Genomic DNA, 56,476 nt, shown 5'->3' with positions numbered 1-56,476 from the left:
GTGGTTCGGGGAGCGGGGCATCGCCGTGAAGGGACACCCGCTCGTCTGGCACACCGTCCAGCCCGACTGGCTGCTCGGGCTGCCGACGGACGAGGTCGAGCAGCTGCTGCGTTCGCGCATCCGCCGCGAGGTCTCGGACGCCGCCGGCGTCATCGACACCTGGGACGCCATCAACGAGGTCGTCATCATGCCGGTGTTCGACAACGGCGACAACGCGATCACGCCGCTCGCCCGGGCACGGGGGCGCATCCCGATGATCCGGATGGCCTTCGACGAGGCCCGTGCCGCGAACCCGAACGCCACCCTGCTGCTCAACGACTTCGACCTGTCGAGCGCGTACGAGTGCCTGATCGAGGGCGTGCTCGAGGCCGGGGTGCAGATCGACGCCATCGGCCTGCAGACCCACATGCACCAGGGCTACTGGGGCGAGGAGACGATGCTCGCCATGGTCGACCGCTTCGCTCGGTACGGGCTGCCGCTGCACCTGACCGAGACCTCGCTCGTCTCGGGTGACCTCATGCCCGCGCACATCGTCGACCTGAACGACCACCAGGTGGACTCGTGGCCGTCGACGCCCGAGGGCGAGGCGCGACAGGCCGACGACGTCGAGCGGCACTACCGCAGCCTCGTCGGGCACCCCGCCGTCGAGGCGATCACCTACTGGGGCATCACCGACGCCGACGCCTGGCTCGGTGCGCCGATCGGTCTCGTGCGCGCCGACGGCACGCCGAAGCCGTCGTACGACGCACTCCGCCGCCTGGTCAAGCAGGAGTGGTGGCTCGGCCCGACGGTGCTGCGCACCGACGAACGCGGAGCGGTGCAGGTCCGCGGGTTCCGCGGCGACTACCGCGTCGACGTGCGGGGCACGACCGCGCCGTTCACGATCGCCGACGCGCCCGCTCGGGTCCACATCGTCGCCTGACCACCCGCGGAGCGCCGGGCCCCGGTCGCAGTTCCGCGCGTGGTGCGACGTTCCGCGCATGGGGAGCCTTTCCTTCCGACCTCCTGCGCGCGATCCTGCTTCCTGCGCGCGACTCTGCTTCCGACGTGCGACTCTGCTTCCGACGCGCGACTCTGCTTCCGACGCGCGATCCTGCTTCCGACGCGCGATCCTGCGAACCACGCGCGGTTCCGCACCCCGTGGCGGACGGGAGGCGCGGTGCCAGCTGACACCGCGCCTCCCGTCCGGCCGCGGTCGCGACCACCCCACGGCGCGACCCGCCCGGGCGCTCGGGTCGGTACGGTGGTCGGCATGGCCCGATTCACGCCGCCCGCCGCCGACGCCGTCCGGGCGCGACTCCTGCTCGCCGCGCGCGACGAGTTCGCGGCACTCGGGTGCAACGGTGCGAAGGTCGAGCGGATCGCAGCGGCGGCGTCGAGCAACAAGGCCCAGGTCTTCCACTACTTCGGCAGCAAGGAGGGCCTGTTCGACGCCCTCGTCGAGCAGACCGTCGCCGAGACCTTCGCCGAGGTCCCGGTCGACACCGACGACCTGCCCGCCTTCGCCGGACGGCTGCACGACTCGCTGGCCCGCCGTCCGTGGGCACCGCGGCTCGCGGCCTGGCACCGGTTGGAGCGCGGCGACGCCGAACCCCTCGAAGCCGTCGTCGCCCGCAACGCCGAAGCGGTGGCAGCCGTCGAGCACGCACAGCGTGCGGGGGTGCTGCCGCGGTCCTACCGGCCGGCGGTGCTGCTCGGTCTGGTGCTGCACCTCGCCGCGCTCTGGAGCGTGACCGCGCCGACGACCGCGCCGGAGTACGACGCGCTCGTGCACGCGGTCACCCCGGCGCGGCGGCGGCAGGTCGTCGTGGACGCCGTCGCCGCCATCGTCGGCTGACCCGGCTCCGATGATGACGGGCGACGTGCGGCGCGTGCTGGTCCTCGGCGGGACGGGGTGGCTCGGTCGCGAGGTCACCCGGGCTGCCGTCGAGTCCGGGGCCGAGGTCGTGTGCCTCGCCCGCGGCGAGTCCGGCGCGGTCGCGGACGGTGCCGAACTCGAGCGGGCGGACCGGGTGCAGCCGGGAGCCTACGACGCGGTGACGGGGGACTGGGACGAGGTCGTCGAGCTCGCGCACGCGCCGGACCTCGTCGGCCCCGCGCTCGCCGCGCTCGCCGATCGTGCGGCGCACTGGACCCTCGTCTCGACCGTGTCGGTGTACGCCGACGACGCCGAGCCGGACGCCGACGAGTCGGCAGCGCTCGTCGAGTCCGACGACCTGTCGGAGTACGGCGCCGCGAAGGTCGCCGCCGAACGGGCCAGCCGAGCGCGGCTCGGCGACCGGCTCGCGATCGTCCGCCCGGGTCTGATCGTCGGTCCGGGCGACCCGAGCGACCGGTTCGGGTACTGGCCGGCCCGACTGAGCCGGCCCGGCCCGGTGCTGGTCCCCGTCCTCGCCGAGCGGTCCGTCCAGGTCGTCGACGTGACGGACCTGGCGGCGTGGATCGTGCACGCCGGGACGACCGGCTTCGTCGGCACCGTCAACGCGGTCGGCGCGCCGCAGCCGCTCGGTGACGTCCTGCGCCAGGTCGCGGCGCTCGCCGGGTACACCGGCGGATTCGTCGAGGCGGACGACGACGCGCTGCTCGACCGAGACGTGCAGTACTGGGCGGGTCCGCGCTCGCTGCCGCTGTGGTTGCCGACGTCCGCCGCGGGGTTCGCCCGGCGATCGGGTGCGGCCTTCCGGGCTGCGGGCGGCCGCACGCGACCGCTGCAGGAGACCCTGCGTCGTGTGCTCGAGGACGAGCGGGCGCGCGGCGTCGAGCGGCCCCGGCGGTCCGGACTGTCGCCGGCCGACGAGCGTGCGGTGCTCGTGGCGCTCGGGGCGACCGGCGCCTGACGATCGGCGCGGCGGCCACCGGCAGCGATGCGCCGCCCCGCGCCAGCACCGCCCGCGCGCCGCGCCAGCTTCAGCGCCAGCACCGCCCGCGCCCTGCGCCAGCACGCCGCGGCCCGCGCGAGCGCCGACCCTGCGCCAGCGCCGACCCCGTGTCAGCGCCGGCGCCCGCGATCAGTCGAGCGGACCGATCGTCAGCGTGCACGAGGTGGCGGCGCCGTCCTCGATGTACGACGCGAAGCTCCCCACGTCGTCGAACGGGAACCCGTACGCCTTGCCGTCCGTGTGGACGTCGTGCAGGCCCGCCGCGTAGTGGTTCGTCCGCGGCTGACGGTAGAAGCCCGACGGGTCGGTGGTCGGTTGCGTCCCGACGTCGCGAAGCGTCGAGCGGTTCAGCGCCGCCCCGAGCACCGCGGCGATCGGCCCGACGACCCCGTCGTTCGGCGCCGCGAGGTTGCCGTCGCAGTAGAACACGTCCCGCGTCGACGGCAGCCGGAACTGCGCGACCTGGCCGCCGCCGACCCGCGTCGCGGTCATCACGTCGCCGCTCGTCCGCAGCGTGTACCGCGCGGCGTTCGCGTCGACGAGCAGGTCGCGCTGCGTGTACGCGTCCCAGCTCTCGCGGACGTACCCGTCCAGGTAGGTCCCGCTGAACCGGCCGACGTCGATGCCGTGCCCCGGCGCGATGACGCGGACGTCGTCGACGACCAGGTCGGCGAACCCCTCGGTACCGCGCATGCGGTCGAAGAACGCCGAGCGGCCGCCGTCGCGCACCACGCCGATGGTCTGGTTCCGAGCGCCCTGCAGCTGGATGGCGATCGGGATGCTGAACATGTCGACCTGGGTCGAGTTGCAGTACATCGAGCCGTTCTGCCACGTGAACTCGAAGTAGTCGTGGAACACCGAGAAGGTCGGGTCGCCGCTCACCCAGCCCACGGGCTGCACGACGCCGGCGCCACCGGCGGTGCCGACGACCCGGAACGGGATCTCCTGCCCGAGCGAGACGTAGATGCGGCCGGACATGCCACCGGCCGGCATGGTCACGGTCCGCGCGTCGCTGAGCCGGACGCCCCAGTGCGCGATCCCGTCTGCACCGTTGTCGCTCGTGCTGGCGGCGTGGAAGGTGCCCTGCGGCGTCACGTGTCCGAGCTGGCCGGTGCCGAGGTCTGTCCCGACGACGTGGATCCACACGTTCTCGTCGGCGTAGTTCCCGGTGCGGTTGACGATGCCGACCGGGAGCAGCGCCGCCGCGTTCGCCGCAGCGGGGCGGAGCAGGCCGAGTGACTCGCCGGTGACGGGGAACGCCGCGGCGGCGAGCCCGACGGCACCCGCTCCGAGGAACGCGCGGCGGCTGAGGGCCGAGGGCCCGGCGGTTCTGTGCACGTGATCTCCTTCGATCAGCCGCTCACGGACGGCGGCGGTGAGGCGCAGCCGACCGAGGACAGCGACCCCGTTGCCGCGCGCAAGCGACGGTAGACCGGTCGGTCGACGGCGACAATCAGCACAACGAGGGACAAGCGCGTCCCCCGGTCGTCCCCTCCCAGTGGCCGGGACGACGCAGGTCGGCCGGCAGCCGGGTGTCGTGGTCGCCTCGCGCGGCGTCGACCTGCGGTTGCGAGACGAACAGGGCGGTCGACAGGTCCGCCCGGTCGAGCCGGGCGTCCCGGAGGTCCGCGCCGAGCAGGTCGACGGACGCCAGGTCGGTACCGCGCAGGTCCGCCGCGATGAGCGACGCTCCACGCAGGTCGGCACCGGTCAGCCGCAGCGACCGGAGGTCACGACCGGCGAGGTCCGCGCCCGGCCGGAGCCCGGCCAGATCGGCCCCGTCGTCGGCGAGGAAGCCGCCGCGGACCTCCGCGCTGACCTCGACGAGCGTGTCCCGCACGGCGGCGTGCGTCCGCTGCACGTCGTGGTCGAGCACCTCGCCGACGTCCCCGTCGAGCACGGCCCGGACCTGCTGCTCGAGCGCGGCGGCCTGCGCCGCCGTCTCCGGCCCGACCGCCCGGGTCCGGGCCTCGGCGAGGTACCAGAGCAGCTCGTGCAGCTGCCGCGCGACGGCGAACGCTCGGAACATCCCGGAGCGGACCTCGGGGTGGTCCCGCCAGTTCCGTCCGCCGAACAGCTCCTGCGACACGTACTGCCCCGCACCGAAGCAGTCGAAGACGGTGCAGCCCCGGAACCCCCGGGGACGGAGCGAGTCGTGGACCGAGCAGGAGAACCCGTCGGTCAGGTTCCGGCACGGGGTGCCGGCGGGCTTGTCGACGGGGAAGTCGGCGGAGCGCTGGAACCCGAAGGCGGTGCAGCACAGGGCAGCGCAGTTCGCGCAGTCGGCTCGCAGCGCGGAACGGTCAGCGGTGGGGTCGGTGGAACGGTCGATCGTCATGGTGACGGGCTCTCTCGGACGGTGTCGTGTGGGTGGCGGGGGAGCGGGGACTCCGATCGGAGTCCCGGTTCCGGGCACACGAGACCACCGCCCCTCGTCCGAGGAGCGAACGGGTGTCGCTGGGTGGGCCCTGGGTCACAGGGCGGTGAGAGCTGTCACTGCTGCGAGGGTACCGCCGCACGGCGGCGGACCGCAGCCCGCCCGTCGGGTCGCGCCGGTGTCGCGGTCGCGACCGGTGGCGGACGGGAGGCGCGGGTCGGCCCCGCCCCGCGCCTCCCGTCCGTCAGTCCTGCGGCAGTCTCGTGAGCCGCACGGCCGTGGCCTCGAACGGTCGGAGCGCGAGCCGCACGCCGTCGTCGAGGACCTCGACCGAGCCGGGTGCGTCGTCGCCGAGGTAGGTGCTGCGTGCCGCCGCACGGACGGCGGTGCCGACGCCGAGCGTGAGCGTGACCGGCTGGTCGGACACCGACTGCAGGCGGACGATCGACTGCCGGTCGTCGGGACCGGCGACCACGGACACCAGACGGACGCGGTCGTCGTCGAGGGTGAGGAGCTCGGCCGACGCGTCCGCGCCCGAGCCGGAACCGGCCGCGGGGACCGTCGCCATCGGACGGACCAGGTCTGCCGTCGTCTGCAGGGCGACGGCCTCGACGGACTGCCCGGCCTCGGCACGGACCCCGAGGGCGTACTCGAACGTCGCGGTGAAGCCCTGCTCGATCGGGAAGTTCGTGTCCCACACGTTGTTGTGCAGCCACGAGTAGACGGTCGCCGCTCGCGCCGGGGTCGTGCTCGCCGGGAACGGCGCGTAGGGCAACGAGATCGTGCCCGGGTGGACCAGCGGTGCGTCCTTCGTCACCCAGACCACGGCGTCGTCGCGGTCCTGCACGCTCACCCAGTTGCGGATCGCGCGCATGTGCTGCGGCGCACCCGGCACGTGCGCCAGGCCGTCACCGGTGACGCCGCCGGAGACCTCGTAGCGGACGACCGGCTCCGCCGCGGCGAAGGGGAACGCGAAGAACGCGCTCTCCTTCGTGCGGGTCACCGGCTTCTCGAGCCGGTTCGCGATCCGCAGCCGGGGCTCGCCGTGCCGCAGCCGCAGCGTCACCGTGACGGCGTCGACCCCGGCGGCGGCGAAGCGGTAGACCAGGCGCTCCTCGACGGCGTCGGAGACCCGCTCGACCAGGACCGCGGGGCCGCCGACCGTGCGCGAGGCGAGGAGTTCGAGCCGGTCGGAGCTCCACAGCTTGTTCGCCAGGTGGTTGACGCCCGCGCCGGACGACCCGTACTCGTCGTAGACGTAGCCGTTGAAGCCCGCCGGTGCGTCCTGCTCGACGATCTCGCGGCCGGTCGCGCGCTCGACGACGGACCGGATGGTCGACGTGCGCGGGTCGACGGCGACCCGCAGGTACGCGTTCTCGAGGGTGAAGAGCTCGGCGGCCGGCGTCGTGAGCGGGTCGTGGACGCGCGGCGGCTCGGGCTCCGCGGTGCCCGGCAACACGTCGACGCGGACGAAGCCGAACGCCGGCACGTCCGTCAGCTGCACCGAGACCCAGCGACCGGACTCGCGGTGCAGCGCGTTCGACTGCGGTTCGACGACGACGGGCAGCGCGTCGCCGGTCCGGCCGTCGCGGAGCGCGACCGGGGCGTCGAGCGGCACGGTGGACTCCTTGAGCAGGAACCGGACCGCGCCCGTGCGCGTCGCACCGGAGGCGTTCGCGACGACGATCGCGGCGAGGGCGTCGTCGGGTGCCGCCACCGTGTCGGCGAGGTAGACGAGGGCGTGCTCCTCGAGGTCGCGGCCCCGCTGGTGGGCGGTGATCGCCTGCCCCACCTTCCACTGCCACTGGCGCTCGCCGGAGTCGTAGCCCTCGTCACCGTGGGTCCACGAGTTGCTCGCGCCCCAGGTGTGCTCGTTGAACATCGAGATCGCGTCCCAGGCGGACCCCGCATCGGCGTGCTCGGTCGGGACGGCCTGACCGCCGAGCCAGGCGGCGGCCTGCGAGAAGGAGCGGGCGTCGCTCACCGTGGCCTGGGCCTCGCGGGCCAGGGCGAGCGGCACGGCGGCCGACCCGACGCCCTCGACCCACCAGTCGCCCCAGTCGCCCTCGACCGTGACGAGGTCGTCGCCGTGGCGAGCCTCGGCCTCGGCGAAGAAGTCCTCGTTCGTCGAGACCCGCAGCGTCGGTGACGTCCAGGTCTCGTTCCAGCGGCGGACCACCTCGGACAGGTGCAGCCGCGCGGGCCCGTTGTCGCCCATGAAGCCCTGCGTCCGCAGGTGCAGCACGTCCCACGGGTAGCCCGGCCGCCCCTCGGCCTGCTCGCCGTGCGCGCCGAACACCCCGGGCGGGAACGGGTAGCCGCGCGTCGCGAGCGCGGTGAGGTACGCGGGCAGGTACGCCTCGGCGACCTCGTACGACTCGGTCAGGCCGACCATGGGCCCCTCCATGTACGCCAGGCCGTGCGGGCTGTCGGTCATCCAGACCACGACGGAGTTGCCGGCCGGCGTGCGCCAGCGGAACATGCGCGGCAGGTCGAGTGCGCCGTTCTGGTGCGGCATCGAGCGTCCGGCCCAGTTGTGGGCGACGGCGAGGTACCGCACGCCGACGTCGTGCAGGGCGTCGGGCAGCCCGGCGACCTGCCCGGGGACGTCGGTCTGCATCGCGGTGGTGAAGTCGATGCCGTACCGGTCGCGGATCCGGCGGGCCTCGCGGAACAGCTCGTGCAGCTCCTCGGTCGAGCAGGTGTCCGTGTGCAGGTTGTACGGCATCGCGCTGAGGCCGATCGAGCCCTGGCGGACGAGCTCGACGAACTCGGCGACCTTCGCGGCGGGGCGGTGGCGTTCCCAGTCCGCGAACGCCCACAGCGCCTCGACGTTCCAGCGGAACCGGGCGGCGTCGGGCCAGTCCTCGGTCGCGTGGGCGAGCTCGACGGCGGAGTCCAGGTAGGACCGCTGCGACGAGATCACGGTCGTCTGCGGGTCGGTGTACCCGAAGTCGAAGTGCGAGTGGTGCACCACGTGCACGGACCACGCGCGCTGCGGGAGCAGCACGAACGAGACGGTCTCGTCGCCGAGTCCGGGCAGCGCCAGCGTGACCTCGGTCGGGGCGTCGACAGTGCGGACGAGCAGCCGGAACGACCCGGCGTCCGGGGACGGCGCGTGGGCGACGACCCGGTCGCCGCCCGGCCCGGTGAGGGTGGCGCCGATCGCCTTCGGCTCGGTGTCGGTGTCGGTGTCGGTGTCGGTGTGGGTCTCGGTCTCGCCGTCCTCGCCGAGCAGCACGCGCACGCTCTGCACGGGGACGCCGTCGCGCTCGGTGAGCAGCGGCTCCGGGATCACGCGCACGCGCGTCCCGCCGACGGTCGCGGCGGCCACGGTGGCACGGTCGAGGAGGCCGGCGCGGGCCTCCAGATGGGACCAGGGCTGGGCGGAGACGAGGGCGGTGTCGGTCATCGTCGGGGGAGTCCTTCGAGGTCGGGGTGGCCGGGCGGCCGGGGAGGCAGGCGGTCGGGCCGGAGGGGCCGGGCGGAGGGTGGTCGGGCTGAGGGCCTGAGGGGCGGCCGGCCGGGGTCAGGCGGTCGGGCTGGCGGTCGGCCGGTTGGGGTCACGCCGTCGGGCTGGCGGTCGGCCGGTTGGTCGGGGTCAGGCCGTCGGGCTGGCGGTCGGCCGGTCGGTCGGGGTCAGGCGGTCGGGTTCAGGCCGCGGGCGAAGAACCGCTGGAACGCGAAGAACACGATCACCGTGGGCAGCGACGCGACGAGTGCACCGGCCAACGCGACCGGTGGTCCGTACGTCGAGTAGTTGCCGGTCAGGTCGGCCAGGGTCGCCATCACCGGCCTGATGTTCGGACTCGACGAGAGCGTCAGGCCGAACAGCAGGTCGTTCCAGATCCAGGTGAACTGGAACACGAAGGCGGCGAGCAGTGCGCTGGTCGACAGCGGCAGGTGGACCTGGAAGAACATCCGCACCCACCCGGCGCCGTCCAGCGACGCGGCCTCGCGCACCTCGTTCGGCAGGCCGGTCATGTGCCCGCGCACGACGAAGAACGCGAAGGGGATCGTCAGTGCCACGTAGACGAGCAGCATGCCGTACTGGGTGTCGAACAGCGACGCGGCCGCGTACCCGGTGAAGAGCGGGGACAGGAACGCCTGCAGCGGCAGGATCGTGCCGATGTAGATCACCCAGAACCACAGCGTCGGGCGCCGCACCGGCATGATCGTCACCGCGAACGAGGCGAGCGCGGCGATGAACACCGCGGCACCGGCGCCGACGACCGAGTAGAGCAGGCTGTTGGCCATGCCCTGGCCGACGTTGGCGTTCCGGAACGCGATGCCGATGTTCTCGAACAGCGACCACGAGGTGGGCCACCACGACGGCGTGCCCGAGTAGTCGGCGCCGCGGGTGAACGCGTTGACGACGAGCAGGTACGACGGGATCAGCCAGATGAGGGACACGACGATCAGCACGACCGTCAGGATCCGGCGGGAGGTCTTGGTCATCTCGGGCTCCTGCTAGTCGGTGGGACGGAGTTGCCGGCGGAGGTAGGCGTACGAGGCGACCACCACGACCAGGGTGAGGAAGACGGCCACGGTGGCGCCGGAACCGTAGCGGGAGAGCGTGAACGTCTCGCGGTACATCGTCAGCGCCAGGGTCTCCGACGCGGTGCCGGGACCGCCGTTCGTGAGCAGCAGCACCTGGTCGAACACCTTCAGGCTGCCGACGATCGAGATGCCGACGACGACCACGGTCATCGGACGCAGCTGCGGGAAGGTCACGGACCAGAACAGCCGCCAGCCGGAGGCGCCGTCGATCTGCGCGGCCTCGAGCGTGTTCGGCGGGATGGACTGCAGGCCGACCAGGAACAGGATCACGCACGCCCCGGTCGCCTGCCACGTCGTCGCGATGATCATCATCACGGTGTTGAGCGGCCACTGCAGCAGCCACTGCGACACCAGGCCGTCGAGCCCGAACGTCCGCAGCAGGGTGTCGAGGCCGCCGTCGGTCGAGAGCATGAAGGTCCAGACGACGGCGGTCGCCGAGCCGGAGATCGCGTAGGGCAGCACGATCGCGAACCGTGCCAGTCCGCCGAGCTTCAGCTTCCACGTCCCGACCGCGATCGCGAGCCCGATCCCGACGGGCAGCAGCAGGGTGCCGACCACCCACAGGAACGTGTTGAGTACCGACTGGCCGAACGCGGGGTCCGCGAACATCGCCCGGTAGTTCTCGAGGCCGACCCAGCTGCGGGTGAAGCCGTTGTCGTCGAAGAAGCTGCGGTAGATGGTGAACAGGAAGGGGGCGACGAGGAGCACCACGACGAGCACGACGGCCGGCGCGAGGAACACCCCGCCGGTGAGCCGCGCGCGCAGCGGCACGCGCTGCTGCGCCGTCGGGCGTCGGGTGGGAGCGGTGCGGGCCGCGGGGTCGACGGCCGTCTCGGGGACGGGCGGCTGGGTGAGGGTCATGCTGCGTTCCAGATCTTCCACTCGGTCCGGGCCCGGTTCTCCATCGACCGCAGGGTCGCGACCCCGTTCGCCTTCGACGGGTTCACCATGAAGGCGCCGAGGTCCTGCACGTTGCCCTCGACGAGCGGGGTGGGGGAGGCCTCCCAGTACCGCGTCAGCTGGACGGGGCGGGTGGCGGCGATGTCCTTCGCCAGGTCCTGCACCAGGTCGGACTTCGGCAGCGCGTCGGGGTTCGGACTCGTGTCGCCGAGGAACCCGACCCAGGCGGTCTGCACGTCGGTCGCGAGCCAGTTCTTCGCGACGTCGACGGCGGCCGCGTGCCGGTGGGCCTTGACGGGCACGGAGAGCGACCCGCTCTCGACGACGACCGCCGCAGGGGCGTCGCCCCGCGGCGGGACGCGGAAGAAGCCGATGTCGTCGTCGGTCAGACCGGCTGCGAGCAGGGTGTTGGCGAACCAGGTGCCGTAGAGCATCATCCCGAACTTGCCCTTGCCGACCAGGCCGGGCAGGTCGTTCGAGGTGACGTCGGGGGCGGAGAAGAACCCGTCCGCGTACATGCCCGACCAGAGGTCCATCGCCTCGACCGCCTGGTCGGCGGTGTACTCCGCCTTGTCGGTCGTCACGGCCTGGTAGTAGTCCGGATCGGTCGAGGCGAGCAGCTGCATGAACCAGATCTCGGCCTCCCACGTGGTGGCGCCGGGCGACAGGAACGGAGTGATCCCGGCGTCCTTCAGCTTCTGCGCGGCGTCCATCACCTCGTCGAAGGTCGTCGGCACCTGGATGCCGTGCTCGGCGAACGCCTTCTTGCTGTAGAAGACCGCGTAGTAGCTCTTGTAGAGCGGGACGCCGTAGGCCTTGCCCCGGTAGCTGAAGGACTCGCGCTGCCCGGGGTCGACCCAGCCGCGCCGCTCGACGTCGTCCCACACGCTGTTCAGGTCGGTGAGGATGTCGGCCCGGGCGATGTCCTGCAGGCGGTAGCCGTTCGTCCACTTGATGAGGTCCGTGGTGCTGTCGGTCTGCGCCGTCATCCGGATGATCTGCCCGTAGTTCGCGACGCTCGCCACCGAGCGCGACGTGATGCGGTACCCCGTGCGCTTCGCGAGCACCGCCGAGGCGGCCGCGTAGCCGGGGCCCCACGTCGGGTTGTCGCTGTTGAGCGTTACGGTGCCGGGCGCGGACGGCTGGGTGTCCGAGCCGCGGGCGCACGCTGAGAGGGCGAGTGCGAGCAGGCCGCCGCCACCGACGGCGAGTGCGGAACGGCGGGTCACGGCGGGCCCTCGGGAGAGCGGGTTCGGCATCGGACGATCCATTCGACGGTGAATTGATAACGTTACCAAGTGGAGCATACACGGCCGACGAACGGCCGCAAGTGGGCCGTCCGGTATACAGGGACGCATGCAGGCAGCCGAGGGACCCGAGCCGGGCCGCAAGGCCACGATGACCGTGAAGGACATCGCGCGGGTCGCCGAGGTGAGCCCGATGACCGTGTCCCGCGTGCTCTCCGGCGGCAAGAACGTCCGCCCGGCGCTCCGCGAGCACGTCGAGCGCGTCATCGCCGAGGTCGGCTACCACCGCAACGAGAACGCACGCAGCCTGCGCCCCGGGCAGCGGTCCGGCCTCGTCGGCGTGCTCATCACGAACATCGGCAACCCCTACTACGCGGGCGTCGTGCAGGGCATCGAGCAGGTCGTCGCCGCCACCGGCCGCCGCATCCTGGTCGGCACGACCAACGAGGACGGCGACCTCGAGCGGCAGCTGCTGTCGGACTTCCTCGGTCGCCAGGTCGAGGGCCTCATCGTCGTGCCCGTCGGCCAGGACGGCACCCGCTTCACGGCCGACCGGCTGAACGACGCGCCCGTCGTGCTCGCGTCGCGCACCGTCGAGGACGCCCCGGCCGACGCCGTGCTCATCGACGACGTCCGCGGCGCCCACGACGCCACCGCGATCATGCTCGACGAGGGCCACCGGCGGATCGCCTTCCTCGGCAACAAGGTCACGGTGTCGACCGGTCAACGCCGCCTCGCCGGGTTCCGCAGCGCCTTCGCCGAGCGCGGGTCCGAGCCCGACGAGCACCTGGTCGTCCTCGAGCTGCAGGACGCCGCCGCGGCCGAACAGGCGACGCGCCGGCTGCTCGGCCAGTCGGAGCCGCCGACCGCCGTCTTCGCGGCGAACAACCGGATCAGCGTCGGCGCCATCCGCGCGATCGCCGGAGCGGTCGCCGACGGCACGGTGGCTCGCCCGCCGCGACTCTTCGCCTTCGACTCGTTCGACTTCGCCGACATGGCGCCGATCCCGCTCTCGGTGATCGACCACGACCCCGCCGAGCTCGGCCGCGTGGCCGCGCGGATGCTCCTGTCCCGCCTGGACGGGAGCGCCGACGGCGAGGCGCCGCGCCGCGTCGAGCTGCCCGTCAGCATCGTGCACCACTGAGGCGGCGTGCACGTTCTGTCCCCTCGCGGGTGGAGTGGGAAGCCGTTCCGCGCGTAGAGGGCGAGAAAGATCGCCTCCCTACGCGCAGTCCTGCTCACCACGCGCGGAACTGCCGTCGGTGCGCGGGGTCTGCGCACAGGGCGGACGGGAGGCTCGTGGCGGGCTGGCACCGGGCCTCCCGTCCGGCGGGCGCGCACGTTCCGTCCCATCGCGGGTGGTGTGGGAAGCCGTTCCGCGCGTGGGGGGCCGGAAGAACCTGCTCCCTACGCGCGATCCTGCTCACCACGCACGGAACTGCCGCCAGCGAGCGAGGAGCGTACGCGGCGCGGACGGGAGGCTCGTGGCGGGCTTGCACCGGGCCTCCCGTCCGGCGCCACGCACGTTCTGTCCCATCGCGGGTGGTGTGGGAAGCCGTTCCGCGCGTAGGTGGTGAGAAGGAACGGCTTCCGACGCGCGGTTCTGCTCACCACGCGCGGAACGACCGCCGACGCGCGGAACTGCACCCGGGGTGAACGGGTGTGCGCCGAGGGGCGCCGAGGTCCGAGGTTGCGGAGGAGCGCGGGTGCGGCGGTATGTTGGTAACGTTATCAGCGCGAAAGGGGTCCCATGTCCACCTTCCTGCCCACCGGTGTGACCGCCGGCCAGTACGACAAGGCTCCCGTCATCGAGCTGCCGCCGGGCCACGACGCCTGGGCCGGTCCGGATGCCTGGCGACGGCTGGCCGAGGTCCTCGCCGCGTCCGAGCACCACACCATGGCCGTCGACGCGTACCCGGGGTCGGACCTGGCGGGGCTCTGCCGTGCACTCACCGCGGCCGTGCCCGACGCCCTCGTCATCGACGTCGAGGACGCTGCCGCTCTGCCGAACGCCGAGATCGAGGAGCGCATCGCCGCGAACCTCACCGACGACCGCGTGTTCGGGGTGCTCGGGCACCAGGTCCTCGCTGACTTCTACGACGCCGGGCGCCTCGAGCAGGTCGCCGAGCGTGTCCGGTCGGCCGACGGCCCCGTGGTGGTGGTGGGTTGGGGCGCGACGCTCGTGCCGACCGCGTTCGACACGGTCGTGCTCGCCGACCTGGCGCGGTGGGAGATCCAGCGTCGGCAGCGGGCCGGGGCACCGAACTGGCGTGCCGACAACGGCGACGAGGACCAGCTCCGCAAGGTCAAGCGCGGCTACTTCGTCGAGTGGCGCACGGCCGACCGGCACAAGCGCGCCCTGCTCGACCGGATCGACCTCGTGCTCGACGCGAACGCCTCGATGGCCGAGGCCAAGCTCATCACCGGCGACACCTTCCGCGCCGGGCTCGAACTCGCGAGCCGGCGTCCGTTCCGCGTGGTGCCGTTCTTCGACCCCGGGGTGTGGGGCGGCCAGTGGATGAAGGAGGTCCTCGAGGTCGGCGACGCCGACAACTACGCGTGGTGCTTCGACTGCGTCCCCGAGGAGAACAGCCTGTTGTTCCGCATCGGCGACACCGTCGTGGAGCTGCCGGCGCTCGACCTGGTGTTCCGCCACCCGCGCGAACTGCTCGGCGCGAAGACCCACGCCCGGTTCGGCGCCGAGTTCCCGATCCGGTTCGACTTCCTGGACACCATGGACGGCGGCAACCTGTCGCTGCAGGTCCACCCGCTCACCGACTACATGCAGAACGTGTTCGGCATGCCCTACACGCAGGACGAGAGCTACTACCTGCTCGACGCCGCCGACGACGCCGTCGTGTACCTGGGCCTCCGTGACGACGCGGACCCGGACGAGCTGCAGGGCGCGCTCCGCTCGGCCTCGGCGGGTGAGGAGCCCTTCGCCGCCGACCGGTACGTGAACCGGTTCCCGGCCCGGAAGCACGACCACTTCCTCATCCCGGCCGGCACCGTGCACTGCTCCGGCGCCGACTCGATGGTCCTGGAGATCTCGGCGACGCCGTACATCTTCACGTTCAAGATGTGGGACTGGGGGCGGGTCGGCCTGGACGGCGTGCCGCGCCCGGTGCACCTCGACCACGCCTTCGCCAACATCCAGTGGGACCGCCGCACCGACTTCGCCCGCGACGAGCTCGTGAACCAGGTGACCGAGGTCGCTCGTGGTGACGGTTGGGTCGAGGAGCGCACCGGGCTGCACGAGCTCGAGTTCATCGAGGTGCGGCGGCACTGGTTCGACGGCGTCGTCCCGCACGACACCGACGGCACCGTGAACGTGCTCAACCTGGTCGAGGGTGCCGAGGCCGTGGTCGAGAGCCCCGACGGCGCCTTCGAGCCCTTCGTCGTGCACTACGCCGAGACGTTCATCGTGCCCGCGAGCGTCGGTCACTACACGATCCGGCCCTGGGGGGCCGGGGTCGGGCAGCGGCTCGGTACCGTGAAGGCCGCCGTGCGGGGGACCGGTCTGAGCGACTGACCGGGTCCGCGAGTCGACCCCGGGCGCCGGCTGCGGCCGCTGCCCGGGGTTCCCGCCCCGCTCCCGATGTCCGACGGCGGGCTGGACCGCGGGGGCCGGGCTGCACGCCGGACCGCAGGCCCCACCGCGGGCTGGGCCGCGGATCAGCGGCCGTCGTGCCCGGCGGCGCGGGCCCAGGCGACGGCGGCACCGACCAGTGGCGCCCTCGTCCCGAGCAAGGCGGCGACGACCGGGCCGTCGTCCGCGCGAGTGTCCGGCGCGATCGTGTCCCGGAGCGGGCCGCCGACGACGTCCCACGACCGGGCGATCGACCCACCGACGACCACACGGTCCGCGGCGAACCGCTCGACCCACGGCCGCAGTGCGGTGCCGAGGGCGCGGGCCGCCCGGTCGACGACCTCGGCGGCGAGCCGGTCGCCCTGTCGCGCGAGGGCGCAGAGCTCCTCGACGGTGCGGTCACGGCCCGCGGCTGCGCGGTAGGCGTCTCGGAGGGCGGGGGAGGAGAAGGTCGCCTCGAGCGGGCGTCCGTCGATCGTCAGCCGGTGCACCTCGCCCTCCTCCGGCACCCGGTCGCCGGTGCTGACCTCGACGCCGTCGTGCAGGAAGGCCGAGCCGACCCCGGTGCCGAGGGTGATGCAGACCATGCGCGGTGCCCGTGCGCCGGACCCGGCGGCCCACTCGCCGATGCCGTACGCGACGGCGTCGTTGCAGAAGCGGACGTCCTCCGGTGCGACGTCGAGGCGCTCTGCGAGGGCCCGGCGCAGGTCGACGCCCGCCAGCGAGCGGAACTTTTCGACCCCGGCGAAGGTGCCGGTGCCCGCGGCGTAGTCGAACGGTCCGGGCATCGCGACGGCCCAACCCATCGGCGGAACCGTCGAGAGCAGCGACCGGGCAGGGGCGACGAGCTGGTCGAGCAGGACGTCGACCGGTGCGTGCGGGTCGACCGCCGAGCCGGCCTCGCGCTCGAGGGCGCCCACCGTCGCCGGGTCGACGAGCGCGGCCGTGACGTGGCTCCCGCCGACGTCCATGACGCCGACGGGAGCCCCGGTCGGGAGTGCGGTGGTCAACTGACCTCGCCGAGCCGGTCGGGCGACCACGCGAGGACGGCGAAGACCTGGATCATCGCGGCCTGGTCGAGCGTCGCGGCCGGGCGCGACCAGTCCGGATCGCCGCCGCCGCTCGGCTGGAAGTGGAACAGCCCAGTCGCCGGGTCGCGGTTGTCGCGCCAGGTGGCGGTCGCCCACTGCTCGGCGGCGGCGCGGTACGCGGGATCGTGCTGCACGGAGTCGAGCAGCAGCAGGTCCTTGACGTAGAACGCGTTGAAGACGGCCGGCTGCTGCTGCAGGCGGTCCTCCGCCGTCCAGTACCGCAGCGACGCCTTGGCGGCCGCGGCTGCCTGGCGCAGGTACTTCGGGTCGTCGGTGGCGCGGTACAGGATCGTGGCCGTCCCGATCATCGCGCCGGAGTTGTAGGTCCACAGCGTCGGGTCGACGGTGCCGTCGGGGCCGATGCTGTTCCGGTACAGGCCGGCGGACTCGCGCAGGCAGCGGTTGTTCCACTGGTACAGCTTCGTGCTCGTGCGCAGGTAGGACGCCTCGCCGGTCTCCTCGTACAGGTGCGCGGCGAGCTGTGCCGTGAGCCCGGTGACGTTCGCAGCGCGGACCGTGTTGTCCGGTCGGTCGATCCAGTCGGATCCGCCGGGGCAGGGCAGCGTCGCGTCGGTGTTCCAGCTGCGAGCAGCGACGTCGAAGGCGGCCTCGGCGCGGTCGAGGTACGCCGGGTCGTCGGTGGCCTGGTACTGGCTGACGAAGGAGAGGCCGACGACGGCGTTGTCGTCGTAGTAGACGTCACCGCCGGTGCCGAGCGGTGCGGGCAGGTACGACTCGTAGCCGGGGCGGCCTCCCGGGGCGACCGCGTGGTACCGCTCGAAGCCGTCCACCCGTGCAGCGGCGGAGTGCGCGTAGGCGGCGCCGGCACCGTCGATGCCCTGCAGGTCGAGCGCGGCCTGCGTGGCCTCGCGGTACTCCCAGAGGAACGAGTACGGGTTGCCGGTGCTCGTGTCCGTGTTCTCCCGGTACAGGCCGTGACCTGCGGAGCCGGTGTACAGGGCGTCCTGCATGGCGTCGTAGGTGGCGCTCGCGCGCTGCTGCCAGACGGCGTCCGCCGGTGCGGTCGCGGCGTCGGCAGCCTGGGGGGCGCCGACTCCGACGCCGACGGCGGCGACCCCGAGGGCGATCGCGGCGGCCGTGACCCGCACCCCGCGGACGGCGGTGCTTCGTGTCGAGCTGAGCATCGTTGCTCTCCTTCCCGTTGGTATCGTTACCATACGGGTCGGTCGCGCGGACGACAAGGCCCGGACGGTGTTCGCCTGCCGACCCGGGCGGACATGGTCGACGTCGTTCGACGGCGATCCTGTCGTTCCACGTCGACGCCCCGAGCCCCTCCCCGTCAGCCCGCACCCGTGGCCGACCGCAGCGCGCGCTCGGCGTCGTCGAGGTAGTCCTCGAGCAGCGCGGACGCGCCCGGGCGGTCGCCGGCGCGCAGCGCGTCGACGATCGCCTCGTTCCGCTCGACGAAGCCCGCGTGGAAGGACGCCGGGTCGTCGGTCGTCAGGAACGCCAGCCGCATCTCGGCGAGCAGTCCGTCCATCAGTCCCCACAGGCGCTCGCTCGGCACGGCCCGCACGAGCGCGGCGTGGAACCGGATGTCCGCCGTGCCGACCGCACGCCAGTCGCCGGTGGCTGCCGCGGCGCGTGCCTCGGCCACCGCGGCGGCGGCGTCGGCCAGCGCCGGAGCGGACGGGTCGCATGCGTGGACCGCCGCCTGCTCGAGCACGCGCCGCGCGGCGTACAGGTCGACGACGTCGGCGGTGGACAGCCGGCGGACGAACACCCCGCGGTTGAACACGTGCTCGACGAGCCGGTCCCGCGCGAGCAGCCGGAAGGCCTCGCGCAGGGTGTTGCGCGAGACGCCGAGCTGGTCGCTCAGCCGTTCCTCGGACAGCTGGGCTCCTGGGGCGAACTCCCCGTCCGCGATCATCGTGCGCAGTCGCGCCGCGGAGGACTCGGCGCCGCCGACGGTTCGGGTCATGCCGTCGATCCTGACACGATCCGGCGCGGGCTCGCGGGGGCGTGCTGTGTGACCGTCGTGTTACAGAGCAGAACGCCCTCTTGCGATTGTTGAACAATGCAGTCCAGACTGGCCCGCATGTTCGTCCTCATCGGCGTCGCCGTCGTCATCGTCGGGTTCGCGTTGCGCGTCAACGCGCTCCTCGTCGTGACCGTCGCGGGCATCGTCACCGCGGCCATCGGCGGGATCGGTCCCGTCGGCATCCTCACCGCCTTCGGCGACGGCTTCGCGTCGAGTCGCTCGGTCACGACCTTCGCGCTCGTCCTGCCGGTCATCGGTCTGATCGAGCGCTACGGCCTGCAGGACCAGGCGAAGCGCCTCATCGCGAAGCTCGACAAGCTGACGACGGGGCGCCTGCTCGCCGGGTACCTCGCCATCCGGCAGGTCACGGCAGCGGTCGGCCTGACCAGCATCGGCGGCCCGGCGCAGACCGTGCGCCCACTCGTGCACCCGATGGCCGAGGGTGCGGCGCTCAAGAAGTACGGCCGGATCGACGAGCGCATGCGCGAGAAGATCAAGGGCTACTCGGCGTCGTCCGACACCGTCGGGGTCTTCTTCGGCGAGGACGTCTTCGTCGCGGTCGGATCGATCCTGCTCATCACGACCTTCGTCGACTCGACCTACGGGCTCGCGCTCGAACCGATCGACCTCGCACTCTGGGCCATCCCGACCGGCATCGCCGCCCTGCTCGTGCACGGCACCCGGCTGCTGCTGCTCGACCGACGGCTCGACAAGATGGCGGCCGACGTGTCGCTCGCCCCCGGCACGGAGGTCCCGGCGTGATCACCAGCGAATGGCTCTACTGGCTCATCGGCGCGTTCTTCATCGCCGTCGCGGTCCTCATCGTCACGGACACCGCGCACGCGAAGCGCCTCGGCAACGCGGCGTTCTGGGGCATCCTCGGCCTGTCCTTCTTCTACGGCACCTTCGTCGCCGCGAAGACCGCGCCCTCGTGGGTGCTCGGCATCGCCGTCCTCGTCATGGTCGCCCTCGCCGGTCTCGGGTTCACCGGGACCACCAGCCGCACCCGGGTCGCGAGCATCCCCGGTGCCGGCACGGGCGCCGAGACGGGGCCGGCCGAACCGACGGGCGTCGCGACGAAGCCGTCCGCCAGCACGAGCGTCCTCGCCACCACCAGCCCCGACGAGCGTGCGGCGTTCGCGACCCGCTTCGGCAACAGGCTCTTCATCCCGGCACTGGTCGTGCCCGTGGTCGCCGTCCTCGTGGCGACGCTCGGCCCGCTGGTCCGGATCGGCGGCGAGCCACTGCTCGCCGAGGGCAGCGCGACCCTGACCGGCCTGGGCATCGGTTCGGTCCTGGCCGTGGTCGTCGCGGTGTTCGTCCTGCGCCCGCCGCGCATCGCCACCCCGGTCCGCGAGGGCGGCCGCCTGCTGCAGGCGATCGGCTGGGCGGCGCTGCTGCCGCAGATGCTGTCCACGCTCGGCATCGTCTTCACGCAGGCCGGGGTCGGCGACGCCGTCGGCACGATCATCAAGTCGGTCCTGCCCGAGGGCTCGCTGCTCGCCGCCGTGGTGATCTACTGCCTCGGCATGGCGCTCTTCACGATCATCATGGGCAACGCCTTCGCCGCCTTCCCGATCATGACCGCGGCGATCGGCTGGCCCGTCCTGGTGCAGGGCTTCGACGGCAACCCCGCCGCGATCTTCGCCATCGGCATGCTCGCCGGCTTCTGCGGCACCCTGGTCACGCCGATGGCCGCCAACTTCAACCTGGTGCCGGCCGCACTGCTCGAGATGCGGGACAAGTACGGCCCGATCAAGGCGCAGATCCCGACCGCCGCCGTCCTGCTCGTCGTCAACATGGGAGTCATGTACCTTGTCGCGTTCTGATGCCACCCCGATCGACCTGACCCGGGCTGCCTGGGCCGACCGCTTCGCGGCCGTCGCCGCCGAGAACACCACCCGCGAGTACCCGTACGCGGCGCACCACACCACGTCCGGTCCGGACGACCGGGCCCTGCCCGTCGAGCTCCACCCGGCCTTCGCCACGTCCTACGACTGGCACTCGTCCGTGCACATGCACTGGCTCGCCACGCGCCTGGTGGCGCACGGTCTGTCGGACGGTCTGGAGGCCCGGCTCACCTCGATCCTGCAGGCGCACCTCACGACGGATCACCTCGCGACCGAGGCGGCCTACCTGCGTGGGACACCGCACTACGAGCGCCCCTACGGCTGGGCCTGGCTCGCCCGGCTCGCCGCCGAGGTCTCGGCGTCCGAGGTGCCCGCGATCCGGCAGCTCGCGCCCGGCTTCGCACCCGTCGTCGACGTGCTCGAGGACCTCGTCACCCGGTGGGTCGACGGTGCCGCCCACCCGGTCCGGCACGGGGTGCACTCGAACTCGGCGTTCGGGCTGCTGCTCGTGCTCGAGGCCGCCCGGTCGCTCGGCCGGGACGCCCTCGCCTCGACGGTCGAGCGTGCCACGCGCGAGTGGTTCGGCGACGACGCCGGATGGCCCTTCGCGTGGGAGCGCAGCGGTCACGACTTCCTGTCGGCCGGGCTCGCCGAGGCCGACCTGGTGCGCGCGGTCCTGCCGGCCGACGAGTTCGCGACCTGGGCGCAGGCGTTCTTCGCCGAGGTGCAGCCGGGCGACGCGATCCTGCGGTCGACGGTGGTCCGCGACGAGAACGACCCGCAGCAGGTCCACCTGTTCGGCCTCGACCTGTCCCGTGCCGGCGCGGCACGCCGGATCGCGGACGCCCTGCGCGCCGACGGATCGCCCGGGGCGGGCGCGGGGATCGCGGGGCTGCTCGACGACGCGGCCGACCGGCTGCTGGCCTCCGGGCTCGCGGCGAGCGTCGGCGAGGAGTACTACTCGACGCACTGGCTCGCCAGCTTCGCCTGGGACGCGATGGAGGCCCGCGAGCACGTCGGGCGGTGACCCGGCTCTGGCCGGTCCAGCGGGGTCACCGCGCGCGAGCGCTCAGCCCAGCGGGATCGTCCGTGCGAAGGTGCGGGTGACGGGCGCCTCGGCGAGCAGCGGTCCGATGGCCGCCGATCCCTCGGGGGTGGCGCGCCAGGCGACGTAGGCGTCGTGGTCCGCCGCGGTGGTCCATGACTCGACGACGACCATGCGGGTCGGGTCGTCGTCGTCCACCAGGACCTCGAGCGACTCGTTGCCCGGGAACGACGCCGTCTGGGCGAGGGTCTGCCGGACGGCGGTCTCGACGGCATCGGCGGCGGCCTCGGGCTGGAACCGGACCTCGAGCAGGACGGTGATCGACATGTGGTGCCTTTCGTCGGGGATGTCCGAGACAACTCCCGACACCGCGTGGTTGTTCCGGCCCGGCCTACTCGACGATGCGGAACCGCATCCGGTCGCCCGGGCGCAGCTGCGCGGCACGGTCAACGGCTGTCGGGGTCAGCACCGCGACGACCGGGTAGCCCCCGGTGACCGGGTGGTCGGCGAGGAACAGCACCGGGAAGCCCTCGGGCGGTACCTGCAACGAGCCGGTCTCGACGCCCTCGCTCGGGAGCTCGTGGGCGACCGCGCGCTCGAACGGTGTCGCCGCCGTCGTGCGGACACCCACGCGGTCGCTGTCCGCGGTGACGTGGAACTCCTGGCCGGTCAGGGTCGCTCGACGGTCGGCGGTGAACCAGTCGTCGCGCGGACCGACGGTGACGTCGAGCAGGACGGGCTCGTCGGGCCAGCGGGGTGCCGGCTGCGGCACGGCGTCGACGTTCGGCCAGGACACCCGCGCGTCACCGACGGGCAGCACGTCCCCGACGGTCAGGGGTGGCGGGCCGAGTCGGGCGAGGGAGTCCCACGACCGGCTGCCGAGGACCGGGTCGACCGCGACGCCGCCGAGCACCGCGACGTAGGCGCGCAGCCCGACCGACGCCGTGCCGATGCGCAGGGTGTCGCCGGGCGCCAGGAGCAGGACCTCGTGCGACGCCGCGCCCCGGACGCTGCCGTCCGCGCGCTCGATCTCGACGGGGCAGGCCGCGCCGGCGGTGGCGGCGACCACGTACGCGTCCGCACGGAGCGCGACCGAGCCGAGCAGTGCCTCCAGGACGGCCGCGTCGGGACGGTTGCCGACCAGCCGGTTCGCGAGCGCCGCGGACCCGCGGTCGGCGGCGCCCGCCGCGCCGAGCCCCATGTCGCTGAAGCCGGGCCGGCCGAGGTCCTGGGTGGTCACGCCGTAGCCGACGTGCGTGACGGTGAGGGCGCTCATGCCCGACCCGCCTCGACGAAGCGGACTCGTGTACCAGCCGGCGCGAGGGCCGGCGGGTCGCGGTCGAGGGACCACATCGGCACCGTGGTGCGTCCGATCAGCTGCCACCCACCGGGCGAGACCCGCGGGTAGACGGCGCTGAACTCACCGGCCAGCGCCACCGACCCGCTCGGTACGGCGGTGCGGGAAGCCGGGCGGCGGGGGAGGTCGAGCGGGGGCTGCGAGCCGGTCAGGTAGCTGAACCCGGGGGCGAAACCGCAGAACGCGCTCGTCCAGACCTGGCCGGTGTGCCAGGCGACGAGCTCGTCCGGGGACATGCCGGTCAGGCCGGTGACGGCGTCGAGGTCTTCGCCGTCGTAGACCACCGGGACGACGAGCGCGGCGCCGTCGACCGCGGTCGCGGCGGCGACCGGGGCGATCCGCTGCAGGTCGGCCCGCAGGCGGGCGGCGTCGGTCGTGGCGGGGTCGAACCGGAGCAGCAGCGTCCGGGCGCCGGACACGACCTCGGTCAGACCGGGGACCGGGACCGCTGCCAGCCCCGTGCGGAACGCGACGACGTCGGGCAGGGAGTCGAACGTCGCGAGGAGCGCGGTCCGTCCCGCGGTCCGGAGGTCGGGGGCGGTCATCGCGCGAACGGGGTGATCCGGATGCCGTGCTCGGTGAGGAGCGCGCGGACGGCCCGGGCCATCGCGACCGCGCCGGGGGAGTCGCCGTGCACGCACACCGAGTCGGCGCGGACCGGGACGTCGGAGCCGTCGACCGCGGTCGCGACCCCGTCGGTGACCATGCGGAGCACGCGCGCCGCGACCTGGTCCGGGTCGTGCAGCACCGCGCCGGGTCGGCTCCGCGACACGAGCGACCCGTCGGGTTCGTAGGCGCGGTCGGCGAAGACCTCGCTCACCGCGCGGAGCCCGTGGCGCTCGGCGGCGAGCAGCAGCTCGGACCCCGGCAGCGCGAGCACCGCGAGGGACCCGTCGACGTCGGCGACCGCCCGGACCACGGCCTCGGCCTGCACCGGGTCGGCGCACGCGGTGTTGTAGAGCGCGCCGTGCGGCTTGACGTAGGTGACGGCCGTGCCGGCGACCCGTGCCGCGGCGGCGAGTGCGCCGATCTGGTGCACGACGTCGGCGTGGAGTTCGTCGGGCGTGACGTGGACCGGACGGCGGCCGAAGCCCGCGAGGTCGCGGTAGGCGACGTGGGCGCCGACGGCGACCCCGCGCTCGGCGGCGGCCCGCGCGGTGGCGAGCATGATCACCGGATCACCCGCGTGGGCACCACAGGCGACGTTCGCGCTCGACACCACGTCGAGCATCGCGGTGTCGTCGGCCGTGGTCCAGGCGCCGTAGCCCTCACCGAGGTCGCTGTTCAGGTCGATCGTCGTCACGAGGTCCCCTGTCGTCGCCGGAGTTGTTGAACAATCTAGCGAACGGTGCGGTCGGTGTCACCCGGCAGGGCAGCCCCGCGGCGCCGTCGTCGGCGGATTCCGAGGCACGGGCCGTACTGTCCGAGACCTCAGCACCGCCGGTGGCAGCGCCCCCGGACCGACCCTGCACTGGAGCAGCCCATGAGCGACAACGCCAGCACCCACGACGCCCCGAAGAACGACCCGGAGGGCACCGAGAAGCCGGGCGGCCTCGGCGACGACAACACCATCCCGAACGACCCCGACGGCCTGGCCGCCGGCCACACGGGCGACGACTCGCACTTCAACCAGGAAGAGGACGGCGACCAGTAGGCGGCGACGCCCCCTCGTCGCGCACAGCCGCCACGGCCTGCTCGTACACGTCGACCACGGCCGCGGTGGGCTGCGCGACGCGACCGCGGTCGGCGAGCACCGCCTCGCTCGCGCGGGTGACCGCATCCGGGTCGGCGCGGAGCCGACCGACCACGGCGGCGAGGCCGGCTGCGTCCGGGGTCGGGGCGAGGAAGCCGCCGCCCTCCGGCACGACCTCGGCCAGGTCGGGGTCGCAGTAGAGCACCGGCAGTCCGGTCGCGATCGCCTCGAGCATCACCATCGGCTGGTTGTCGAAGTCGAACGAGCTCGACACCAGCAGGTGCGCCGATCGCATGGCGTCGAGCACCCCGTCGTGCGGTGTCGAGCCGTGCAGGGTCACCGCTGCGCCCTCCGCGGCTCGGGCGACGTCGGCGCGGGCCACCCCGTCGCCGTGCACGTCGACCTGCACCCCCGGCGGGAACGCGTGCGCCGCCCGGACGAGCACGTCCGGACGTTTCTCGGGTGAGAGCCGCCCGACCCAGAGGATCCGCAGGGGTTCGTCGGCGCGCAGGGTCCGGGCCGGCACTGCGCCGATCGCATCGAGCACGCTCGTCTCGATGCCGTTGGTCAGCACCGTCACCGGCGTGCGGACGCCCTGGTCGACGAGCTTCTGCGCGAAGTGCCCGGACGGCACGACGACGTGCGTGGACGCCCGGGACTGCGCGAGCATGACCCTCCACATGCGCCGGCCGGTGCGTGTCCTCGTGTACGGCCGGTCACCGGCCACCCGGATGCCGGCGTGGCTGATCTGTCGACCGTGCAGGGCGGCGAGCAGGACGGTGGTGACCGCGGGGAGCGGCAGCACGTTCCGCGTGTAGACGTCGATCCGCCCGTGCATGGTGTGCACGACCGGCAGCCCGAGGTCGTGGGCGGCCCGGACGCCGCCGAGCGCCGCGAACATCTCGGAGTGGGTGTGCACGACCTCGATGCCGCGGGCGGCGAACTCGCGACGGAGCAGCCCACGGAGTCGTCGCGGCGACCACGCGAAGGGGTAGCCGTCCGGGCGGAAGACGGGGGAGACCGGCAGCCCCACGACACCGGGGGCCGTCGACGGCGTGGTGAGCGGGCAGAACACCGTCACCTCGTGTCCGGCCGCGGTGAGGGTCTCCGCGAGCGCGCGCACCGCGGTCTGGACGCCGCCGAGCGTCGGCAGGTAGTAGTCGGTGACGAGGGCGATCCGCACGTGGACGAGCCTAGACGGCGGCCCGGGGCGGGCAGCGAGCACCGGGCAGCGAGCACCGAGCGGCGGGCACCCTAGGATCGGAGGATGGGGGAGAACGTGCTCGTCACGGGCGCCACCGGGTTCCTCGGCGGCCACGTCGTGCGGGACCTGCGGGCGCACGGACACCGGGTGACCGCGGCCGGTCGGCGCGCGGACGCGCTGCCCGACGGGCCGGTGTTCGTCGGGGACCTCGACGACCTCGGCCGCTCGTCCGTCCCCGCCGACGTCGTCGTGCACTGCGCGGCGCTCTCGTCGCCGTGGGGTCGGTGGTCCGAGTTCGAGCACGCGAACGTCACCGGGACCGCGCGGGTGCTGCAGTACGCGCGACGCGTCGGCGCGCGCCGCATCGTGCACGTCTCCTCGCCCGGCGTCTACGCCGCGCCGCGGGACCGCCTCGGCATCCGCGAGCACGAGGTCGACCCGAGCCGGCCGATGAACCACTACATCCGGTCGAAGCTGCACGCCGAGTCGCTGCTCCGCGCGGCACGGGACGTCGAGGTCGTGGTCCTCCGCCCCCGCGGCATCATCGGGGCCGGCGACCCGGGACTGGTGCCCCGCCTGCTGCGGGTGCACGAGCGCGTCGGGGTGCCGCTGCTGCGCGGCGGCCGGGGTCTCGTCGACCTGACCGCCGTCGAGAACGTCGCACTCGCCGTCCGGCTGGCGATCGAGGTACCCGAGGCCGCCGGGCTCGCCGTCAACGTGACGAACGGAGACCCACGGCCCTTCGTCGACCTGCTCGACCAGTTGCTCACCGGGCTCGGGCTGCCGCTGCGGCACCGGTCGCTGCCGGCCGGGGCCGTGTACCGCGCGGCGGGCCTGCTCGAGGCGGTCTGCGGTGTGCTGCCCGGGCGGCCCGAACCCCCGGTGACGCGCTACACCGTCACGACGATCACGCACTCGCAGACGCTCGACATCACCCGGGCGCGCGAGGTCCTGGGCTACGAGCCGATCGTCGGCCTCGACGCCGCCCTGGCCAGCTACGCGTCGGCCGGTCGCACGGCGACGACCCCTGGGAGCGCCGGTGGGTAGCCTCCGCGCGTTCGCCTGCGGGTCGACCGTCCACGGCGTGCACCAGCTCCTGCGCGGTGCCGCCCGTGAGCGCCGCGTGTTCCCGGCGAACGTGTTCCTGTACGAGGACGGCGACCGGCGGGTGCTGTTCGACACCGGGTACGCGCCGCTGCCGTGGCGTACCGGCCCGGCGGGCGCCGCCTACCGGCTCCTGCTGCCCCCGCACGTGCCGGCCGGGGCGTCGGCCGGTGCGCAGGTGTCCGACCCCGGCACGGTGACGCACGTGGTGCTGTCGCACCTGCACCCGGACCACGTCGGCGGCCTGTCCGCGTTCCCCTCGGCCGCCGTCGTCGTGTCGGAGCCGGTGCGCCGGACCCTGGCCGCACCGCGACTCCGCGACGGTGTCCTGGCGGGGCTGCTGCCCGACGACCTGACCCGACGGCTCCTGGTGGTGCCGGACGACGCCTTCGACCAGGGGGCCGGACCCGGCGGGCTGCGCACCGCCGACCTGTTCGGCGACGGCTCGTACCGACTGGTCGACCTGCCGGGCCACGCGCCCGGCCACCTCGGGGCCGTCATCGAGGGCCGCGTCCTCCTCGCCGCGGACGCCGCCTGGGGCCGCGACCTGCTCGGTCAGGAGCACCGCATCCGACCGGTGCCGCGCGCCGTCGCGGACGACCACACGGCGCAGCGCACGACGGCCGCACGGCTGCTCGACGCCGAATGCTCCGGGGTGCGGCTGCTCTTCAGCCACGACCACCACCGCACCGACGTCGACCTGCTCGGTGCTGATCAGGTCGAAGCTGATCAGGTCGCCGCCGACCAGCTCGGTGTCGACCAGGTCGGTGTCGACCAGCACCGCACCGACGCCCGCCCGCCGGCCGAGGACGACCACGAAGCCGGCCGCGCGGACGCGCACCGGAGCACCGACGAAGGGGGACCAGCATGAGGAGTTGCCGGATCAGCGGCTGGGGCACGTACCTGCCGGACGGGGTCGTGACGTTCACGTCCCGTTCCGGCACCGCCACGCGTCACCGGATCGCCGACGACGTCTCGCAGCTGGACATGCTGTCGGCCGCCGCCGAGGACGCCATCCGACGTGCCGGGCTGACCCCCGACGACGTCGACTGCGTCATCGCGGCGTGCGCGGCCGGTGTGCAGCCGATCCCGTGCACGGCGTCGCTCGTCATGGAACGCGTCGCGCCCGGCGCCCGCGCGGCGGCGTTCGACGTGAACTCCACCTGCACGAGCTTCATCACCGCCGTCGACATCGCCTCGCGGTACCTGGCCGACGGCGAGTACGAGCGCATCCTGGTCGTCTCGGGGGACGTCGGCTCACGGTTCCTCGACCCGGAGCAGCGCGAGTCGTACGAGCTGTTCTCGGACGCGGCCGCCGCGGTCGTGCTCGAGCGGGGCACCGGCGAGCAGGGCGTGCTGTCGAGCCTGCAGCAGACCTGGCCCGAACACGCGCACGACACCGAGCTGCGGGGCGGCCTGTCGCGGTACCCCGCCCAGGACTACGCCGACGGCGACCCCGCCGACTACCGCTTCGACATGCACGGACGCCGGGCGCTCATGGGGATGCTCAAGGTCCTGCCCGGGTTCTTCGACCGGTTCTTCGAGCGCGCCGGGCTCGGCCTCGACGACGTCGACCTCGTCGTGCCGCACCAGGCGAGCGGCGCGCTCGGCATCGCGATGCGGCGGATCGGGTTCCCACGGGACAGCTACGTGGACGCCGTCGCCGAGTACGGCAACATGGTGTCGTCCTCGGTGCCGTACACGCTCGCGAAGTGCCTGGAGGACGGTCGTCTCGGCCCCGGCGACACGGTGCTGCTGTGCGGGACCGCGGCGGGACTCACGGCGAACGCGCTGGCACTGCGGCTCTGACCACGAGCCGACCGCGGGGACCGCGCAGCCCGACCGCGCTGGCCGAGCAGCCCGACCGCGCTGGCCGAGCAGCCCGACCGCGCGGGCCGACCGCGCGGGTTGCGGAGCCCGACGGCGCGTGCCGACCGCACGGCCCGCGCAGCCCGATGCCGCGTGCCGACCGCACGGACCGGTCGGGCCCGGCCCGCGGCCCGGTCAGTGCTGCAGGTGCCGTCCGTCGGGCAACGCCCGGCGCCCGGACAGCGCCGCGACGAGCCGCGCGAACCAGGACTCGCGGGCGGGCGGGGTCTGGACGGCCCGGGTCGGCGTGCGGAACGCCAGGTCGTGCAGCATGTTCCGCTTCGAGCCGTCCCAGTTCGCGAACAGGTACGTCCCGCCGATGAAGGACATGCTCCGGACCGGGGCGCGCTTCCACGAGTCGGCCGCCACGAAGTACCCCGAGTGCCCGGACCGGATGTTCTCGATCACGACGTCGACGTCGATGACGCCGGTGGTCGTCACGACGGCGGTGATGCCCGTTCGGTCACGGGCGACGTACTCGATGAGGTGTTCGGTCACGGGGGAACTCTTCGTCACGATGGTTGAGCGTCACGGCAGGGAGCGCGGCGCTGGGGATTCGGAACCGCCGTCGCTTCCGGTCCCAGGGTACGTCCGGGGCGGCCGAGCCGTCCGCCCGATGTCCGCCGTTCGCACCCTTGCAGCGCTCAGCGGACGGACCGGCCGAGCCACGCCGCCACCAGGTCGAGCGCGGCGACCGAGTCGGGGGTGCCCGGCCGGTTCAGGAACGCGTGCCGACTGCCGGGGACGACGTGTCGTTCGACGTCCACACCCGCTGCAGCGAGGTCCGTCGCGAAGCGCTCGCCGGAGGTCCGCATGACGTCCCGCTCGGCGTCGACGAACAGCGTGCGCGGGAAGGCGTCGAGGTGTCCGGGTGCCGGGAACGTGGACCCCGCTCCGGGACCCGCGTACGCCCGGCTGCTCAGGTCGAGCAGGAACGGAGCGTGCGTGACGCGGCGGTGCCCGCGGACGAGTCGCTGCACGGCGGGGTCACGGGGGATCGTCGGGTGGAAGAACCCGTAGGCGAGCACGACGCCGACCAGCGCGGGAGCGTCCGCCACCGTCGCCGCCGCGAGGCACGCCCCGGCACTCGCGCCGCCGAGCACGAGTCCCGACGGCGACTCGTCGTGCAGGCTGCGGAGCACGGCGGCGACCTCGTCGCGGGCGTGCGGCGCGCGCCGGCGGCCACGGGGCCCACCCCGGCCGACCCAGGGCAGCCCGGGCAGCGGCCCGAGCCGGTAGTCGACGGTCACGACGGGTGTCCCGCGTGCCGCGAGGTCGCGTGCGACGGCGTCGGACTCGGGCAGGTCGAGGTCGCCCCGGAAGAAGCCACCGCCGTGCAGCCAGACCAGAGTCGGGCCGTCGACGGCGCGGGCAAGGTCCGGGTGGTACCGGCGGACCGGCACCGGCCCGTGCGGCCCGTCGACCCGGTCGTCCTCGGCCACGATCGTCCCCGGCTGCATCCCCCGCACACCACCAGTGTGGCAGCACGTCCGGGCACCGGAGGGTGGTCCCTGGCACCGTGGGAGGGGTGCTGACCTCGAGGACGTCCGTGATCCTGACCGGTGCCGTGCTGGTCGCCCTGCTCACCGGCTGCTCCGGCGGCGAGGGCGGGGGAGACGGCGGCGACGCGGCCACCCCGACCGTGACCGAGACCGTGACCGCCGCACCGACCGACGACCCGTCGACCCCGGCGTCGACCCCGGCGTCGACCCCGACGCCGACGGACAGCCCGGCGACGACCCCGACCCCGACGTGCGGCCCCGCCGACGGTGCGGCGGCCGTGTCGGACGCCGTCGCCTCGCTCCCGCTGCCCGCCGGGCTGGACGGGTTCCGGTGGGACGGTGCGAACGCCGACACCGCCGGGTACGACGCCTGCGCCGCGCTGTCCTGGGCCGTGGTGACCCTCCGGGGCGGCACCGCCGGGTCGCCGTACGCGATCCTGCTCTTCCACCAGGGCCGGTACCTCGGCACCGCGACGGCGGAGCAGTACGCCTTCGAACCGGCCGTCGAGCGCCGCAGCGACGAGACGATCGTCGTGACGTACCGCTACCCGAAGGCCGGCGAGCCGAACGCGTCGCCGTCCGGCCGCACCACCGCGACCTTCACCTGGAACGCGGACACCGGCCGCGTGGACATGACGGGCGACACCCCGCCGGTTCAGTGACGGTCGGCCGCACCGCGGTCCGACCCGAGCTCGCGCTGCAGCGACCGCAGGACCCGCACGAGGGTGTCGAGCTTCCCCGCACCGGCCTCGGACCCCCTGCCGAGCGCGGTGCGCGGCTGCACGACGACGTCCGCGCCGTCGGTCGTCGTGATCCAGATCCCGAAGGCGACGCGCTGCCCGCGGTCGGCCTTCGTCGCGACGGCGAACCGCCGGACGCGTGCCCACGGCAGGTCGAGGACCGGGGTGTCCCGCGACGGCGCCCACGCGTGCAGGCCGAACTCGTCGACGGTCCAGATCGCGGGTCGGGGTCCGGCGAGGTCGTCGGTGGTCCGCAGCCCCGACGCCAGCACGGGCAGGTGGAACCGCTGAGCCCTGCCCGCCCGGATGCGCGCCAGCGTGCGCCGGTCGGACCGGCCGGACGACAGCGTCGACACGGCCAGCACGATCCCGGACGCGGCGACCAGCAGCGGGACGAGGAAGAGCGTCGTCTGCATCCTGCCGGTGTCGATGCTCCTCAGGAAGTCGGGGAACGCGAACTCGGCGACGGATGCGGTGACGCCCACCGCCATGGTGACCACCGCCGCCAGCAGCACCGGGCCCCGTCGCGGCACGGTCCCGTCGCGCAGCCGCTGCACCCACGGTTCGTCCGTCGTCGTCATCGCTCCGACGACCTCGAACCCGGGCGGTCGGCGCCGCGTCCCGACCCGAGCTCGCGCTGCAGCGACCGGAGCACCTCCATCGTGATGTGGAGCTTCGTCGCGCTCGCACCGAACGGCCGTCCGATCGTGGGTCGCGGCTGCAGGGTGAACCGGCCGACGTCCGTGGTGACGATCCAGATCCCGACGTCGGTCCGCTGCCCACGGACGTCCTGCGACGCGAGGTCGATCGATGCGACGTCGCCCCACGCCAGGTCGAAGACCGGGTCGTCCCGCTCGGCGGACCACGCGTGCAGACCCACACGGTCGACGGTCCACATCTCCGGTCGGGGCTCCGGGAAGTCGTCGAGGGCGTGCAGTCCGGACTGCAGCACGGGCAGGTGGAACGCCGGCGTCGTGCCGTGGACGCGGATCCGGGCCAGGACCCGTCGGTCGCGCCGTCCGCGCAGCCACGAGAGCACAGCGGCGACCGGCCCGAACGCGAACAGGAACACGGCCAGCAGCGGCCCGGACCACGGTCGTCGGGCGTCCGACTGCGCGATGTCGTCGAGGTGCACGACGGTCAGCCACAGGCCGACGGCACCGACCAGCGTGACGACGACCAGCCCGACCAGGAACGGCCACCGCTTCGGTGGCACCCCGTCGCGGAGCCGCTGCACCCACCGTTCCCCCGCGTACTGCACAGACCCATCCTGCCCGTCGGCGCAGCGGGGCGTCCGTAGGCGCGAGATGCTGGACGCATGCAGTCCGCCCGCACCGCCGCCCCCGGTGTCGTCCTCGCCGTCGCGATCGGCATCGTCGCCACCCTGATCGGTCGCGGAGTCCCCGTCGTCGGCGGTCCCGTCCCCGCCGTGGTCATCGGTGCCGTGGTCGGTTGGCTCGTCCGCCGTCGCACCGGTGGCACGCTCGCCGCTCTGGCACCCGGCGTGAAGTTCTCGTCGAGCCGTGTGCTGCAGGCCGCGGTCGTGCTGCTCGGCGCGCAGCTGTCGATCGGCGAGGTCCTGCGCATCGGCGGCGAGACCCTGCCGGTGATGCTCGCGACGCTCGTCGTCTGCCTGGTCGCGGCGTGGGGGATCGGCAGGGCGCTGCGGGTGTCGAGCGCCCTCCGGACCCTGATCGGCGTCGGCACGGGCATCTGCGGTGCGTCGGCGATCGCCGCCGTCACCCCCGTCATCGGTGCCGTCAGCGCCGACGTCGCCTACGCCATGTCGACGATCTTCCTCTGCAACATCGCGGCGGTCTTCGCGTTCCCGCTGCTCGGGCACGCGCTCGGACTGAGCCAGCACGCCTTCGGCGTCTTCGCCGGCACCGCCGTCAACGACACGTCGTCGGTCGTCGCCACCGCGACCGTCTACGGCCGCCAGGCGACCGACACCGCGGTCGTCGTGAAGCTGGTGCGCACGCTCATGATCATCCCGATCGTCATCGGGCTGGCCGGACTGGAGGCCCGCCGCGCCGCACACGAGCAGCCCGCCCCCGCCCCGGGGCCGGCTCGCGGGTTCCGCGTGCTCCGGTTGGTGCCGTGGTTCCTCGTCGGGTTCCTCGTGGTGGTGCTGCTCCGGACCGTCGGGGTCCTGCCCGAGGCGGCGGCGCCGGGGTTCGCGACGGTCGCGTCGTTCCTCATCACGGTGGCGCTCGCCGCGATCGGCTGCTCGACGGACTTCGCGGCCCTGCGGCGAGCGGGTTTCCGACCGATGGTGCTCGGCATCGCGCTCTGGGTCCTGGTCGCGGGCACGAGCCTGGGGATGCAGGCCGCCTTCGGCCTGCTCTGAGCTGGTCCGGTCCGGACGGGCCGCCGCCGCGACGGGAGGCCCGGATCACGTGAGCCGACCTGCTCACGTGATCCGGGCCTCCTGTCCGTCAGCCGCGCAGCGCCTCCGACAGCTTCACGCGGCTGCCGGTGCGCAGCAGCGCGTTCTCGTAGACCCGGGCGCCGACGGCGACCACGACGACGACCGACGCGACGACGACCAGGAGCGCCAGGACCGGCTCCCACCACGCGGCCGAGCCGAGGAAGATCCGCATCGGCATCCCGATCGCGGCGCTGAAGGGCACGTACGACATGATCCCGAGCACGAGCGGGTTGTCGTACGCGACGATGATGAGGAAGTACGGGATCATCACGAGCATCATCACCGGGGTGGTGACGCTGCCGACGTCCTCCTGGCGGGAGACGAGCACCGCGGCCGCAGCGAACAGCGACGCGATGAGCACGAACCCGACGGCGAAGAACCCGACGAACCACAGGATGCTCGGGCCGAGCATCGCGAACACGTTGTCCTGTCCGGTCAGGGCCAGTGCGACGATCGCGGCGACGGCCACCGCGACGATCTGGGCGAACGCCATGAGGCTGTTGCCGAGCACCTTGCCCGCGAGCAGCGCCCTGGCCGGGATCGCGGACATGAGGATCTCGACCACCCGTGTCGACTTCTCCTCGACGACGCTCTGCGCGATCGACTGGCCGAACGTCACTGCCGAGGCGAAGTACACGACACCGAACGCGATGGCGATGAGGTAGACCAGACCGCCGGGCAGGGCGTCCGGGTCGAGCAGCTCGATCCGCGGCGAGACGCTCAGCGCCGAGACGACCTCGGACGGTGCGTCGTCGAGTCCGACGACCGTGTAGCCGAGCGGGTCGTCGGACGGCACGATCGCCGCGTCGACGTCGCCGTCCCGCACGAGTCGTTCGGCCGCGTCGACGGAGGCCGCGTCGGTGACGTCGAGCCCGCTCGTCGAGGGCAGCGAGACACCGTCCACGACGGCAACCGGGGTCGTGTCGTCGGCGGTGGCCTTGCCCACGATCCCGCCGACGACGATCGAGGCCACGACCATGCCGATGAGGATGAGCGCCGACACCACGAAGGCCTTGCTGCGGATGCGTGCCTGGATCTCGCGTCCGGCGACGAGGCGCACGGCCTGCACGAAGGAGCTGTTCATCGGACGACCTCCCGGAAGACCTCGCTGAGCCGCGGCACCCGCGGCGCGAACGACCCGACGGTGCCGTGCTGCACGGCACGCTGCAGGACGCGCTGGGCGGTGGCGGCGTCGGCCTCGAAGACCGCGTACCCGCCGTCGAACTCGCGGACGCCGACCCCCGGCTCTTCCCGGAGCCAGGCGACGTCGCCGTCGACCAGCAGCTCCCAGGCGGCCGGACCGGCCTGCTTGCGGAGTTCCTCCTGCGGCCCGGCGGCGCGGATGGTGCCGCCGGCGATCACGACGACGTCGTCGCAGAGCCGCTCGACCACGTCGAGCTGGTGGCTCGAGAACAGGACCGGGACCCCGCGCGCCGCGGTCTCGCGCAGCACGCCGAGCACCGTGTCGACGGCCATCGGGTCGAGGCCGGAGAACGGCTCGTCGAGCACGAGCACCTCGGGGTCGTGTGCCAGCGCGGCCGCGATCTGCACGCGCTGCTGGTTGCCGAGCGACAGCTTCTCGACGGGGTCGGTGGCGTGCGCCGTCAGTTCGAGGCGTTCGAGCAGGCCACTCGTCCGCGAGGTCGCCGTGCGCTTGTCGACCCCGTGCAGCCGGGCCATGTACGCGACCTGCTCGGCCACCGGCATCTTCGGGTACAGGCCGCGTTCCTCGGGCATGTAGCCGAAGCGGCGCCGGTCCGCCGGTCGGACCTCGGTGCCGTCGATCGACACCGTGCCGGCGTCGGCCCGGAGCACCCCGAGCATGATCCGCATGGTGGTCGTCTTGCCGGCGCCGTTGCCGCCGACGAACCCGGTGAGCCGGCCGCTGCCGACCGTGAACCCGACGTCGTCGAGCACCCGGCGGTCGCCGAACTGCTTGGTCACCCCGTCGATGGTGAGCATGTCGTCCCTTCGTGGCACTGTCCGCGACGGTCGTCGTCGGTGCGTCCGACGCTATTGCGCGGGGTGTGCCCGACGCCTCCCACGAGTGGCGGGGATCGGTGCGGCGTCTGCTCCGCCTGCTCCGTCGCGCGGGGGGGGGCAGGGCGGCGGGCGGTGGGCGGCGCGGTCGGCGGTGCGGTGCGGCGGTGCGGTGGGGCGGTCTGCAGTGCGGCGCGGGCGGCGGGCGGCGGTGCGGCGGTGCGGCGGTGCGGCGCGCCGATGCGTGTGCATGTTCCGACGATGCACGCGTCGATCGTCACGTGTCCTGTCGAACGATGCGCCCGCATCCCGTGCGCGTGCACGTTCCGACGATCCACGCGTCGAACGTCACGTGTCCCGTCGATGCATGCGCGCGCATCGAGTCCCGGTCAGCGCGCGACGCCGTGCTCGAACGCCCACACGACCGCCTGGATGCGGTCCCGGAGCCCGAGCTTCTGCAGCACGTTCGAGACGTGGGTCTTCACGGTGGCGTCGCCGACGTACAGCTCGGCGGCGATCTCGGCGTTGCTCAGGCCGCGGGCGAGCAGGCGCAGCACCTCGCACTCGCGCTCGGTGAGCCCGACCTCGGCGAGCACGACCGTCGGGGTCGGCGCGAGCGGCGCTGCCTGGGGGACGGCGTGCGCCGCGGTCGCCCGGCTGATCACCCGTCGCGTGACGTCGGGGGCCAGCAGCGCGTCCCCGCCGGCGACGGTGCGCACGGCGTCGATCAGCCGTTCGGGGGAGGCGTTCTTCAGCAGGAACCCGCTCGCCCCCGCCTCGAGCGCCTGGAAGAGCGCGTCGTCGCTGTCGAACGTGGTGAGCACGAGCACGGCAGGGGGATCCGGCAGCGTCGCGATCCGCCGGGCGGCCTCGAGGCCGTCCACCCCGGGCATCTGCACGTCCAGGCAGACCACGTCGGGGCGCAGCGCGTGGACCGCCTCGACGGCCTGGGCGCCGTCGCCGGCCTCGCCGACCACACGGAAGCCCGGTTCGGACTCCAGGATCACGCGGAAGCCGGCCCGGACGAGCTCCTGGTCGTCGGCCAGCACGATCGTCAGGTCGTCGGGAGCCATGCGCGCACCAGCCAGCCTCCCCGGGCACGGGGCCCGATCTCGATCCGACCGTCCACGGCCGCGACGCGTTCACGCATCCCGACGTGCCCGAGGCGGCTGCCGGCGGTGCTCCGCGCGGCACGGGCGCCGTGGCCGTCGTCGGACACCTCGACCTCGACGGCGTCGTCGAGGTAGCGCAGGCGGACGTCCGCACGGGCGGCCGGGCCGGCGTGCTTGAGGACGTTCGTCACGGCCTCCTGCGCGATCCGGTACGCCACCGCTGCGACGGTCGGCGGCACCGGCCGTTCGACGCCGACGACGACGTACTCCGTCGGGTGGCCGGCGACGCGGGCCGACTCGGCCAGCTCGGCGATGCGGGCGATGCCCTCGGTGCTCGGGGCGTCGGCGCCGTCCGTCGCGGCCACGGCGGCGTCGTCCTCGGAACGCAACGTGCCGAGCATCCGCCGGAGTTCCTCCACCGCGGTGCGGGCGCTCTCCTCGACCACGCCGAGCGACGCCGTCGCCTGCGCCGGGTCGCGGCCGATCACCCGGCGCGCCGCTCCGGCCTGCACGCCCATGAGCGCGACGTGGTGCGCGACGACGTCGTGCAGCTCCCGCGCGATGCGCACCCGCTCGATCGTGACCGCCTGGGCCGCCGACCGCTCCCGCTCGGCGGCGAGTTCACCCGTCCGCTCGTCGAGCTCGTGCCGCGCGACGGCCGCCGCCCAGGCCCGGTTGCCCGCCCACCAGGCGGCTCCGAAGTAGATGACGTTGATGAGGATGTTCACCAGCGACAGCGCGACGTAGGGCGCCACGGGCGAGTCCGTGTCGTTCGGCAGCGCGTTCGGTGACGCCCAGCCGAACGAGATCGCGATGAACAGCCAGGCGAACATGCCGCCGATGACGACCCACCGCACGACCTCGGCCCGGAGCCGGTCGGAGCACCACGCACCCACCGTGTACAGGGGGATGAACAGCGTGAAGTTGATGAGGAGGAGCTCGGGCACCTGCAAGAGCTGCGTCGCGGCGAACGCGACGCCGGCCACGAGCGCGACCGTCATCGGGAAGCGCCGACGGAACGCGACGGGCGCCGCGTTCGCGACGATCATCAGCCCGGAGACCCACCACGCGGCCTGGTCGTCACCGTAGGTGCCGGCCGAGCTGTACAGGAACGTCGTGACGACGAGCCCGCCGGCGAGCACGGCTGCGAGCACCGTGTCCTGCCGGTGCTCGCGCCGTCCCACCGGCAGTCGTGACCATTCCCCCGTCGCCCCCATGCAGGAGACGCTACCGGGTCGTGCCCACCCGCAGGGCGTCGACGGCCTCGAGCACCGTCGCCACCTCGGTCCGTGTCGTGTAGTCGACGTGCACGTCGGCGAACCGGACCGTGCCGTCCTCGTCGATGACGAAGACCGACGGGAACGGGATCGCGGCGGTGCCGTCGGCGTTGCTGTCCGCGACGTCGAAGCCGAGCTGCGTGTGGGCTGCGCGGGCCTCGGCGTTCGGTGCCGTGACGACCCCGAACCGTCCGGCGAGGACGTTCTCCGGGTCGGACAGCACCGGGAACGCGAGCTCGCCGTTCGCGATCGCCTGCTCGGTGCCCTCCGGCGTCTGCGGTGACACCGCGACGAGCCGCACACCCCGCTCCTGCAGCGCCGGCAGCAGCTCCTGCTGGTAGGTGCGCAGCGTGAGGTTGCAGTACGGGCACCAGGCCCCGCGGTAGAACACCAGGACCGTCGGCGCGTCACCGCGGACCTCGCGCAGCGTCGTGCCGCCGCCGGTCGCGTCGAGCAGGGCCGCGTCGGGTACGACGTCGCCGGCCCCGAGCACCGTGTCGGGCAGACCGGCGGCGCGCAGGTCCGCCTGCTCGCGGTCGAAGACGCCGCTCAGCTCGGGGCCGATCTGCGCGGTGAAGCCGGCGTTGAACTCGTCGACGCGGCGAGCGATGGTGTCCTGGGGCATCGGGTCCTCCGTGGTCGTGGCCGGCGGGGTCACCGTCCGCAGGGAGCGTAGGCAGGGAGCGCCCGGCCCCGCTGCACGGAGCGTCACGGATCGTCACACGTGGTCAGCCCTCGGCGTCCTGCGCCGTCGCGGTCCGGACCCGCGCCGGCAGGCCCGCGACCGCCGCCTTCCACGCCCACGCCGCGCCCGAGAACACGACCGCCGTCAGCACCCACAGCAGCCACGGGGCGTCGGAGTCGAGCAGTCCGAGGCTGAGCGGGAAGAGCGCCATGCCGACCGAGCCCGCGGTCTGGAAGACGCCGATCGCCCGGCCGCGGACTCGTGGGTGCGGGGCCTCGGCCATCACGGCGTTCGACGCCGGCATCGCGATCATGTCCGCCACCGCCAGGACCACCCCCACGGCGACCACGTACGACCACGCCCCGGCACCGGCGAGCGGCGGGAGCACGACGAGCGGCACCGTCGTCAGGGCGGTGAGGCCGGCGCCGACGGCCACCAGGACGCCGCGGTCGCACCCGGCGACCCACCGGGTGACGGAGGTCTGCAGGAAGGCCGCGAGACCGGTGGCGATCGCGAACTGCACCGGTGCGACCGCGGCGGGCAGGTGCCACCGCTCGACGAACAGCACGCTCAGCGCGACGTTCGGCAGCACCATCGCCGGCCCGAGCAGGAACTGGCCGAGCGTCACGAGCCGCATCGACCGGTCCGCGGCGAACGCCCGCAGGGAACCCGCACGGCCCTCCGACAGGTCGCCGGCGGCAGCCACGGGCGGGCGGGCGCTCCCGGTGCGCTGGGTGGCGAACACGACCGCGGCGACGACGCTCGACACGACGTTCGCGGCGACGAGCCACCGCAGCCCGTCGGAGCCGCCCCCGGCGAGGACGACCGCGGCGACGACGGCGCCGGCCCCGAGCGCCGCGGCCTTCGTCGCCTCGAGGAACGCGAACCACCGCTCGAACGGTCGCCCCGCCGCCAGGTCGTGCACGTAGGCGGTCCACGCCGTCCAGTAGAGGCGCTCCGACGCGGTCGCCAGGAACACCGCGGCGAGCACGGTGACCGGTTCGTGGGCGACGAGGTACAGGGCGAAGCCCGCGGCGGAGAGCAGGTTGTTCGTGACCATCGACGCGCGCGCACCGAAGCGGTCGGTGAGCACGCCGCCGAGCAGGCCGACCGGCAGTGCGAGCAGCGACGCGACGGTCGACAGGGCGCCGATCACGCCGAGCGACAGGTCGGTGGTCAGGGTGAAGTAGACGATCGTGAGCGGCAGCGTGAGGCCGGCGCCGACGGTGTCGACGAGGACGGCGGCGGTGACGGAGCGGTGCTCGGCGAGCGAGGACGAAGCGGCCCGGAGGCGGGCGCGGATGGAGAACACGGTGGGTCCCTCGGAGTCGTCGCGCGGCGTCGGTGCCGCGCGGGCGTACTGGAAGCGCGCGGACCGGTGGTCCGCGGTGAGGGGGAGCCGGCTCTGGTGCCGGCTCAGCGCTTCGTTGCCATGACTCCGCTGTCGTGTCGTCGTCCCGGGGAGGCCCCGGCGAGGGTGTTCGCCGTCACGCTACCGCGCGGTCGGCTCCCGGGCAACGCTCCGGTCGTGGGCGCCGGAGGCGGCGCGGCGGCCGACCACCGCGAGCACGGCGCTCGCCGCGGTGACGACCGCCCCGGCGACGAACGTGCCGGCCGGACCGACCGCCGCGAGCACCCCGCCCGCCGCCGCGGCCCCGACCGCCTGCCCGAGCACGAGCGCCACGAACAGCACCGACGTCCCGGCGGAGGACCGGTCCGCGTCGATCTCGGTGGTCCACGCGATCAGCGCCCCGGTCGCCGCCGTGTAGCCCCAGCCGAAGACGGCACACGCGGCGATCGCCACCGGGGTCGACTGCGGGACGGTCCCCAGCGTCACGACGGCGACGGCGACCGCGCCGGCGGTGACCGTCCAGAGGGTCCGGGCCCGGAGGCCGCTCGTCCACCGCGCGGTGACGGCGACCGCGGCCCCGCCGGCACCGAGCGCGATCCACGCCGAGACCGACACGACGTCCGGGGCGCCGGCGTCCACCAGCACCGAGCGGCCGTAGGTCCAGACGACCGCGGACCCCGTGCCGAAGAGCAGTGCCGACGCCAGCACCCGGCGGTGCCGCGCGAACCAGGTGCGACCCGGCGCCGGCGTCCGGTCGCCGGACCCCACCCCGCGGGACGCCGCGAGCAGCGCGACGCCGACGACGAGTGCGACGACCCCGGACCAGGCCCACGCGGTGCGCCAGTCCGGCAGCAGGACGAGTGCGAGCGCCCCGGCCGCGACGAGGCCCGGCCCCGTGCCCGAGTTCACGACGGCCTGGGCGGTGTCCTGTGCCCGCTCCGGCACCGCGCGCGCGACGAGCTGCACGAGCGCCGGGGACGCCAGACCCGCGCCCGCCGACGCGAACACGGCGGCCATCCCGAACGCCACCGGCCCGGTCGCCGTGGCCATCGCGACCGCGCCGCCGCCCGCGACGAGGGCCGCCACGGCAACGAGCACCCTAGGAACCCGCGCGGCGAAGAGGAACCCGACGACCGCGCCGACGCAGTACAGCGCCGACGCCCCCGACGAGACCCACCCGGCGGCGTCCGAGCGCAGCCCGAGGTCGCGCTGCACGTCGGGCAGGAAGAGTCCGTACGCCAGGCGCACCAGCCCGTACGTCACGGCGACGAGGGCGAGCCCGCTCCCGACCAGGAACAGCTGACCAAACGAAAACGATCGTTTCACTTTGCAGAGCCTAGGGTGCTCTCATGCCGATGCGTCCAGGAACCGAGCAGAAGCTGCTGGACGCGGCCGAGGAACTCTTCTTCACCCGCGGCATCGCGGCGACCCCGATCGACGCCGTGCTCGAGCGTGCCGGCGTCTCGGCGGCCACGCTCTACCGCGGGTACCCGAGCAAGGAGGCACTCGTCGCCGCCGCACTCCGTCGGCGCCACGACGACTGGCTCGCCGCCTGGGACCGTGCGGTCGCCGCGGCCCCCGACGACCGCGGGCGGCTGCTCGCCGTGTTCGACGCGCTCGACGACTACCGGTCGACGCCCGCGGGGTCGCGGTGGTGCGCGTTCCTCGGCACCGCGGCGGAGTACGTCGACGCACCCGCCGAGGTGCACGCGGTCCTCGACCAGGAGACCGGCACGCTCCGCCGGCGCCTCGCCGCCACGGCCGAGCCGGTCGTCGGCGACCGTGCCGGCGTGCTCGCCGAGCAGCTGCTCCTCGTCGTGTCCGGCTCCCTCGCCATGCGGCTGCGCGAACCGGGGCTCGACTCCGGCACCGCCAGGACCGTCGCCGGGGCGCTGGTCGACGCCGCGGTCTGAGCGACGGCCACCCCACCGATGCTGCACGTCCTCACACGCACCGGTCCGGCGCGCCGGGGTGTCCCCGCCGGCGGACTCGCTACCGTGCGGAGCATGCGACCGACCCGCACCTGCGCCACGACGCCCGTGCCCCGCGACGACGTGTCCGCCGGATGACCCGGTCACGTGCCGCGACCGTCACCCGCCGCTCCCTGCTCATCGGCGGAGCGGCCGTCGCCGCGGGCGGTGCCGCCGCCGGTGCGGTCGACCACGGCCTGCTGCCCGGGCGCACCAGCATGTACCGGGTCCTCGGCCTGAACGGCTCCGCCGGCAGCATCCCCGACATCGCACCCGTCCCGACGACCTCCGGCACGTTCACCTCGCGGGCGCGGGGCGGTCGCACCGTCGGCTGGACCATCGCCGCTCCCGAGTCGGACGCACCGCTGCCCGTCGCGGTCGCCCTGCACGGCTACGGCGACGACCACCGGAGCTTCTTCGGCAGGGCGCTCGGCTGGGACCGGTTCCTCGCCGCGCACGTCGCCGGCGGGGGAGCTCCCTTCGCGATCGCCGCAGTCGACGGTGGCAACCGCTACTGGCACCGCCGGTCGGACGGCGACGACCCCGCCGTGATGATCCTCGACGAGTTCCTGCCCCTGATCGCCCGGCGGGGCGCCGACCTCGACCGGCTCGCCCTGACCGGGTACTCGATGGGGGGCTACGGCACCCTCCGGCTCGCCGGGGCGCTCGGCGCCGACCGCGTCCGCGCCGTCTCCGCGATCAGCCCCGCGCTCTGGACCGCCGCCGGGGACACCGCCCGCGGCGCCTTCGACGACGCGGCCGACTTCCGCGCGAACACCGTCCTCGGTCGGCAGCACGAGCTCGACGGGGTCGCGGTCCGCGTCGACTGCGGCAACGGCGACGGGTTCGCACCCGCGGTGCACGCCTACGTCGACGGCTTCACGACCCCTCCTGCCGGCGGCTTCGAGCCGGGCGCGCACACGCACGGCTACTGGCGTCGCATGGCGCCGGAGCAGCTCGCCTTCCTCGGCGAGCACCTCGGCCGCTGACCCGTCCGGCTCCGGCCCGTCCACCTCGCCGAAGCGACAGATCCGCGCGGAACACTTGCCGCGTTCTGTCGCTTTCGCGGGCGGCGGCGGGCGGGAGGCGCGTTGCCGGGCGCGAGTCGTGCCTCCCGTCCGGTGTGTGGCACGTCCACCTCGCCGAAGCGACAGATCCCGCCCGCCCGGTCCGGACCCTCTCGCCGAAGCGACACATCTGCGCGGAACGGTCGCAGCACCCTGTCGCTTTCGTGGGCGGCGGCAGACGGGAGGCGCGCTGCCGGACGCGGGTCGTGCCTCCCGTCCGGTGCGTGGCCCGTCCATCCCGCCGAAGCGACAGATCCCGCCGGTCCGGTCCCGACCCCGTCGCCGAAGCGACAGATCCGCGCGGAACAGTTGCGGCACTCTGTCGCTTTCGCGACAGACGCATGCGCCCGCCCGCAGGCCCCCGCCCGCCCCGATCAGGCGCGACCGCGGTTGCGCCGCCGGATCTCCTTCGGGGCACGGCCGGCCATGAACGAGCGGGCCGGGTCGACGAGGAAGCCCTGGCGCAGGGCCTCGCGGCCGATGAGCATCCGGAAGCCCATCTGGTCGCGGTTGCTCAGGGTGACCTCGGACTCGACGACCCGCCCGGCCAGCGTGATGCTGGTGCGCACGACGATGCGTTCCTGGGTGTGACCGGTCGAGCTCCGCACGGTCCGCCGGTCGTGCACGGGGCACTCGACGGTGGACGCGTCGGCGTCGGTGTCCTGCCAGGGGTGGAGCGAGAAGCGGACCCGGTCGTCGGGCAGTTCCTCGAGGTCGAAGGCGTGCAGCGCGGAGGTCCGCGCACCGGTGTCGAGCTTCACCTTGATCCACGGGACGCCGAGGTCGGGGAGTCCCGCCCACTCGCGCCAGCCGGCGACCACGAGCCCGCCGTCGGGGAACCTCGGGGTGCGGGACATGACCCCATCCTGTCGCATGCTTGGATGGAGCGTCGCCGTCGAACCCCTCCCGCGGAGCACTCCCCGATGAAACTCGCCATCCTGTCGCGCGCACCCCAGGCCTACTCGACCCAGCGCCTGCGCGCCGCGGCGCTCGACCGTGGTCACGAGGTCAAGGTCCTCAACACGCTGCGCTTCGCGATCGACCTGTCCGGCGAGGACCCGGACCTGCTCTACCGCGGCAAGCTCCTGAGCGACTACGACGCCGTGCTGCCCCGCATCGGCAACTCGATCACGTACTACGGCACGGCGGTGGTGCGGCAGTTCGAGCAGATGGACGTCTACACGCCGAACACGGCGAACGGCATCACGAACTCCCGCGACAAGCTCCGGGCGAACCAGATCCTGTCCCGGCACGACATCGGCATGCCGGCGACGACCTTCGTGGCCGGTCGCACCGACGTCCGAGGAGCGATCGAGCGCGTCGGGGGAGCACCCGTCGTCATCAAGCTGCTCGAGGGCACGCAGGGCATCGGCGTGATCCTGGCCCCCGAGGCGAAGGTCGCCGAGTCGATCGTCGAGACCCTGCACTCGACGAAGCAGAACGTCCTCATCCAGTCGTTCATCTCGGAGAGCCGGGGCCGGGACATCCGGGCCCTCGTCGTCGGCGACCGGGTCGTGGCGGCGATGCGCCGGACCGCCTCCGGTGACGAGTTCCGGTCGAACGTGCACCGCGGCGGCACCGTCGAGAAGGTCACGCTGTCGCCGGAGTACGAGGCCGTCGCGGTCCGGTCGGCGCAGATCATGGGCCTGAAGGTCGCCGGCGTCGACATGCTCGAGGGCAACGACGGGCCGCTCGTCATGGAGGTCAACTCCTCACCGGGCCTCGAGGGCGTCGAACGCGCCACCGGCCTCGACATCGCCGGCGCCATCGTCGACTACATCGCGAACCAGGTCGCGTTCCCCGAGATCGACGTGCGGCAGCGCCTCTCCGTCTCGACCGGGTACGGCGTCGCCGAGCTCCTCGTGCACACCAACGCGGACCTCGTCGGCAAGACGATCAAGGAGTCCGGGCTCTGGGACCGGGACATCACGGTCCTGACGCTGCACCGTGGCTCGAACGTCATCCCGAACCCGCGCAGCGGCGTCGCGCTCGAGTCCGGCGACCGCCTGCTCTGCTTCGGCAAGCTCGAGGAGATGCGCTCCATGATCCCGGAGCGCCGCAAGCGGCGCGCGAAGGTGCGGAAGCTCCCGAAGGAGCCGCTGCAGACGGACAGCTGAGACGGACGGACGGGAGGCCCGACCCGCGTCCCCGGGTCGGGGAACGCGAGCCGGGCCTCCCGTCCGACGTCCGTGGTTCAGTGCTGCACGTCGTCGCGCCGCCGGCGACGGCCGAGCAGGCGCAGGAACGCGCCGAGCCCGAGCGCCGTCAGTGCTGCGGCGAGCCAGCCGCCGAGTTCGACGCCGGTGAAGGCGAGCTCGTCCGCCGTGGCGGAAGTGGCGTGTGCGGTGCTCCGCGCCGGACGCTGGTCGGACGTGCCGGTGGCCGCGACGCTGCCGGTGCCCACCGGTGGTGCGACGGTGCCGGGCAGGGTCACCACGGGCGTGGTGATCTCGGGCAGAGCGTCCCCGCCGTCCTCGCCGTCCTGTTCGGGCACGAGCGTGACGAGCATGCTCGATCCCGGCGACTCGTTGCCGACGTGGTCGATCGCGACCACCGAGAGCAGGTGCGCTCCCGGCTCCAGCGGCACGGTCGTGCGGAAGGCGAAGTGCCCCTCCGCATCGGCGGTGCCCCGGCCGATCTCGCGACCGTTGGCGTCACAGATGACGACCGTCGCGCCCGGCTCGGCCGTCCCGCGCACGACACCGGTGCCGTCGACGATGTCGTCGAAGGCCTCGAGTACGGGGGCACTCGGAGCTTCGGTGTCGACGTCGACGGTCGTCTCGGTCGGGCCGGACACGTTGCCGACCTCGTCCTCGACGACCACGACGAGGTCGTGCTCGCCGTCGGTGAGCGGCCGGTCGAGTTCGACGGTCCAGTCGCCGTTGTCGTCTGCGGTGCCGCGTCCGAGTTCGGTGCCGTCCTGATCGCGGACGATGACGGTGGAGCCGGGTTCAGCCGTGCCGGTGATGGGGCCGGTGCCGTCGGCGAGGTCGGACGGGCTGGTGACGACGGGCTTCTCCGGTGCTTCGGTGTCGATGTCGACGGTGGTCTCGGTCGGCTCCGACTCGTTGCCGACCTTGTCCTGCGCGACGACTTCGAGCTTGTGGTCGCCTTCGCTGAGCGGCTGGTCGAGTTCGACGGTCCAGTCGCCGTTCTCGTTCGCGGTGCCGCGGCCGACTTCGGTGCCGTCTTCGTCGCGGACGATGACGGTGCTGCCAGCCTCTGCGGTGCCGGTGATCGGACCCGTGCCGTCCGCGAGATCGGACGGGCTGGTCACGACGGGCTTCTCAGGGGCTTCGGTGTCGACGTCGACCTTGGTCTTGGTCGGGTCGGAGACGTTTCCGACCTTGTCTTCGGCGACAACCTCGAGCTTGTGTTCGCCTTCGGTGAGGGGTTCGTCGAGGACGATCTCGAAGTCGCCCTCCTCGTTCGCCGTGCCGCGGCCGAGTTCCTTCCCGTCCTCGTCGCGGATGATGACGGTGCTGCCAGCCTCTGCGGTGCCGGTGATGGGGCCGGTGCTGTCGGCCAGGTCGGACGGGCTGGTGACGACCGGGGCCTTGGGGGCTTCGGTGTCGACGTCGACGGTGGTTTCGGTCGGCTTCGAGGTGTTGCCGACCTTGTCTTCGGCGACGATCTCGATCGCGTGCTCGCCCTCGGGGAGGGGTTCGTCGAGGACGATCTCGAAGTCGCCGTTGTCGTCCGCCGTGCCGCGGCCGAGTTCCTTACCGTCCTCGTCGCGGACGATGACGGTCGAGCCAGCCTCAGCAGTGCCGGTGATCGGACCCGTGCCGTCCGCGAGGTCCGTGGGGCTGGTGATGACCGGCTTCTCGGGTGCCTCGGTGTCGACGTTGACGGTGGTTTCGGTCGGCTTGGACGTGTTGCCGACCTTGTCCTCGGCGACGATCTCGAGCTTGTGCTCGCCTTCGGAGAGGGGTTCGTCGAGGACGATCTCGAAGTCGCCGTCGTCGTTCGCGGTGCCCCGGCCGAGTTCCTTCCCGTCCTCGTCGCGGATGATGACGATGGCGCCGGCCTCGGCGGTGCCGGTGATGGGGCCGGTGCCGTCGGCGAGATCGGCGGGGCTGGTCACAATCGGCTTGTCGGGGGCCTCTGTGTCGACGTCGACGGTGGTCTCGGTCGGCCTCGAGGTGTTGCCGACCTTGTCCTCGGCGACGACCTCGAGCTTGTGCTCGCCCTCGGTGAGGGGTTCGTCGAGGACGATGGTGAAGTCGCCGTTGTCGTCTGCGGTGCCGCGGCCGAGTTCCTTGCCGTCCTCGTCGCGGACGATGACGGTCGCGCCGGCTTCTGCGGTGCCGGTGATGGGTCCGGTGCCGTCGGCGAGGTCGGACGGGCTGGTCACGACCGGCTTCTCCGGGGCTTCAGTGTCGACGTCGACGGTGACCGGGGTGACGGTCGAGGTGTTCCCGACCCTGTCCTCGGCGACGACCTCCAACTCGTGCTCGCCCTCGGAGAGGGGTTCGTCGAGCACGATCGTGAAGTCGCCGTCCTCGTCGGCGGTGTCCCGGCCGAGTTCCTTCCCGTTCTCGTCGCGGACGATGACGGTGGCGCCGGCCTCTGCGGTGCCGGTGATCGGGCCGGTGCCGTCCGCGAGGTCCGTCGGACCGGTGACGACCGGGGGGTTCGGGGCGGCCTCGTCGACCTCGACCGTGATGGGCGTGGGGATCGAGACGTTGCCGGAGGCGTCCTCGGCGACGATCTCGAGTGCGTGGGCGCCGTCGGACAGTCTCTCGTCGAGCACGACCGTGAACTGGCCGTTCTCGTCGGCTTCTGCTCGGCCGAGCTCCTTGCCGTCCAGGTCCCGCACGATCACTGTCGAGCCGGCCTCCGCGGCGCCGGTGAACGGACCGGTGCCGTCGGCGAGGTACTCCGGGGTCGTGCTGATCGGTGCGTCCGGAGGGGTGACGTCCGGAGCGGTCACAGTCACCGGCGTCGGGTCGGAGGTGTTGCCCTCGTCGTCCTGGGCGACGACCTCGACGTCGTGGTCGCCTTCGACGAGGGGACTGTCGAGCTCGACGGCGAAGTCGCCGTTCTCGTCTGCCTCTCCGCGGCCGAGCTCGGTGCCGTCCTCGGCCCGGACGATGACGGTGGAGCCAGCCTCCGCCTTCCCGCGCACCGGACCGGTCGGGGTCGCGAGGTCCTGCCGCGCGACCGTCGGCGCGTCCGGCGCGGTCGTGTCCGGGACGACCGCGGTCGCCGGTGTGCTGTCGGACTCGTTGCCGACGCGGTCGGCCGCCACGACCTCCAGGTCGTGCGACCCCTCGGCGAGCGGTTCGTCGAGGGTGACCGAGAAGTCGCCATCGACGTCGGTCTCACCGCGGCCGAGCTCGGTGCCGTCGGCGTCGCGCACGATGATCGTCGTGCCGGGCTCGGCCCGCCCGGTGATCGGGCCGGTCGGGTCGGTGAGGGTGCCGGGGTCGTCGACGATCGGCGCCTCGGGTGCGACGGCGTCGACGTCGAGGGTGGCGGTCGCCGGCTCGGCGGTGAACCCGTTGCGCTGCTGGACCGCGGTGACGGTGACGGGACCGTGCGGCAGCGCCTCGGTGACGGGGAGGGACCACGTCCCGTCGTCGCCGACCGGCACCTCGACCGGCGACCGGTCGCCGACGGTGACGTCGACCGTGCCGCCGGGGACACCCGTGCCGGTCACCGTGGGCGTCGGGCCGACCGGGGAGTTCGGTGCGTCGATGACGGCGGCGGTCAGGGGGATCGTGATCTTCCACGTCGACGACGTCAGCGGGTTCGAGTTGACGTAGTCGGTCGCGGCGTTCGGCTCGAAGTACCCGTGGACGCTGACGACGTCGCCGGGGAGTGCGGTGTCATCGACGCGGACCGGGACCCGGATGTGGTTGTAGTTCGCCCCACCGGTGCCCATCGACTGGGGGTTCGCGCCGATGCAGTCGGTCTGCTTCGGTGAGGTGAACGTGCAGTTCGCGACGTTCGCCGTGCCCGAGTTCGCCACCGAGTACGGCCGGGGTGAGGTGGGGAACGTCGCCGGCCCGTCGATGGTCCAGTGGATGTCGAGGGTGCGGGAGGGGATGGTGAAGCCGCTCTCGTTCTTGATGTTGAAGATCGAGCTCTGGAACAGGTCGCCCGCCTTGCCGGTCGCGTCTGCGAGTCCCTCGACGTGGACGTCGATGGTCGTCTCGTTCGGGGTGACCGCGTCCGGCGTGGCGGTGGCGCTCGGTGTGCGCGGAGCCGCGGCCTCCGCCGACGGGGTGGCCGTGGGCGTCGGTGCCGGCTCGACCTCAGGAGCCGCGGGGGTCTCCACGACCTCCGGCGGCGCGGTCTCCTCGGGGGCGGCCGGGACGAGCGAGCCGGAGGGCTCGTCCGTCGGCTGCTCGGGGGACTCGACGTCGACCTCGTCGGGGCGCTCGTCGCTCGACGGCGCGTCAACCGTGGCGGTCGTCGCCGCCGCCATGTCGGGGACGGCGAGGGGCGCGAGGGCCAGGAGCAGGGCGGCGGCTGCGGTGGACGTGGTGCGCGAGGACATACGGGCTCCGATCAGAAGTGAACGAAGCCATCGTATGCAATATGTATTTCAGATGCAATGCATCACGAGGAGTTGATGCGCTGAACCGCATCCGGATCGCGCACACAGCCCGGATGGGGAAGTATGTATCGGTGACGATCATGACGGAACGGCCGGTCGACCAGGCAGTGAGCGGTGGACGAGCGCCGCGCAACGAACCCGAGCAGCCCGGCAACGCCACGGCGAAGCACCACAACGTGTCGCTGCTCTCCGTTGCGACGACCACCGCCGAACGCGTGACGACCTCTGCGGACATCGAGCAGCGCCTGCGCGGGGTGCTCCGCCGCCTGCGTCTGCCGATGGGGTTGCTCGAGCGTGTGGCCGGGGTCATCGAGCGTCGCAACTGGGGCGAGGACCAGACCTTCCAGGACGCCGCGATCGACGCCGGACGTCGCGCCATGGCCGAGGCCGGTGTCCGACCCGACGAGATCGGGCTGCTCATCAACACGTCGGTGACGCGCCCGCACCTGGAGCCGAGTGTCGCCGTGCGGTTGCACCACGGGCTCGGCCTGCCGTCGTCGGCGATCAACTTCGACATCGCGAACGCCTGCCTCGGGTTCGTCAACGCCATGAGCGTCGCCGCCGGCATGATCGACTCCGGGCAGATCAAGTACGCGCTGGTGGTGGACGGCGAGGACGCCGACCAGGTGCAGCTCAACACGATCGACCGCCTGAACCAGGGCGGCCGGAACCGCAAGGACTTCATGAGCGAGTTCGCGAGCTTGACCCTCGGGTCCGGTGCCGCGGCCGCCGTGCTCGGCCCGGCCGACCTGCACCCCGAAGGACACCGGATCATCGGCGGGGTCACCCGTGCGGCGACCCAGTGGTACGACCTGTGCGTCGGCAGCGTCGACGGCATGTTCACGGACGCGAAGATGCTGCTCAAGGGCGGCATGGAGCTCGTCGTCGCCGCCTGGACCGAGGCCCGCGCCCACTTCGACTGGGCGAACATGGACCGCTACGTGCTGCACCAGGTCTCCGACGTGCACACCAACGCCTTCGTCGAGGCGATCGGCATCCCGCGCGACAAGGTCCCCACCACGTACCAGCGCTTCGGCAACGTCGGGCCCGCGTCGATCCCGATCACCCTGGCCGACGAGGTCGCCTCCGGCGGCATCCGTCGCGGCGACCGCGTGTTCCTCGGCGGCGTCGGCTCGGGCATCAACACGGCGATGATGGAACTGCACTGGTGACGTCGCGGCTGCCCCGCGTCGCCGCGAGCACCGCTCCGGCGACGCAGCCGCCCTCCCTGCCCGGTCTCGACCCGGCCTGGTCGCGTTTGGTCACGGTCCCCGAGTGGTCCGAAGAGCGGACTGGGCCCACGCCGCCGGTTCCGGAGCGACGCGCCAGCGGCGCGCCGGCCGTGCCGGTGGGGAGAGGCACGGATCGCGCCGCGCGCACCTGGCACCTCCTCGACACGGCCGGGTCCCTGGCCGCGCTCGGCGTGGAGCCGGTCGGCACCATCCTGTGCGTGCACGGCAACCCGACGTGGTCGTACCTGTGGCGGGCGGTGCTCCGCGCCTCGCTCGAGACCGCCCGCGCGGGCGGTCCGGCCTGGCGCGTGGTCGCCGTCGACCAGCTCGACATGGGCTTCTCGGAGCGCACCGGCGTCGAGCGCGGGCTCGCGCAGCGCGTCGCGGACCTCGGCGCCCTGACCGACGAGCTCGGGCTGACCGGCCCCGTCGTCACGCTCGGCCACGACTGGGGTGGGGTCGTGTCGCTCGGCTGGGCCGTCGACCACCCCGAGGTCCTCGCGGCAGCGATCACGTGCAACACGGCCGTGCACCAGCCCGACGACGCGCCGATCCCGGCGCCCCTCCGCCTCGCACTCGGGCCGGGCATGCTCGGCCGCGCCACGGTCGTGACGCCGGCGTTCCTCGAGACGACCCTCGCCATCGCGCACCCGAAGCTCGAGCGCGCCGTGGCCGACGCGTACCGAGCGCCCTACCGCGGAGCTGCCCGCCGCGGCGGCATCGGCGGCTTCGTCGCCGACATCCCCGTCGACGCGGACCACCGGAGCGCCGCCGAGCTCGACCGGATCGCCGCGGGCGTCGCCGCGCTCGAGGTCCCGGCGCTGCTGCTCTGGGGACCCCGCGACCCGGTGTTCCTCGAGCGCTACCTCGACGACCTCACCGCCCGGCTGCCGCACGCCGACGTGCACCGCTTCGAGGGCGCCGGCCACCTGCTGCCCGACGACGCCGACGTCGCCGGCACGGTGCTCGACTGGCTGGGTGACCGCCTGCCGGACGGGAGCGTCCCCGACGACGTCACCCCGGGCCTCCCGTCCGCCCCCGACCAGCACGCGGACGCGAGCCGCCCGCTGTGGAGCCGTCTCGACGAGCTGCGCGACAGCGACGACGCAGCCCTGGTCGAGATGGCCGCGGCCGGTGGGCCCCGCACGGTCTCGTGGCGGCTGCTCGCCCGCCGCGTCGACGAGATCGCGGCCGGGCTCGCGGACCTGGGCGTCCGCAGCGGCGACCGTGTCTCGCTGCTCGTCACACCGGGTGCCGACCTGACCGCGGTGCTCTACGCCTGCGTCCGCATCGGAGCGGTCGTCGTCGTCGCCGACGCCGGGCTCGGACTGCGCGGGCTGACCCGTGCGGTGCGCGGCGCCCGGCCGGCCTGGATCATCGGCGCGCTGCCCGGACTCGGAGCGGCCCGTGCGCTCGGGTGGCCGGGGCGGCGCATCGCGACCGTCGCGCTGCCGGCTCCCGCTCGGCGAGCGCTGCGCGTCGAGCACACCCTGGTCGACGTGGCGCGACGCGGTGCCCGTCGGCTCGCGAGCGGCGCGACGCTGCCGGCCGCACCGGACGCCGGAGCCCCCGCCGCGGTGCTCTTCACCTCGGGGTCGACCGGCCCCGCGAAGGGCGTCGTGTACACGCACGGGCAGCTCGGCGCGGTGCGGGACGTCCTGGCGGCACAGTACGACATCGGGGTCGGCACCGGACTCGTCGCGGGGTTCGCCCCCTTCGCGCTGCTCGGCCCCGCCCTCGGCGCGCGCTCGGTCGCCCCGGACATGGACGTCACCGCTCCCCGGACCCTGACGGCCCGGGCCGTCGCCGACTCGGTGGCCGCTGCGGACGCGACCGTGGTGTTCCTGTCGCCGGCCGCGCTGGCGAACGTCGTCGCGACGGCGCCGGCGCTCACCGAAGACGACCACCGCGCGCTCGGACGGGTCCGGTTGTTCCTGTCCGCCGGCGCACCCGTGTCCGAGCCGCTGCTCGCCGCGGCGACGGCGCTCATGCCGAACGCGAGCGCGCACACGCCCTACGGCATGACCGAGGGCCTGCTCATGACGGACGTCGACCTGGACGGGGTGCGGTCCGCCGCCGCCTCGGCGCAGGAGGGCATCTGCGTCGGCGTCCCCGCGGCGAACGTGCGCGTCCGGATCGCGCCGCTCGACGCCGACGGCCTGCCGACCGGTGCGCTGACCGACGACCCCGGCATCACCGGCGAGATCGTCGTCGCGGCGCCCCACGTCCGCGACCGGTACGACCGGTTGTGGCGGACGAACCGGACCGCGCGGCTCGGCGTCGCGGACCCGCGCGGGCACCGCACCGGCGACGTCGGCCACCTCGACGGGTCGGGCCGGCTCTGGGTCGAGGGACGACTGCAGCACGTGCTCACCACGGCCGACGGCGTCGTGACGCCGGTCGGGCCGGAGCAGCGCATCGAGTCGGTCAGCGGTGTCGGGCGCGCCGGGGTCGCCGGCATCGGGCCGCGCGGCACCCAGCAGGTCGTGGCCGTGGTCGAGCGCTCCGGCGCCGGCCGCCGGTCCCGCCGCGCCGCGCTCACCGGACCCGCGCTCGCCGAGCCCGCGCTGGCCGCGGCAGTGCGTGCCGCCGCCGGTGTGCCGCTCGCCGCGGTGCTGACGGTCCCGGTGCTGCCGACGGACATCCGGCACAACTCCAAGGTCGACCGCGCACGGCTTTCGCGGTGGGCGGAGCGGGTCCTCGCCGGCGGGCGGATGGTCCGACCATGAGGGTGCTCGTCACCGGGGCGAGCGGGTTCCTCGGCCGGGCGACCGCCGCGGCCGTTCGCGACGCCGGGCACGAGGTCCGGACCTTCCAGCGCCGTCCGTCCGGCGTCGCCGGCGTGCAGGACGTCGCCGGCACGATGACGGACGCCGCGGCCCTGTCGCGCGCCGTCGTCGGCGTCCACGCCGTGGTGCACCTCGCCGCGAAGGTGTCCCTGGCGGGCGACCCGGCCGAGTTCGGGCGGGTCAACGTCGACGGCACCCGGCTGCTGCTCGACGCGGCACGCACCGCCGGGGCCGAGCGCTTCGTGTTCGTGTCGTCGCCGTCGGTCGCGCACACCGGCAGCTCGCTCACCGGCGCCGGTGCGGGTCCCGCGGAACCGACCCGGGCCCGGGGCGACTACGCCCGGACCAAGGCCGCCGCGGAACTGCTCGCACTCGGGGCCGACGCGGCGGGGTTCGCGGTGGTCGCGGTCCGGCCGCACCTGGTGTGGGGGCCGGGGGACACCCAGCTCGTCGGGCGCATCGTCGAACGAGCACGGGCCGGCCGTCTGCCGCTGCTCGACTCCGGTGCAGCCCTCATCGACACCCTCTACGTCGACAACGCGGCGTCCGCGATGGTCGCCGCGCTCGACCGTGCGGCGGACGAGCGGGTGCACGGGAACGCCTACGTCGTCACGAACGGCGAACCGCGCCCCGTCGCGGACCTGCTCGCCGGAATCTGCATCGCCTCGGGCGTGCCGGCACCGCGGTGGCACGTGCCGGCCGTGGTGGCGCGGGCCGCCGGCTCGCTCGTCGAGGCCGTCTGGCGGGTCCGACCCGGGCAGGACGAACCGCCGATGACCCGGTTCCTGGCCGAGCAGCTGTCGACGGCGCACTGGTTCGACCAGCGTCGGACCCGCGCCGACCTGCGGTGGACGCCGTCGGTGACGATCGACGAGGGCCTGGCGCGTCTCGCGGCGGCTCGCTGACGCGGGGGCGGGCGCGGGCGCGGCGGGCGTTGGCCGGGGACGGGCGCGGTGGCTCGGGGCGCTGGCCGGGCGCTGGCCGGGGTGGGCCGTGGGGCGTCGCGACGTGGTGCGACGAGATCGACGTCGTGCGACGTCGACGATGTCGTCGGGGGTCAGCGTGCCCCGCTCAGTGCGCTCGACTCAGCGCCGCCCGACGCAGCGACGCCCGACGCGACAAGACCGACGTCGTGCGACACCGAGGTTGTCGCGCACCCCGCACACGCCGGACGCCCCGCACGCCCCGCGGGGGTCAGACCTGGTCGGCGGCGACGTACACCCACGCGGTCGTCCCCGAGGCGAGCGTCACCTCGATCCGCTGGTAGTCCGCCACCTCGTAGGCGTCGACGGCCTCGAGCTGCCAGGCGAAGCCGAGCACCAGGACGGCGCCGTCGACGCGGTCCTCGGCGGTGCCGCGGCGCAGGATCGGGTGGCGGTCGGACCCGCTCGTGCGGACCACCTCGGGGTCGGTGATCGTGACGTGGTCGATCCGCCACCCGGGCAGCGAGTCCGGCTCGGTGCGGACGACCCCGTCGAACAGGGCGTCCTGGACGGCGGACTGCTGCAGCGTGCCGTACGAGAAGACCCGGTGCGGGCCGTCGGGCTCGATGCGCGGCCGGCGAGCGGGGCGCGGCGCGACAGTCGGCGTCGTCGACCACACGACGGCCCCGGCGAGTCCGGTGAGACCGAGGTGGAGCAGCCCGAGCACGGCGAGCACGCCGCCCCAGAGGACACCGGATGTGTCGCCGGGACAGGGGACGGTGTACTCGTCGTCGCCGCAGACGGCGGAGGCGTGCACGACACCGACGACGATGCCGACCAGGCCGACGACGAGCAACAGGACGGCGAACCCGCCGAGGGCGACGACCCAGCGCTGACCGGGGGAGAGGCGTGACACACGCTCACCGTAGCGGAGCAGGGGGACGGTCGTGGCGCCGCATTCGGGTCAGCCGGTGAAGCGCTGCCAGAGCTCGGAGACGATCGGCCAGACGTCCCCGGCCCGGTCGGCCGATCCGACGGCCACCAGCACCACCGGGACGGCGGTCACGGCGACGGACACCAAGACCGCCAGCACGACCGCGATGGTCGCGGTGGTGGTGTGCCGTCGCGTCACCGCGAGGGCGAGCAGGGCGAGCACGACGACGGCCCCGACCAGCGCGACGACGGTGACGCGCACGAACGGGAACGGCACGAGCCCCGCGGTGGTGGCGGTGACGCCACCGAGGAAGCCGACCAGGGGCAGGAACGCCCCGAACAGCACCCCGGCGACGAGCACGATGCCGATGCCGCTCGCGATCCAGACGCCGCGGGGCCGGGGCCGGCGGGCACGAGGCGGCCGGCCGCCGGACCTGGCGGTGGTCACGGCCGGGTCCGGCCGGCGGCGTCTCCCGTGTCGGGGGGCGTCGCCGCGTGTGCTGCCGAACTCGCGTCGGCGGCCGCTGCGGCTGCTGCTGCGGCGTCCTCCGCTGCCTCGTCGGCCGCGTCGGCGGCACGGGCTGCGGCAGCGGCGGCGGCGGTGGCGTCGGCCTCCCCGTCCGCAGCGTCCGCGGCGACGGCGTCGTCGGCTCCGGCCGCCCGCGCGCGGTCGGCGGCGTCGCGGGCGTCGGCGGCAGCGTCCTCGGCGCCTCGGGACGCCTGGTCGAGCGCGTCCGAGGCCGCGTCCTGCACCCGGCCGGCGGTCGTGCTCGCGGCGTCGACTGCGTGCCCGGCGGCGTCGCGGGTGGCGTCGGCCGCCTGCTTCGCCGCGGCGGCGGTCGCGTCCGCCGCCCGCTTGCCGGCCTCGGCGGTCGCGTCGGCGGCACGCTTGCTGGTGGCGGCGGTGGCATCGGCGGCGCGCTTCGTGGCGTCGGCGGTGGCGTCCGCAGCACGCTTCGTCGCGTCGACCGTCGCGGCAGCGGCGTCCTTCGTGGCGTCTGCGGTGGCTTCGGCAGCGCGCTTCGTGGCGTCGGAGGCCGTGGTCGCGGCGTCCTTCGTGGCCTCGAGGGCGGACGACGCGGCGCGTTCCACGGGCGAGGGCTCGTCGTCGAACGGACCGTGCACGTCGAGGACGCGGACGTCCACCTC

General features: G+C 73.6%; 50 protein-coding genes (2 of these 50 only partly in view). 20 read left to right on the top strand and 30 right to left on the bottom strand.

The window, feature by feature from the left end; translation table 11 throughout:
* The 3 genes from DEI99_RS14105 to DEI99_RS14095 form a co-directional block, all read left to right on the top strand.
* On the top strand, positions 1 to 922 hold the 3' portion of the coding sequence (locus DEI99_RS14105) for an endo-1,4-beta-xylanase (RefSeq protein WP_111041451.1). The gene continues 335 nt to the left of window position 1, outside the view; 922 of the gene's 1,257 nt are visible here — the last part of the coding sequence; its start codon lies beyond the left edge, outside the window; its stop codon occupies positions 920 to 922.
* A gap of 330 nt (positions 923 to 1,252) precedes the next feature.
* Positions 1,253 to 1,837 carry a TetR/AcrR family transcriptional regulator gene (locus tag DEI99_RS14100; protein WP_146247094.1) on the top strand — a complete coding sequence of 195 codons (585 nt, stop codon included), beginning with the start codon at positions 1,253 to 1,255 and terminating at the stop codon, positions 1,835 to 1,837.
* Between the two features lie 10 nt (positions 1,838 to 1,847).
* Positions 1,848 to 2,837, top strand: a complete 990-nt coding sequence (locus tag DEI99_RS14095) for an NAD-dependent epimerase/dehydratase family protein (protein ID WP_258369329.1) — start codon at positions 1,848 to 1,850, stop codon at positions 2,835 to 2,837.
* A 171-nt stretch (positions 2,838 to 3,008) separates the two neighbouring features.
* Here the strand turns inward: DEI99_RS14095 and DEI99_RS14090 are convergent, their stop codons facing one another.
* The 6 genes from DEI99_RS14090 to DEI99_RS14065 all read right to left on the bottom strand — a co-directional run bounded on the left by DEI99_RS14090 (position 3,009) and on the right by DEI99_RS14065 (position 11,975).
* A complete protein-coding gene (locus DEI99_RS14090; protein ID WP_111041453.1) occupies positions 3,009 to 4,217 on the bottom strand; it encodes a beta-1,3-glucanase family protein in 1,209 nt (402 codons plus the stop codon).
* 115 nt (positions 4,218 to 4,332) lie between these two features.
* Positions 4,333 to 5,217 (bottom strand): pentapeptide repeat-containing protein, encoded by an 885-nt coding sequence (locus tag DEI99_RS14085; protein ID WP_111041454.1) that lies wholly within the window; start codon positions 5,215 to 5,217, stop codon positions 4,333 to 4,335.
* A gap of 283 nt (positions 5,218 to 5,500) precedes the next feature.
* Entirely contained in the window at positions 5,501 to 8,668 is a 3,168-nt protein-coding gene (locus DEI99_RS14080; protein WP_111041455.1) for a glycoside hydrolase family 38 N-terminal domain-containing protein, read from the bottom strand.
* A 227-nt stretch (positions 8,669 to 8,895) separates the two neighbouring features.
* The gene (locus DEI99_RS14075) at positions 8,896 to 9,714 is read right to left on the bottom strand and encodes a carbohydrate ABC transporter permease (RefSeq protein WP_071262727.1); all 819 of its coding nucleotides are present in this window, start codon (positions 9,712 to 9,714) and stop codon (positions 8,896 to 8,898) included.
* Between the two features lie 12 nt (positions 9,715 to 9,726).
* Entirely contained in the window at positions 9,727 to 10,677 is a 951-nt protein-coding gene (locus DEI99_RS14070; RefSeq protein WP_284180865.1) for a carbohydrate ABC transporter permease, read from the bottom strand.
* Positions 10,674 to 11,975, bottom strand: a complete 1,302-nt coding sequence (locus DEI99_RS14065) for an ABC transporter substrate-binding protein (RefSeq protein WP_284180864.1) — start codon at positions 11,973 to 11,975, stop codon at positions 10,674 to 10,676. Before DEI99_RS14065 ends, DEI99_RS14070 begins: the two co-directional genes overlap by 4 nt.
* A gap of 97 nt (positions 11,976 to 12,072) precedes the next feature.
* Here DEI99_RS14065 and DEI99_RS14060 point away from each other — a divergent pair, with 97 nt between their 5' ends.
* Together DEI99_RS14060 and DEI99_RS14055 are read left to right on the top strand one after the other, a co-directional pair.
* Positions 12,073 to 13,107: a LacI family DNA-binding transcriptional regulator gene (locus DEI99_RS14060; protein ID WP_258369564.1), complete on the top strand. Its 1,035-nt coding sequence runs from the start codon at positions 12,073 to 12,075 to the stop codon at positions 13,105 to 13,107.
* A 606-nt stretch (positions 13,108 to 13,713) separates the two neighbouring features.
* Positions 13,714 to 15,495 carry a class I mannose-6-phosphate isomerase gene (locus DEI99_RS14055; RefSeq protein WP_111042708.1) on the top strand — a complete coding sequence of 594 codons (1,782 nt, stop codon included), beginning with the start codon at positions 13,714 to 13,716 and terminating at the stop codon, positions 15,493 to 15,495.
* A gap of 143 nt (positions 15,496 to 15,638) precedes the next feature.
* Here the strand turns inward: DEI99_RS14055 and DEI99_RS14050 are convergent, their stop codons facing one another.
* The 3 genes from DEI99_RS14050 to DEI99_RS14040 all read right to left on the bottom strand — a co-directional run bounded on the left by DEI99_RS14050 (position 15,639) and on the right by DEI99_RS14040 (position 18,585).
* Positions 15,639 to 16,562, bottom strand: coding sequence for an ROK family protein (locus DEI99_RS14050; protein WP_220037175.1), 924 nt, complete (start codon positions 16,560 to 16,562; stop codon positions 15,639 to 15,641).
* Positions 16,559 to 17,788, bottom strand: coding sequence for a glycoside hydrolase family 76 protein (locus DEI99_RS14045; protein ID WP_181434509.1), 1,230 nt, complete (start codon positions 17,786 to 17,788; stop codon positions 16,559 to 16,561). Before DEI99_RS14045 ends, DEI99_RS14050 begins: the two co-directional genes overlap by 4 nt.
* 155 nt (positions 17,789 to 17,943) lie before the next feature.
* Positions 17,944 to 18,585: a GntR family transcriptional regulator gene (locus DEI99_RS14040; protein ID WP_111042710.1), complete on the bottom strand. Its 642-nt coding sequence runs from the start codon at positions 18,583 to 18,585 to the stop codon at positions 17,944 to 17,946.
* A gap of 96 nt (positions 18,586 to 18,681) precedes the next feature.
* On the opposite strand from DEI99_RS14040, the gene DEI99_RS14035 reads away from it, so the two are divergent.
* From DEI99_RS14035 to DEI99_RS14025, 3 genes are read left to right on the top strand one after another with little or no spacing between them, the layout of a single operon-like run.
* Positions 18,682 to 19,407, top strand: a complete 726-nt coding sequence (locus DEI99_RS14035; RefSeq protein ID WP_258369566.1) for a DUF969 domain-containing protein — start codon at positions 18,682 to 18,684, stop codon at positions 19,405 to 19,407.
* On the top strand, positions 19,404 to 20,474 hold the full coding sequence (locus DEI99_RS14030) for a DUF979 domain-containing protein (RefSeq protein WP_111042712.1): 1,071 nt from the start codon (positions 19,404 to 19,406) through the stop codon (positions 20,472 to 20,474). Before DEI99_RS14035 ends, DEI99_RS14030 begins: the two co-directional genes overlap by 4 nt.
* Positions 20,461 to 21,522 (top strand): DUF2891 family protein, encoded by a 1,062-nt coding sequence (locus DEI99_RS14025; RefSeq protein ID WP_258369567.1) that lies wholly within the window; start codon positions 20,461 to 20,463, stop codon positions 21,520 to 21,522. The genes DEI99_RS14030 and DEI99_RS14025 overlap by 14 nt, the downstream gene beginning before the upstream one ends.
* A 42-nt stretch (positions 21,523 to 21,564) precedes the next feature.
* On the opposite strand, the gene DEI99_RS14020 is transcribed toward DEI99_RS14025, so the two are convergent.
* From DEI99_RS14020 to DEI99_RS14005, 4 genes are all read right to left on the bottom strand, one after another.
* Complete coding sequence (locus DEI99_RS14020; RefSeq protein ID WP_111042713.1) at positions 21,565 to 21,867, bottom strand: putative quinol monooxygenase; 303 nt, start codon at positions 21,865 to 21,867, stop codon at positions 21,565 to 21,567.
* A gap of 64 nt (positions 21,868 to 21,931) precedes the next feature.
* Positions 21,932 to 22,816, bottom strand: a complete 885-nt coding sequence (locus tag DEI99_RS14015; RefSeq protein ID WP_111042714.1) for a 5-oxoprolinase subunit C family protein — start codon at positions 22,814 to 22,816, stop codon at positions 21,932 to 21,934.
* Positions 22,813 to 23,442 (bottom strand): 5-oxoprolinase subunit B family protein, encoded by a 630-nt coding sequence (locus DEI99_RS14010; RefSeq protein WP_111042715.1) that lies wholly within the window; start codon positions 23,440 to 23,442, stop codon positions 22,813 to 22,815. The genes DEI99_RS14015 and DEI99_RS14010 overlap by 4 nt, the downstream gene beginning before the upstream one ends.
* Positions 23,439 to 24,200 (bottom strand): LamB/YcsF family protein, encoded by a 762-nt coding sequence (locus tag DEI99_RS14005; protein ID WP_111042716.1) that lies wholly within the window; start codon positions 24,198 to 24,200, stop codon positions 23,439 to 23,441. Before DEI99_RS14005 ends, DEI99_RS14010 begins: the two co-directional genes overlap by 4 nt.
* Before the next feature lie 180 nt (positions 24,201 to 24,380).
* On the opposite strand from DEI99_RS14005, the gene DEI99_RS14000 reads away from it, so the two are divergent.
* Complete coding sequence (locus DEI99_RS14000) at positions 24,381 to 24,551, top strand: hypothetical protein (RefSeq protein WP_181434510.1); 171 nt, start codon at positions 24,381 to 24,383, stop codon at positions 24,549 to 24,551.
* On the opposite strand, the gene DEI99_RS13995 is transcribed toward DEI99_RS14000, so the two are convergent.
* Positions 24,523 to 25,773, bottom strand: coding sequence for a glycosyltransferase (locus DEI99_RS13995; protein ID WP_181434511.1), 1,251 nt, complete (start codon positions 25,771 to 25,773; stop codon positions 24,523 to 24,525). The genes DEI99_RS14000 and DEI99_RS13995 overlap by 29 nt on opposite strands.
* A gap of 84 nt (positions 25,774 to 25,857) precedes the next feature.
* Between DEI99_RS13995 and DEI99_RS13990 the strand changes: the two genes are divergently transcribed.
* Genes DEI99_RS13990 through DEI99_RS13980 form a run of 3 tightly spaced genes read left to right on the top strand, consistent with a single transcriptional unit; the run spans position 25,858 to position 28,707 of the window.
* Positions 25,858 to 26,841: an NAD-dependent epimerase/dehydratase family protein gene (locus DEI99_RS13990; protein ID WP_111042731.1), complete on the top strand. Its 984-nt coding sequence runs from the start codon at positions 25,858 to 25,860 to the stop codon at positions 26,839 to 26,841.
* A gap of 37 nt (positions 26,842 to 26,878) precedes the next feature.
* A complete protein-coding gene (locus tag DEI99_RS13985) occupies positions 26,879 to 27,769 on the top strand; it encodes an MBL fold metallo-hydrolase (RefSeq protein WP_181434512.1) in 891 nt (296 codons plus the stop codon).
* Positions 27,766 to 28,707, top strand: coding sequence for a 3-oxoacyl-ACP synthase III family protein (locus tag DEI99_RS13980; RefSeq protein WP_111042719.1), 942 nt, complete (start codon positions 27,766 to 27,768; stop codon positions 28,705 to 28,707). The genes DEI99_RS13985 and DEI99_RS13980 overlap by 4 nt, the downstream gene beginning before the upstream one ends.
* A gap of 195 nt (positions 28,708 to 28,902) precedes the next feature.
* Here DEI99_RS13980 and DEI99_RS13975 read toward each other — a convergent pair whose 3' ends face one another.
* Positions 28,903 to 29,265 carry a hypothetical protein gene (locus tag DEI99_RS13975; RefSeq protein ID WP_111042720.1) on the bottom strand — a complete coding sequence of 121 codons (363 nt, stop codon included), beginning with the start codon at positions 29,263 to 29,265 and terminating at the stop codon, positions 28,903 to 28,905.
* A gap of 146 nt (positions 29,266 to 29,411) precedes the next feature.
* The gene (locus tag DEI99_RS13970; RefSeq protein ID WP_111042721.1) at positions 29,412 to 30,227 is read right to left on the bottom strand and encodes an alpha/beta hydrolase; all 816 of its coding nucleotides are present in this window, start codon (positions 30,225 to 30,227) and stop codon (positions 29,412 to 29,414) included.
* Positions 30,228 to 30,295: 68 nt separating this feature from the next.
* On the opposite strand from DEI99_RS13970, the gene DEI99_RS13965 reads away from it, so the two are divergent.
* Complete coding sequence (locus tag DEI99_RS13965; RefSeq protein ID WP_284180863.1) at positions 30,296 to 30,931, top strand: LppP/LprE family lipoprotein; 636 nt, start codon at positions 30,296 to 30,298, stop codon at positions 30,929 to 30,931.
* Here the strand turns inward: DEI99_RS13965 and DEI99_RS13960 are convergent.
* Entirely contained in the window at positions 30,925 to 31,590 is a 666-nt protein-coding gene (locus tag DEI99_RS13960) for a hypothetical protein (protein WP_111042723.1), read from the bottom strand. The genes DEI99_RS13965 and DEI99_RS13960 overlap by 7 nt on opposite strands.
* On the bottom strand, positions 31,587 to 32,270 hold the full coding sequence (locus DEI99_RS13955; RefSeq protein ID WP_111042724.1) for a hypothetical protein: 684 nt from the start codon (positions 32,268 to 32,270) through the stop codon (positions 31,587 to 31,589). Before DEI99_RS13955 ends, DEI99_RS13960 begins: the two co-directional genes overlap by 4 nt.
* A 57-nt stretch (positions 32,271 to 32,327) precedes the next feature.
* Here DEI99_RS13955 and DEI99_RS13950 point away from each other — a divergent pair, with 57 nt between their 5' ends.
* Positions 32,328 to 33,359, top strand: coding sequence for a YeiH family protein (locus DEI99_RS13950; protein WP_111042725.1), 1,032 nt, complete (start codon positions 32,328 to 32,330; stop codon positions 33,357 to 33,359).
* A gap of 88 nt (positions 33,360 to 33,447) precedes the next feature.
* On the opposite strand, the gene DEI99_RS13945 is transcribed toward DEI99_RS13950, so the two are convergent.
* From DEI99_RS13945 to DEI99_RS13915, 7 genes are all read right to left on the bottom strand, one after another.
* On the bottom strand, positions 33,448 to 34,524 hold the full coding sequence (locus DEI99_RS13945; protein WP_111042726.1) for an ABC transporter permease: 1,077 nt from the start codon (positions 34,522 to 34,524) through the stop codon (positions 33,448 to 33,450).
* The gene (locus tag DEI99_RS13940; protein WP_111042727.1) at positions 34,521 to 35,402 is read right to left on the bottom strand and encodes an ABC transporter ATP-binding protein; all 882 of its coding nucleotides are present in this window, start codon (positions 35,400 to 35,402) and stop codon (positions 34,521 to 34,523) included. Before DEI99_RS13940 ends, DEI99_RS13945 begins: the two co-directional genes overlap by 4 nt.
* Positions 35,403 to 35,809: 407 nt before the next feature.
* The gene (locus DEI99_RS13935; RefSeq protein WP_284180862.1) at positions 35,810 to 36,493 is read right to left on the bottom strand and encodes a response regulator; all 684 of its coding nucleotides are present in this window, start codon (positions 36,491 to 36,493) and stop codon (positions 35,810 to 35,812) included.
* Positions 36,475 to 37,749, bottom strand: a complete 1,275-nt coding sequence (locus tag DEI99_RS13930) for a sensor histidine kinase (RefSeq protein WP_284180861.1) — start codon at positions 37,747 to 37,749, stop codon at positions 36,475 to 36,477. The genes DEI99_RS13935 and DEI99_RS13930 overlap by 19 nt, the downstream gene beginning before the upstream one ends.
* A gap of 10 nt (positions 37,750 to 37,759) precedes the next feature.
* Positions 37,760 to 38,434 (bottom strand): peroxiredoxin-like family protein, encoded by a 675-nt coding sequence (locus DEI99_RS13925; RefSeq protein ID WP_284180860.1) that lies wholly within the window; start codon positions 38,432 to 38,434, stop codon positions 37,760 to 37,762.
* A 103-nt stretch (positions 38,435 to 38,537) separates the two neighbouring features.
* Complete coding sequence (locus DEI99_RS13920; RefSeq protein ID WP_284180859.1) at positions 38,538 to 39,806, bottom strand: MFS transporter; 1,269 nt, start codon at positions 39,804 to 39,806, stop codon at positions 38,538 to 38,540.
* A 180-nt stretch (positions 39,807 to 39,986) separates the two neighbouring features.
* A complete protein-coding gene (locus tag DEI99_RS13915) occupies positions 39,987 to 41,171 on the bottom strand; it encodes an MFS transporter (RefSeq protein WP_284180858.1) in 1,185 nt (394 codons plus the stop codon).
* 23 nt (positions 41,172 to 41,194) lie between these two features.
* Between DEI99_RS13915 and DEI99_RS13910 the strand changes: the two genes are divergently transcribed.
* Positions 41,195 to 41,758, top strand: coding sequence for a TetR/AcrR family transcriptional regulator (locus DEI99_RS13910; RefSeq protein ID WP_284180857.1), 564 nt, complete (start codon positions 41,195 to 41,197; stop codon positions 41,756 to 41,758).
* 152 nt (positions 41,759 to 41,910) lie between these two features.
* Positions 41,911 to 42,804 (top strand): alpha/beta hydrolase, encoded by an 894-nt coding sequence (locus DEI99_RS13905; protein WP_284180856.1) that lies wholly within the window; start codon positions 41,911 to 41,913, stop codon positions 42,802 to 42,804.
* Positions 42,805 to 43,256: 452 nt separating this feature from the next.
* On the opposite strand, the gene DEI99_RS13900 is transcribed toward DEI99_RS13905, so the two are convergent.
* Positions 43,257 to 43,739: an ATP-dependent zinc protease family protein gene (locus DEI99_RS13900; protein ID WP_284180855.1), complete on the bottom strand. Its 483-nt coding sequence runs from the start codon at positions 43,737 to 43,739 to the stop codon at positions 43,257 to 43,259.
* 66 nt (positions 43,740 to 43,805) lie between these two features.
* Between DEI99_RS13900 and DEI99_RS13895 the strand changes: the two genes are divergently transcribed.
* Positions 43,806 to 44,999, top strand: a complete 1,194-nt coding sequence (locus DEI99_RS13895) for a RimK family alpha-L-glutamate ligase (RefSeq protein ID WP_071297818.1) — start codon at positions 43,806 to 43,808, stop codon at positions 44,997 to 44,999.
* A 77-nt stretch (positions 45,000 to 45,076) separates the two neighbouring features.
* Here DEI99_RS13895 and DEI99_RS13890 read toward each other — a convergent pair whose 3' ends face one another.
* Positions 45,077 to 49,390: an Ig-like domain-containing protein gene (locus DEI99_RS13890; RefSeq protein ID WP_284180854.1), complete on the bottom strand. Its 4,314-nt coding sequence runs from the start codon at positions 49,388 to 49,390 to the stop codon at positions 45,077 to 45,079.
* A gap of 140 nt (positions 49,391 to 49,530) precedes the next feature.
* Here DEI99_RS13890 and DEI99_RS13885 point away from each other — a divergent pair, with 140 nt between their 5' ends.
* Genes DEI99_RS13885 through DEI99_RS13875 form a run of 3 tightly spaced genes read left to right on the top strand, consistent with a single transcriptional unit; the run spans position 49,531 to position 54,376 of the window.
* On the top strand, positions 49,531 to 50,622 hold the full coding sequence (locus DEI99_RS13885; protein WP_254782996.1) for a 3-oxoacyl-ACP synthase III: 1,092 nt from the start codon (positions 49,531 to 49,533) through the stop codon (positions 50,620 to 50,622).
* Positions 50,623 to 50,630: 8 nt separating this feature from the next.
* Complete coding sequence (locus DEI99_RS13880; protein ID WP_284181001.1) at positions 50,631 to 53,411, top strand: alpha/beta fold hydrolase; 2,781 nt, start codon at positions 50,631 to 50,633, stop codon at positions 53,409 to 53,411.
* Entirely contained in the window at positions 53,408 to 54,376 is a 969-nt protein-coding gene (locus tag DEI99_RS13875; RefSeq protein WP_284180853.1) for an NAD-dependent epimerase/dehydratase family protein, read from the top strand. The genes DEI99_RS13880 and DEI99_RS13875 overlap by 4 nt, the downstream gene beginning before the upstream one ends.
* Positions 54,377 to 54,665: 289 nt before the next feature.
* On the opposite strand, the gene DEI99_RS13870 is transcribed toward DEI99_RS13875, so the two are convergent.
* The 3 genes in view from DEI99_RS13870 to DEI99_RS13860 are tightly spaced (at most 48 nt apart) and all read right to left on the bottom strand, a layout consistent with a single transcriptional unit that may run on beyond the window.
* Positions 54,666 to 55,310 (bottom strand): gamma-glutamylcyclotransferase family protein, encoded by a 645-nt coding sequence (locus tag DEI99_RS13870; protein ID WP_284180852.1) that lies wholly within the window; start codon positions 55,308 to 55,310, stop codon positions 54,666 to 54,668.
* Between the two features lie 48 nt (positions 55,311 to 55,358).
* Entirely contained in the window at positions 55,359 to 55,775 is a 417-nt protein-coding gene (locus DEI99_RS13865; RefSeq protein WP_284180851.1) for an MFS transporter permease, read from the bottom strand.
* Positions 55,772 to 56,476: the 3' portion of an Asp23/Gls24 family envelope stress response protein gene (locus tag DEI99_RS13860; protein ID WP_284180850.1), read on the bottom strand. Its footprint extends 363 nt past the window's final position; the window shows 705 of its 1,068 coding nt (coding positions 364-1,068); its start codon lies off the right edge, out of view — the gene reads right to left on this strand; it ends in the stop codon at positions 55,772 to 55,774. Before DEI99_RS13860 ends, DEI99_RS13865 begins: the two co-directional genes overlap by 4 nt.

Origin of the sequence: Curtobacterium sp. MCLR17_036, from assembly GCF_003234445.2 — a bacterium.
Taxonomy (GTDB): domain Bacteria; phylum Actinomycetota; class Actinomycetes; order Actinomycetales; family Microbacteriaceae; genus Curtobacterium.
Note: the sequence above shows the minus strand (reverse complement) of the source record. Positions and strands in the feature narration are given on the sequence as shown.

Coding starts and splice junctions, on each gene's coding strand:
- DEI99_RS13925 (WP_284180860.1), bottom strand. CDS start 38,434: ATGCCCCAGGACACCATCGCTCGCCGCGTCGACGAGTTCAACGCCGGC.
- DEI99_RS13990 (WP_111042731.1), top strand. CDS start 25,858: ATGGGGGAGAACGTGCTCGTCACGGGCGCCACCGGGTTCCTCGGCGGC.
- DEI99_RS13895 (WP_071297818.1), top strand. CDS start 43,806: ATGAAACTCGCCATCCTGTCGCGCGCACCCCAGGCCTACTCGACCCAG.
- DEI99_RS13960 (WP_111042723.1), bottom strand. CDS start 31,590: ATGACGACGACGGACGAACCGTGGGTGCAGCGGCTGCGCGACGGGACC.
- DEI99_RS14065 (WP_284180864.1), bottom strand. CDS start 11,975: ATGCCGAACCCGCTCTCCCGAGGGCCCGCCGTGACCCGCCGTTCCGCA.
- DEI99_RS14020 (WP_111042713.1), bottom strand. CDS start 21,867: ATGTCGATCACCGTCCTGCTCGAGGTCCGGTTCCAGCCCGAGGCCGCC.
- DEI99_RS13935 (WP_284180862.1), bottom strand. CDS start 36,493: ATGGCTCCCGACGACCTGACGATCGTGCTGGCCGACGACCAGGAGCTC.
- DEI99_RS13910 (WP_284180857.1), top strand. CDS start 41,195: ATGCCGATGCGTCCAGGAACCGAGCAGAAGCTGCTGGACGCGGCCGAG.
- DEI99_RS13980 (WP_111042719.1), top strand. CDS start 27,766: ATGAGGAGTTGCCGGATCAGCGGCTGGGGCACGTACCTGCCGGACGGG.
- DEI99_RS13890 (WP_284180854.1), bottom strand. CDS start 49,390: ATGTCCTCGCGCACCACGTCCACCGCAGCCGCCGCCCTGCTCCTGGCC.
- DEI99_RS14075 (WP_071262727.1), bottom strand. CDS start 9,714: ATGACCAAGACCTCCCGCCGGATCCTGACGGTCGTGCTGATCGTCGTG.
- DEI99_RS14000 (WP_181434510.1), top strand. CDS start 24,381: ATGAGCGACAACGCCAGCACCCACGACGCCCCGAAGAACGACCCGGAG.
- DEI99_RS14095 (WP_258369329.1), top strand. CDS start 1,848: ATGATGACGGGCGACGTGCGGCGCGTGCTGGTCCTCGGCGGGACGGGG.
- DEI99_RS13970 (WP_111042721.1), bottom strand. CDS start 30,227: ATGCAGCCGGGGACGATCGTGGCCGAGGACGACCGGGTCGACGGGCCG.
- DEI99_RS14085 (WP_111041454.1), bottom strand. CDS start 5,217: ATGACGATCGACCGTTCCACCGACCCCACCGCTGACCGTTCCGCGCTG.
- DEI99_RS13950 (WP_111042725.1), top strand. CDS start 32,328: ATGCAGTCCGCCCGCACCGCCGCCCCCGGTGTCGTCCTCGCCGTCGCG.
- DEI99_RS14060 (WP_258369564.1), top strand. CDS start 12,073: ATGCAGGCAGCCGAGGGACCCGAGCCGGGCCGCAAGGCCACGATGACC.
- DEI99_RS13945 (WP_111042726.1), bottom strand. CDS start 34,524: ATGAACAGCTCCTTCGTGCAGGCCGTGCGCCTCGTCGCCGGACGCGAG.
- DEI99_RS14080 (WP_111041455.1), bottom strand. CDS start 8,668: ATGACCGACACCGCCCTCGTCTCCGCCCAGCCCTGGTCCCATCTGGAG.
- DEI99_RS14010 (WP_111042715.1), bottom strand. CDS start 23,442: ATGACCGCCCCCGACCTCCGGACCGCGGGACGGACCGCGCTCCTCGCG.
- DEI99_RS14040 (WP_111042710.1), bottom strand. CDS start 18,585: ATGACCCGAACCGTCGGCGGCGCCGAGTCCTCCGCGGCGCGACTGCGC.
- DEI99_RS13940 (WP_111042727.1), bottom strand. CDS start 35,402: ATGCTCACCATCGACGGGGTGACCAAGCAGTTCGGCGACCGCCGGGTG.
- DEI99_RS14100 (WP_146247094.1), top strand. CDS start 1,253: ATGGCCCGATTCACGCCGCCCGCCGCCGACGCCGTCCGGGCGCGACTC.
- DEI99_RS13905 (WP_284180856.1), top strand. CDS start 41,911: ATGACCCGGTCACGTGCCGCGACCGTCACCCGCCGCTCCCTGCTCATC.
- DEI99_RS13900 (WP_284180855.1), bottom strand. CDS start 43,739: ATGTCCCGCACCCCGAGGTTCCCCGACGGCGGGCTCGTGGTCGCCGGC.
- DEI99_RS13885 (WP_254782996.1), top strand. CDS start 49,531: ATGACGGAACGGCCGGTCGACCAGGCAGTGAGCGGTGGACGAGCGCCG.
- DEI99_RS13875 (WP_284180853.1), top strand. CDS start 53,408: ATGAGGGTGCTCGTCACCGGGGCGAGCGGGTTCCTCGGCCGGGCGACC.
- DEI99_RS14070 (WP_284180865.1), bottom strand. CDS start 10,677: ATGACCCTCACCCAGCCGCCCGTCCCCGAGACGGCCGTCGACCCCGCG.
- DEI99_RS13930 (WP_284180861.1), bottom strand. CDS start 37,749: ATGGGGGCGACGGGGGAATGGTCACGACTGCCGGTGGGACGGCGCGAG.
- DEI99_RS14015 (WP_111042714.1), bottom strand. CDS start 22,816: ATGAGCGCCCTCACCGTCACGCACGTCGGCTACGGCGTGACCACCCAG.
- DEI99_RS14055 (WP_111042708.1), top strand. CDS start 13,714: ATGTCCACCTTCCTGCCCACCGGTGTGACCGCCGGCCAGTACGACAAG.
- DEI99_RS14035 (WP_258369566.1), top strand. CDS start 18,682: ATGCAGTCCAGACTGGCCCGCATGTTCGTCCTCATCGGCGTCGCCGTC.
- DEI99_RS14045 (WP_181434509.1), bottom strand. CDS start 17,788: ATGCTCAGCTCGACACGAAGCACCGCCGTCCGCGGGGTGCGGGTCACG.